General features: G+C 71.3%; 42 protein-coding genes and 4 tRNA genes (1 of these 46 only partly in view). 11 read left to right on the top strand and 35 right to left on the bottom strand.

What is annotated here, in order from left to right:
- The 3 genes in view from fusA to rpsL are tightly spaced (at most 39 nt apart) and all read right to left on the bottom strand, a layout consistent with a single transcriptional unit that may run on beyond the window.
- Positions 1–365: the start of an elongation factor G gene (gene fusA / locus ABTZ17_RS04025; protein ID WP_352193901.1), read on the bottom strand. 1,768 nt of this gene lie to the left of the window's left edge; only the first 365 of its 2,133 coding nucleotides appear in the window; its start codon is at positions 363–365; its stop codon lies beyond the left edge, outside the window.
- Between the two features lie 39 nt (positions 366–404).
- A complete protein-coding gene (gene rpsG, locus ABTZ17_RS04030; RefSeq protein ID WP_352193902.1) occupies positions 405–875 on the bottom strand; it encodes a 30S ribosomal protein S7 in 471 nt (156 codons plus the stop codon).
- A 2-nt stretch (positions 876–877) separates the two neighbouring features.
- The gene (gene rpsL, locus ABTZ17_RS04035) at positions 878–1,249 is read right to left on the bottom strand and encodes a 30S ribosomal protein S12 (protein ID WP_007265893.1); all 372 of its coding nucleotides are present in this window, start codon (positions 1,247–1,249) and stop codon (positions 878–880) included.
- Positions 1,250–1,622: 373 nt separating this feature from the next.
- Here rpsL and ABTZ17_RS04040 point away from each other — a divergent pair, with 373 nt between their 5' ends.
- A complete protein-coding gene (locus ABTZ17_RS04040) occupies positions 1,623–4,091 on the top strand; it encodes a YfhO family protein (RefSeq protein WP_352193903.1) in 2,469 nt (822 codons plus the stop codon).
- A gap of 89 nt (positions 4,092–4,180) precedes the next feature.
- On the opposite strand, the gene ABTZ17_RS04045 is transcribed toward ABTZ17_RS04040, so the two are convergent.
- From ABTZ17_RS04045 to ABTZ17_RS04090, 10 genes are all read right to left on the bottom strand, one after another.
- Positions 4,181–8,080 (bottom strand): DNA-directed RNA polymerase subunit beta', encoded by a 3,900-nt coding sequence (locus ABTZ17_RS04045; RefSeq protein ID WP_352193904.1) that lies wholly within the window; start codon positions 8,078–8,080, stop codon positions 4,181–4,183.
- A gap of 98 nt (positions 8,081–8,178) precedes the next feature.
- Positions 8,179–11,661: a DNA-directed RNA polymerase subunit beta gene (gene rpoB / locus ABTZ17_RS04050; protein WP_352193905.1), complete on the bottom strand. Its 3,483-nt coding sequence runs from the start codon at positions 11,659–11,661 to the stop codon at positions 8,179–8,181.
- A 569-nt stretch (positions 11,662–12,230) separates the two neighbouring features.
- On the bottom strand, positions 12,231–12,614 hold the full coding sequence (gene rplL, locus ABTZ17_RS04055; protein ID WP_352193906.1) for a 50S ribosomal protein L7/L12: 384 nt from the start codon (positions 12,612–12,614) through the stop codon (positions 12,231–12,233).
- A gap of 112 nt (positions 12,615–12,726) precedes the next feature.
- Entirely contained in the window at positions 12,727–13,257 is a 531-nt protein-coding gene (gene rplJ, locus ABTZ17_RS04060; protein WP_352193907.1) for a 50S ribosomal protein L10, read from the bottom strand.
- A 288-nt stretch (positions 13,258–13,545) separates the two neighbouring features.
- Positions 13,546–14,448, bottom strand: a complete 903-nt coding sequence (locus tag ABTZ17_RS04065; RefSeq protein ID WP_352193908.1) for an SCO4651 family lipoprotein — start codon at positions 14,446–14,448, stop codon at positions 13,546–13,548.
- A 140-nt stretch (positions 14,449–14,588) separates the two neighbouring features.
- Positions 14,589–15,311 carry a 50S ribosomal protein L1 gene (rplA, locus tag ABTZ17_RS04070; RefSeq protein ID WP_352193909.1) on the bottom strand — a complete coding sequence of 241 codons (723 nt, stop codon included), beginning with the start codon at positions 15,309–15,311 and terminating at the stop codon, positions 14,589–14,591.
- An 84-nt stretch (positions 15,312–15,395) separates the two neighbouring features.
- On the bottom strand, positions 15,396–15,830 hold the full coding sequence (rplK, locus tag ABTZ17_RS04075; protein ID WP_352193910.1) for a 50S ribosomal protein L11: 435 nt from the start codon (positions 15,828–15,830) through the stop codon (positions 15,396–15,398).
- 169 nt (positions 15,831–15,999) lie between these two features.
- The gene (gene nusG, locus ABTZ17_RS04080) at positions 16,000–16,911 is read right to left on the bottom strand and encodes a transcription termination/antitermination protein NusG (protein ID WP_352193911.1); all 912 of its coding nucleotides are present in this window, start codon (positions 16,909–16,911) and stop codon (positions 16,000–16,002) included.
- A gap of 83 nt (positions 16,912–16,994) precedes the next feature.
- Positions 16,995–17,276, bottom strand: a complete 282-nt coding sequence (gene secE / locus ABTZ17_RS04085; protein WP_352193912.1) for a preprotein translocase subunit SecE — start codon at positions 17,274–17,276, stop codon at positions 16,995–16,997.
- A 105-nt stretch (positions 17,277–17,381) separates the two neighbouring features.
- Positions 17,382–17,454, bottom strand: a tRNA-Trp gene (locus ABTZ17_RS04090).
- Positions 17,455–17,648: 194 nt separating this feature from the next.
- Between ABTZ17_RS04090 and ABTZ17_RS04095 the strand changes: the two genes are divergently transcribed.
- Both ABTZ17_RS04095 and ABTZ17_RS04100 read left to right on the top strand, forming a co-directional pair.
- A complete protein-coding gene (locus tag ABTZ17_RS04095) occupies positions 17,649–18,875 on the top strand; it encodes a pyridoxal phosphate-dependent aminotransferase (RefSeq protein ID WP_352193913.1) in 1,227 nt (408 codons plus the stop codon).
- A 123-nt stretch (positions 18,876–18,998) separates the two neighbouring features.
- Entirely contained in the window at positions 18,999–20,018 is a 1,020-nt protein-coding gene (locus tag ABTZ17_RS04100) for an adenosine deaminase (protein WP_352193914.1), read from the top strand.
- On the opposite strand, the gene ABTZ17_RS04105 is transcribed toward ABTZ17_RS04100, so the two are convergent.
- From ABTZ17_RS04105 to ABTZ17_RS04145, 9 genes are all read right to left on the bottom strand, one after another.
- Positions 19,953–20,495 carry a hypothetical protein gene (locus ABTZ17_RS04105; protein WP_352193915.1) on the bottom strand — a complete coding sequence of 181 codons (543 nt, stop codon included), beginning with the start codon at positions 20,493–20,495 and terminating at the stop codon, positions 19,953–19,955. The two genes, ABTZ17_RS04100 and ABTZ17_RS04105, sit on opposite strands and share 66 nt — an antisense overlap.
- 32 nt (positions 20,496–20,527) lie before the next feature.
- On the bottom strand, positions 20,528–21,589 hold the full coding sequence (locus tag ABTZ17_RS04110; RefSeq protein WP_352193916.1) for a UDP-N-acetylmuramate dehydrogenase: 1,062 nt from the start codon (positions 21,587–21,589) through the stop codon (positions 20,528–20,530).
- A 71-nt stretch (positions 21,590–21,660) separates the two neighbouring features.
- Positions 21,661–23,142 (bottom strand): MFS transporter, encoded by a 1,482-nt coding sequence (locus tag ABTZ17_RS04115; RefSeq protein WP_502994590.1) that lies wholly within the window; start codon positions 23,140–23,142, stop codon positions 21,661–21,663.
- A 73-nt stretch (positions 23,143–23,215) separates the two neighbouring features.
- A complete protein-coding gene (locus ABTZ17_RS04120) occupies positions 23,216–23,797 on the bottom strand; it encodes a TetR/AcrR family transcriptional regulator (RefSeq protein ID WP_352193917.1) in 582 nt (193 codons plus the stop codon).
- Positions 23,798–23,893: 96 nt separating this feature from the next.
- Positions 23,894–24,322, bottom strand: a complete 429-nt coding sequence (locus ABTZ17_RS04125) for a MaoC family dehydratase (RefSeq protein WP_352193918.1) — start codon at positions 24,320–24,322, stop codon at positions 23,894–23,896.
- 1 nt (position 24,323) lies between these two features.
- The gene (locus ABTZ17_RS04130; RefSeq protein WP_352193919.1) at positions 24,324–24,779 is read right to left on the bottom strand and encodes an FAS1-like dehydratase domain-containing protein; all 456 of its coding nucleotides are present in this window, start codon (positions 24,777–24,779) and stop codon (positions 24,324–24,326) included.
- Positions 24,780–24,907: 128 nt separating this feature from the next.
- Complete coding sequence (rpmG, locus tag ABTZ17_RS04135) at positions 24,908–25,072, bottom strand: 50S ribosomal protein L33 (RefSeq protein ID WP_003956487.1); 165 nt, start codon at positions 25,070–25,072, stop codon at positions 24,908–24,910.
- 104 nt (positions 25,073–25,176) lie between these two features.
- Positions 25,177–25,249, bottom strand: a tRNA-Met gene (locus ABTZ17_RS04140).
- Positions 25,250–25,297: 48 nt separating this feature from the next.
- A tRNA-Thr gene (locus tag ABTZ17_RS04145) sits at positions 25,298–25,370 on the bottom strand.
- A gap of 284 nt (positions 25,371–25,654) precedes the next feature.
- Here ABTZ17_RS04145 and ABTZ17_RS04150 point away from each other — a divergent pair.
- Together ABTZ17_RS04150 and ABTZ17_RS04155 are read left to right on the top strand one after the other, a co-directional pair.
- The gene (locus ABTZ17_RS04150) at positions 25,655–26,971 is read left to right on the top strand and encodes an amidohydrolase family protein (protein WP_352193920.1); all 1,317 of its coding nucleotides are present in this window, start codon (positions 25,655–25,657) and stop codon (positions 26,969–26,971) included.
- 43 nt (positions 26,972–27,014) lie between these two features.
- The gene (locus tag ABTZ17_RS04155) at positions 27,015–27,671 is read left to right on the top strand and encodes an SDR family oxidoreductase (protein ID WP_352193921.1); all 657 of its coding nucleotides are present in this window, start codon (positions 27,015–27,017) and stop codon (positions 27,669–27,671) included.
- 149 nt (positions 27,672–27,820) lie between these two features.
- On the opposite strand, the gene ABTZ17_RS04160 is transcribed toward ABTZ17_RS04155, so the two are convergent.
- A tRNA-Tyr gene (locus ABTZ17_RS04160) sits at positions 27,821–27,902 on the bottom strand.
- A 205-nt stretch (positions 27,903–28,107) separates the two neighbouring features.
- Between ABTZ17_RS04160 and ABTZ17_RS04165 the strand changes: the two genes are divergently transcribed.
- Both ABTZ17_RS04165 and ABTZ17_RS04170 read left to right on the top strand, forming a co-directional pair.
- On the top strand, positions 28,108–28,596 hold the full coding sequence (locus ABTZ17_RS04165; RefSeq protein ID WP_352193922.1) for a YajQ family cyclic di-GMP-binding protein: 489 nt from the start codon (positions 28,108–28,110) through the stop codon (positions 28,594–28,596).
- Positions 28,597–28,807: 211 nt separating this feature from the next.
- A complete protein-coding gene (locus ABTZ17_RS04170; RefSeq protein ID WP_352193923.1) occupies positions 28,808–30,241 on the top strand; it encodes a SulP family inorganic anion transporter in 1,434 nt (477 codons plus the stop codon).
- Between the two features lie 51 nt (positions 30,242–30,292).
- Here ABTZ17_RS04170 and ABTZ17_RS04175 read toward each other — a convergent pair whose 3' ends face one another.
- The 12 genes from ABTZ17_RS04175 to ABTZ17_RS04230 form a co-directional block, all read right to left on the bottom strand.
- Positions 30,293–30,685, bottom strand: coding sequence for a YccF domain-containing protein (locus ABTZ17_RS04175; protein WP_352193924.1), 393 nt, complete (start codon positions 30,683–30,685; stop codon positions 30,293–30,295).
- A gap of 10 nt (positions 30,686–30,695) precedes the next feature.
- Positions 30,696–31,559 (bottom strand): zinc metalloprotease HtpX, encoded by an 864-nt coding sequence (gene htpX, locus ABTZ17_RS04180; protein WP_352193925.1) that lies wholly within the window; start codon positions 31,557–31,559, stop codon positions 30,696–30,698.
- 209 nt (positions 31,560–31,768) lie between these two features.
- Complete coding sequence (locus ABTZ17_RS04185) at positions 31,769–33,385, bottom strand: NADH-quinone oxidoreductase subunit N (protein WP_352193926.1); 1,617 nt, start codon at positions 33,383–33,385, stop codon at positions 31,769–31,771.
- Positions 33,382–34,971: a complex I subunit 4 family protein gene (locus ABTZ17_RS04190; protein ID WP_352193943.1), complete on the bottom strand. Its 1,590-nt coding sequence runs from the start codon at positions 34,969–34,971 to the stop codon at positions 33,382–33,384. Before ABTZ17_RS04190 ends, ABTZ17_RS04185 begins: the two co-directional genes overlap by 4 nt.
- Before the next feature lie 38 nt (positions 34,972–35,009).
- A complete protein-coding gene (locus ABTZ17_RS04195; protein ID WP_352193927.1) occupies positions 35,010–36,962 on the bottom strand; it encodes an NADH-quinone oxidoreductase subunit 5 family protein in 1,953 nt (650 codons plus the stop codon).
- Positions 36,959–37,336 (bottom strand): NADH-quinone oxidoreductase subunit NuoK, encoded by a 378-nt coding sequence (gene nuoK / locus ABTZ17_RS04200; RefSeq protein ID WP_352193928.1) that lies wholly within the window; start codon positions 37,334–37,336, stop codon positions 36,959–36,961. Before nuoK ends, ABTZ17_RS04195 begins: the two co-directional genes overlap by 4 nt.
- Positions 37,336–37,965, bottom strand: coding sequence for an NADH-quinone oxidoreductase subunit J family protein (locus tag ABTZ17_RS04205; protein WP_352193929.1), 630 nt, complete (start codon positions 37,963–37,965; stop codon positions 37,336–37,338). The genes nuoK and ABTZ17_RS04205 overlap by 1 nt, the downstream gene beginning before the upstream one ends.
- The gene (locus tag ABTZ17_RS04210) at positions 37,962–38,552 is read right to left on the bottom strand and encodes a NuoI/complex I 23 kDa subunit family protein (protein WP_352193944.1); all 591 of its coding nucleotides are present in this window, start codon (positions 38,550–38,552) and stop codon (positions 37,962–37,964) included. Before ABTZ17_RS04210 ends, ABTZ17_RS04205 begins: the two co-directional genes overlap by 4 nt.
- Entirely contained in the window at positions 38,549–39,517 is a 969-nt protein-coding gene (locus ABTZ17_RS04215) for a complex I subunit 1/NuoH family protein (RefSeq protein ID WP_352193930.1), read from the bottom strand. The genes ABTZ17_RS04210 and ABTZ17_RS04215 overlap by 4 nt, the downstream gene beginning before the upstream one ends.
- Positions 39,514–40,839, bottom strand: a complete 1,326-nt coding sequence (locus ABTZ17_RS04220; RefSeq protein WP_352193931.1) for an NADH-quinone oxidoreductase subunit C — start codon at positions 40,837–40,839, stop codon at positions 39,514–39,516. Before ABTZ17_RS04220 ends, ABTZ17_RS04215 begins: the two co-directional genes overlap by 4 nt.
- Positions 40,836–41,489 carry an NADH-quinone oxidoreductase subunit B gene (locus tag ABTZ17_RS04225; RefSeq protein WP_352193932.1) on the bottom strand — a complete coding sequence of 218 codons (654 nt, stop codon included), beginning with the start codon at positions 41,487–41,489 and terminating at the stop codon, positions 40,836–40,838. Before ABTZ17_RS04225 ends, ABTZ17_RS04220 begins: the two co-directional genes overlap by 4 nt.
- On the bottom strand, positions 41,480–41,890 hold the full coding sequence (locus ABTZ17_RS04230) for an NADH-quinone oxidoreductase subunit A (RefSeq protein ID WP_352193933.1): 411 nt from the start codon (positions 41,888–41,890) through the stop codon (positions 41,480–41,482). The genes ABTZ17_RS04225 and ABTZ17_RS04230 overlap by 10 nt, the downstream gene beginning before the upstream one ends.
- A gap of 147 nt (positions 41,891–42,037) precedes the next feature.
- Here ABTZ17_RS04230 and ABTZ17_RS04235 point away from each other — a divergent pair, with 147 nt between their 5' ends.
- From ABTZ17_RS04235 to ABTZ17_RS04250, 4 genes are all read left to right on the top strand, one after another.
- Positions 42,038–43,294 carry a sensor histidine kinase gene (locus tag ABTZ17_RS04235; protein WP_502994591.1) on the top strand — a complete coding sequence of 419 codons (1,257 nt, stop codon included), beginning with the start codon at positions 42,038–42,040 and terminating at the stop codon, positions 43,292–43,294.
- A 241-nt stretch (positions 43,295–43,535) separates the two neighbouring features.
- Positions 43,536–44,885 (top strand): sensor histidine kinase, encoded by a 1,350-nt coding sequence (locus ABTZ17_RS04240; RefSeq protein WP_352193934.1) that lies wholly within the window; start codon positions 43,536–43,538, stop codon positions 44,883–44,885.
- A gap of 249 nt (positions 44,886–45,134) precedes the next feature.
- Entirely contained in the window at positions 45,135–45,806 is a 672-nt protein-coding gene (locus ABTZ17_RS04245; RefSeq protein ID WP_352193935.1) for a response regulator transcription factor, read from the top strand.
- 195 nt (positions 45,807–46,001) lie between these two features.
- A partial coding sequence (locus ABTZ17_RS04250; protein WP_352193936.1) for a 2-oxoacid:acceptor oxidoreductase family protein occupies positions 46,002–46,540 on the top strand: 539 nt, incomplete at its 3' end.

Below are 46,540 nucleotides of genomic sequence, written 5' to 3' on the forward strand. Positions count from 1 at the left end.
TCGGACTGCGGCTCAACACCGGCCACACCGTCGAACACGGTGACGGCACCGTCGAGGACGCGGAGCGAACGCTCCACCTCGACCGTGAAGTCCACGTGACCCGGGGTGTCGATGATGTTGATCGTGTGATCGACGTCCTCGAGCGGCCAGTGACAGGTCGTCGCGGCGGACGTGATCGTGATGCCGCGCTCCTGCTCCTGCTCCATCCAGTCCATCGTCGCGGCGCCGTCGTGGACCTCGCCGATCTTGTACGACACACCGGTGTAGAACAGGATGCGCTCGGTCGTGGTCGTCTTGCCCGCGTCGATGTGGGCCATGATGCCGATGTTGCGCACCTTGGCCAGGTCAAGCGAAGTGGTAGCCATAAGGCTTCAGTCTTCTCTCGGTCTCGATGTGGGTTGCGACTACCAGCGGTAGTGCGCGAAGGCCTTGTTGGACTCGGCCATCTTGTGCGTGTCCTCGCGCTTCTTCACGGCCGCACCGAGGCCGTTCGAGGCGTCGAGAAGCTCGTTCATCAGGCGCTCGGTCATGGTCTTCTCGCGGCGGGCGCGGGAGTAGCCCACGAGCCAGCGGAGGGCCAGGGTCGACTGGCGACCCGGCTTGACCTCGACGGGAACCTGGTAGGTCGCGCCACCGACACGGCGGGACTTGACCTCGAGGGAGGGCTTGACGTTCTCCAGCGCGCGCTTCAGCGTGATGACCGGGTCGTTGCCGGTCTTCTCGCGGAGGCCTTCCATGGCGCCGTAGACGATGCGCTCGGCGGTGGAGCGCTTGCCGTCCAGGAGGATCTTGTTGATGAGCGAGGTCACCAGAGGAGAACCGTAGACCGGGTCGATGATGACCGGGCGCTTCGGGGCGGGGCCCTTACGAGGCATTCTTACTTCTCCTTCTTGGCGCCGTAGCGGCTGCGGGCCTGCTTGCGGTTCTTGACAGCCTGGGTGTCAAGCGCACCGCGGATGATCTTGTAGCGAACACCCGGCAGGTCCTTCACACGGCCACCACGCACGAGCACGATCGAGTGCTCCTGCAGGTTGTGTCCCTCACCCGGAATGTAAGCGGTGACCTCGATGCCGGAGGTCAGACGCACACGCGCGACCTTACGGAGCGCCGAGTTCGGCTTCTTCGGGGTGGTCGTGAACACACGCGTGCAGACGCCACGGCGCTGGGGCGAAGCCTCCAGGGCCGGGGTCTTCGTCTTCTCGACCTTGTCCTGCCGGCCCTTTCGGACCAGCTGCTGGATCGTAGGCACTACTTCTCCGGTTTCTGTGTGCCGTTGGTGAAACTAACCTGGAACTTCACCGACCCACGCGGTCGGGTGTGTCGAATCCGGCAGACCTCCGCGACAGCGGATGCGTACGGATTGCGGCGGCCGGTCCGGCCCGCGTGCGGCGATGGACACGCACGGGAGCCAGGGCACACCCCAGGCACAAGGTCTGAGCGTACCTATCGCATCCACTCCGGTCAAAACAAATGCCCACGCCCTGCGACCCCCCGCCGGACCTCCGGGGCTCCGCACCCGCCCCGACCTAGACTTCCGAAAGGTTCGAAAACACCAGATCGCACCCGTATGACCGGCCTCGCCCGCCCGGCGAAGAACCCAGGGGAGCACACCAGTGGGGACCGTGGCACCGGAACCGACCACCCGCCCCGCTCCACCCCCGCTCCCCCACCACGCCCCCCGCCCCGGCCCCCGCGCCCTCCGCGGACCGGCGCTGGCCTTCCTGCTCACCGCCACCGCCGTCGTCCTCGCCTGGGCGGCCCGCGGCTCCCGGCCCTTCGGGCCCCGCCCCCGGGCCCTGAACGACCAGGCCAACCAGTACGTCCCCTTCCACCAGGGCCTCTGGGACCTGGTCCACGGCCAGGGCGCCGGGGACCCCTTCTTCAGCTGGCGCAGCGGCCTCGGACACCAGTTCCTCGCCGACTACGCCACCTACCTGGCCAACCCGCTCTCCTGGACCACCGTCCTGGTGCCCCGGCACCACGTGGACCTCGCCGTCTTCGCCCTCACCCCGCTCACCCTCGGCCTGGCCGCCGCCGTCATGGCCGGCTGGCTCGGCCGGATCGCCCCCGGCCCCTGGTGGCAGCGCGGACTCCTGGGCGCCTGCTACGGCCTCTGCGGCTGGGCCCTCTGCGACGCCTCGTACATCCCGATGTGGCAGTGGGGACTCGTCGCCCTGCCCCTCCTCGGCCTCGCCGTCGAACGGGCCCTCGCCGGCAGTCCGCTGCCCGGCACCGCCCTGCTCGTCGCCCTCGCCTGGTGGGGGAACTTCTACACGGCGATGATGGCCACCCTGGCCGCGGCCGTCCTGCTGGCCGTCCGCCTCGTCGTACTCCGCACCGACCCCCGGGAGCGGATCCGCGTCCTGCTGCGCGCCGCGGCGGCCGGCGGCACCGGCATCGCCCTCACCCTGCCGCTGCTGCTGCCCTCCTACCTGGCCAGCACCGCCGCCCAGCCCACCCGGGCGGGCAGCTTCGTCCCCGCCCCCACCGGCTCCTTCCTCGCCGGCCTGCTCCCCGGCGGCTACCAGTGGGGCAGCCAGGCCCGCCTGTACCTCGCCACCCTCGGCCTGCTGCTCGTCCTCGCCTTCCTCCTCGACGGCCGCACCGCCCGCCGGACCCGTGGGGCCTGGGGAGCCGCCGCCGTGCTCACCGCGGCCTCCTTCCAGTTCCCGCCCACCCAGTACCTGTGGCACGGCCTGGCCGTCCCCAACGGCAACTCCTACCGGGAGACCTTCGTCCTCAGCGGGATCATGACCGCCATGGCCTGGCAGGGTCTGGCCGCCCGGCCCCGGCCCCGCACCCTGGCCGCGGCCGCCGCCGTCCTCGCCGCCGCCACCCTGCTGCTGAGCCGCACCCACGACTTCGCCCCCACCGTCCCCGTCGCCGTCCTCGGCGGCGGGGCCCTCTCCCTCACCGGCCTACTGCTGTGGCTCCGCGCGGGCCACGGTCCGGGCCCCCGCCGGCGCGGCCCGGCCGCCGTCGGAGCCCTCCTGATGGTCGGCGCCGTCCTCGCCGAATCCGTGCTCTCCGGCGTCGTGGCCGACCAGCGCCGGGCCCGCGAGTCCTGGGCCCGCCCCCGCACCACCGCCGGCCCCGCCGTCGAGGACCGCTTCGCCGCCCTCCGCTCGGTGGACGGCTGGCCCGCCCACCGCACCGACCCCGGCCGCCCCGAACACTCCTACAACGACGGCCTGTCCCTGCGCGCCGAGGGCCCGCAGTACTACAGCAGCTACCTGCCGGCGAGCACCTTCCGCGCCCTGGACGCCCTGGGCCACGGCTCCACCAACGACGGCCGGACCCTCTTCGGCGTGGACAACCCCGTCCTCGACGCCGTCTTCGCCATCGGGGCCCGGGTCTCCCCCGACCCCGCGCGGCCCGGCCACTGGACCGCCCGCACCTTCCCCGCGCCCCCGCTGGTGACCGTCCGACCGCGGCCGGAACTCCCCGCCGCCCCGACGGACAGCGTCTACGCCCGCCAGGAGGCCGTCCTCGGCGCCCGGGTCTACCGGGTCCCCCCGGTCACCCCCGGCCCCGACTCCCCCGGTCTCCGCCGCTACCGGGCCCGCTGCGCTCCCGGCACCGAGGCGTACTGGTACTCCCCCGCCCTGCTCGGCGTCCTGACCCACGACGGCCGCTCCCGGGACCTGCGCGACCGGACCGCGGGCGTCCAGCGGCTCGGCCCCGTCCGCGCCGACGGCCTGGTGGAGGTCACCCTCCGGACCCGCAGCCCCGGGACCGCCCCGGCCCGGCCGGTGGGCTGCCTGGACCGGGCCGCCCTCGGCGCCGCGGTGGACCGCCTCACGCGCGAGGGGGCCGTCCGTACCGAGGTCGGTGGCCACTCGGTCCGGGCCGTCCTGCCCGTCGGGGCCCGCGGCACCGCGGTCGTCGCCACCCCGGCCTCCCCCGGCTGGCGCTGCTCGGCCCCGCTCCGCGCCTTCCACGGGCTGCTCGCCGTGGAGCTGCCGCCGGGCACCCGCGAGTTCTCCTGCGCGTTCGTGCCGCCCGGCTTCAAGGGCGGGCTCGCGGGGGCGGGCCTGGCCCTGGCCGTCCTCCTCGCGACGGGCCTCGCCGCCCGCCGCCGCCCCCGCTGACCCCGGGGCCCGCACCGCCGGACCGACCCCGGAAAAGGGGAAAGCCCCCGCCGCTCCTCACGGAGCGACGGGGGCTTCCTTCATGACGTTCAGCCGTTGTACGGGCCGTAGTCGTAGTCCTCCAGCGGAACCGCCTGGCCGGAACCGGTGCCGAAGGGCGAGTAGTCGATGTCGTCGTAACCGACGGCCGAGTACATCGCGGCCTTCGCCTCCTCGGTGGGCTCCACCCGGATGTTGCGGTAGCGGGACAGACCCGTACCGGCCGGGATGAGCTTACCGATGATGACGTTCTCCTTGAGGCCGATGAGGCTGTCGGACTTGGCGTTGATCGCCGCATCCGTCAGGACTCGGGTCGTCTCCTGGAAGGAGGCGGCCGACAGCCAGGACTCGGTCGCCAGCGAGGCCTTGGTGATACCCATCAGCTGCGGACGGCCGGAGGCGGGGTGACCGCCCTCGGTGACCACACGACGGTTCTCGGTCTCGAAGCGCGAGCGCTCGACCAGCTCGCCGGGCAGCAGCTCGGCGTCGCCGGACTCGATGATCGTCACGCGGCGGAGCATCTGCCGGATGATGATCTCGATGTGCTTGTCGTGGATCGACACACCCTGCGAGTTGTAGACCTTCTGGACCTCGCCCACGAGGTGCACCTGCACCGCGCGCTGGCCGAGGATCCGGAGCACGTCGTGCGGGTTGGTCGCACCCATGGTGAGCTTCTGGCCCACCTGGACGTGGTCACCCTCGTGCACCAGGACCTTGGCACGCTTGGAGATCGGGAAGGCCGTCTCCTCGGAACCGTCGTCCGGGGTGATGACGATCTTCTTCGTCTTCTCGGTCTCCTCGATCCGCACGCGACCGGCGGCCTCGGAGATCGGGGCGACACCCTTCGGGGTACGGGCCTCGAAGAGCTCGACGACACGCGGCAGACCCTGGGTGATGTCGTCACCGGCCACACCACCGGTGTGGAAGGTACGCATCGTCAGCTGGGTGCCGGGCTCACCGATGGACTGGGCGGCGATGATGCCGACCGCCTCACCGATGTCGACCAGCTTGCCGGTGGCCAGCGAGCGGCCGTAGCAGAAGGCACAGGTGCCGACCGCGGACTCACAGGTCAGGACCGAACGGACCTTGACCTCTTCGACGCCGTTCGCGATGACCGCGTCGATGAGCACGTCACCGAGGTCCACGTTGGCGGGCGCGATGACCTTGCCGTCGATGACCAGGTCCTCGGCCAGCATGCGGGCGTAGACCGAGGTCTCCGCGTCGTCCGCCTTGCGCAGCACGCCGTCCTCGCCGCGGACGCCGACCTTGAGCTTCAGGCCGCGCTCGGTGCCGCAGTCCTCCTCGCGGATGATCACGTCCTGCGAGACGTCCACCAGACGACGGGTCAGGTAACCCGAGTCGGCGGTACGCAGGGCGGTGTCCGCCAGACCCTTACGGGCACCGTGCGTGGAGATGAAGTACTCCAGAACGGTGAGGCCCTCACGGAAGGACGCCTTGATCGGACGCGGGATGGTCTCGTTCTTCGCGTTCGACACCAGACCACGCATACCGGCGATCTGCCGCATCTGCATCATGTTTCCTCGGGCACCCGAGTCAACCATCATGAAGATGGGGTTGGTCTTGGGGAAGTTCGCGTTCATCGCCTCGGCGACCTCGTTGGTCGCCTTGGTCCAGATCGCGATGAGCTCCTGCGTGCGCTCGTCCTTGGTGATCAGACCGCGCTCGTACTGCTTCTGGACCTTCTCGTCCTGAGCCTCGTAGCCCGCGACGATGGCCTTCTTGGCCTCGGGCACGACGACGTCGGAGATGGCCACGGTGACACCGGAACGGGTCGCCCAGTGGAAGCCGGCCGCCTTCAGGTTGTCGAGCGTCGCCGCCACGATGACCTTGGGGTAGCGCTCCGCCAGGTCGTTGACGATCTCGGAGAGCTGCTTCTTGCCCACCGAGTAGTCGACGAAGGGGTAGTCCTCAGGCAGCAGCTCGTTGAAGAGCGCACGACCCAGCGTGGTCTTCAGACGGAAGCTGTCGCCCGGCTGGAACTCCTGCTCGCCCTCCTCGGCGACCGGGGGGACCCAGCCGCGCGGCGGGATGGTGCCCACCGGGAAGCGGATGTCGACCGACGACTGCAGCGAGAGCTCGCCGGCGTCGAAGGCCATGATCGCCTCGGCGGTGGAGCCGAAGGAGCGGCCCTCGCCCTTGACGTCGCGCAGCTCGCCGTCGGTGGTGAGGAAGAACAGACCGAGGACCATGTCCTGGGTCGGCATCGTCACCGGACGGCCGTCGGCGGGCTTGAGGATGTTGTTCGAGGACAGCATCAGGATGCGGGCCTCGGCCTGCGCCTCCGCGGAGAGCGGCAGGTGCACGGCCATCTGGTCACCGTCGAAGTCCGCGTTGAAGGCGGTGCAGACGAGCGGGTGGATCTGGATGGCCTTGCCCTCGACCAGCTGCGGCTCGAAGGCCTGGATGCCGAGGCGGTGCAGCGTGGGCGCACGGTTCAGCAGCACCGGGTGCTCGGCGATGACCTCTTCGAGGACGTCGTACACGACGGTGCGGCCGCGCTCGACCATGCGCTTGGCCGACTTGATGTTCTGCGCGTGGTTCAGGTCCACCAGGCGCTTCATCACGAACGGCTTGAAGAGCTCCAGCGCCATGGCCTTGGGCAGACCGCACTGGTGCAGCTTCAGCTGCGGGCCGACGACGATGACGGAACGCGCCGAGTAGTCGACTCGCTTGCCGAGGAGGTTCTGACGGAATCGACCCTGCTTGCCCTTCAGCATGTCGCTGAGGGACTTCAGGGGACGGTTGCCGGGACCGGTGACCGGGCGACCACGACGACCGTTGTCGAAGAGGGCGTCCACGGCCTCCTGGAGCATGCGCTTCTCGTTGTTCACGATGATCTCGGGGGCACCGAGGTCGAGAAGGCGCTTCAGGCGGTTGTTGCGGTTGATCACCCGGCGGTACAGGTCGTTCAGGTCGGAGGTCGCGAAGCGGCCACCGTCCAGCTGCACCATCGGACGGAGGTCCGGCGGGATCACCGGGACGCAGTCCAGGACCATGCCCTTGGGGCTGTTCGAGGTCTGCAGGAAGGCGGAGACGACCTTGAGGCGCTTGAGCGCACGGGTCTTCTTCTGGCCCTTGCCGGTGCGGATGATCTCGCGGAGGCGCTCGGCCTCCTCCTCCAGGTCGAAGGACTCCAGGCGCTTCTGCAGCGCCGCGGCACCCATCGAGCCGTCGAAGTACGTGCCGAAGCGGTCACGCAGCTCGCGGTAGAGGAGCTCATCGCCCTCCAGGTCCTGGACCTTGAGGTTCTTGAAGCGGGCCCAGACCTCGTCCAGACGGTCGATCTCGCGCTGCGCGCGGTCACGGAGCTGCTTCATCTCGCGCTCGGCACCCTCGCGCACCTTGCGGCGCACGTCGGCCTTGGCGCCCTCGGCCTCCAGCTCGGCCAGGTCGCTCTCGAGCTTCTTGGCGCGGCCTTCGAGGTCCGCGTCACGGCGGTTCTCGATCTGCTGGCGCTCGACGGAGACGTGGGCCTCCAGGGACGGGAGGTCGCGGGTGCGGCGCTCGTCGTCCACGAACGTGATCATGTACGCGGCGAAGTAGATGACCTTCTCGAGGTCCTTCGGCGCGAGGTCCAGCAGGTAGCCCAGGCGCGACGGGACGCCCTTGAAGTACCAGATGTGGGTGACGGGAGCGGCGAGCTCGATGTGGCCCATCCGCTCGCGGCGCACCTTGGCGCGCGTGACCTCGACGCCACAACGCTCACAGATGATGCCCTTGAAGCGGACACGCTTGTACTTGCCGCAGTAGCACTCCCAGTCCCGGGTCGGACCGAAGATCTTCTCGCAGAAGAGTCCGTCCTTCTCGGGCTTCAGGGTGCGGTAGTTGATGGTCTCCGGCTTCTTGACCTCGCCGTGCGACCAGGTTCGGATGTCGTCCGCGGTGGCAAGGCCGATCCGCAGCTCGTCGAAGAAGTTGACGTCGAGCACTGTGCGTCAATCCCTCTTTCGGGGTCGTGTCTCTTGATCAGTGGTCTGAACGGTCCCGGGGCGACGGGGGCTCCTCGTGGGAGCCCCCGTCAGGCCCGTCAGACCTCTTCGACGCTGCTCGGCTCGCGCCGGGACAGGTCGATACCGAGCTCCTCCGCCGCGCGGAAGACGTCCTCGTCGGTGTCGCGCATCTCGATGGACATGCCGTCCGAGGACAGCACCTCCACGTTGAGGCAGAGCGACTGCATTTCCTTGATGAGCACCTTGAAGGACTCGGGAATGCCCGGCTCGGGGATGTTCTCGCCCTTGACGATGGCCTCGTAGACCTTCACGCGGCCGGTGACGTCATCGGACTTGATGGTCAGCAGCTCCTGGAGGGCGTACGCGGCGCCGTAAGCCTCGAGCGCCCACACCTCCATCTCACCGAAGCGCTGGCCACCGAACTGCGCCTTACCACCCAGCGGCTGCTGCGTGATCATCGAGTACGGACCGGTCGAACGGGCGTGGAGCTTGTCGTCGACCAGGTGGTGGAGCTTGAGGATGTACATGTACCCGACCGAGATCGGGTCCGGGAACGGCTCGCCGGAGCGGCCGTCGAACAGGCGCGCCTTACCGGTCGGGAGCACCATGCGCTCGCCGTCGCGGTTCGGGATGGTGTGGTTGAGCAGACCGGCCAGCTCGTCCTCGCGGGCGCCGTCGAACACCGGGGTGGCGACGTTGGTGCCGGGGGCGACCTGGTCGGCGCCGATGGCCTGCAGGCGCTGGGCCCACTCGTCCGCGAGGCCGGAGACGTCCCAGCCGCGGCTGGCGAGCCAGCCGAGGTGGATCTCCAGGACCTGTCCCGGGTTCATTCGGGACGGGACACCGAGCGGGTTGAGGATGATGTCGACCGGGGTGCCGTCCTCCAGGAACGGCATGTCCTCGATCGGCAGGATCTTCGAGATGACGCCCTTGTTGCCGTGACGGCCGGCGAGCTTGTCACCGTCGGTGATCTTGCGCTTCTGGGCGACGTAGACGCGGACCAGCTGGTTCACGCCCGGGGGAAGCTCGTCCCCCTCCTCGCGGTCGAAGACGCGGACGCCGATGACCTTGCCGATCTCGCCGTGGGGCACCTTCAGGGAGGTGTCACGGACCTCGCGGGCCTTCTCACCGAAGATCGCGCGGAGCAGGCGCTCCTCCGGGGTCAGCTCGGTCTCGCCCTTGGGCGTGACCTTGCCGACCAGGATGTCGCCGGCGACGACGTCCGCACCGATGCGGATGATGCCGCGCTCGTCGAGGTCGGCGAGGACCTCCTCGGAGACGTTCGGGATGTCCCGGGTGATCTCCTCGGGGCCCAGCTTGGTGTCACGGGCGTCGACCTCGTGCTCCTCGATGTGGATCGAGGAGAGGACGTCGTCCTGCACGAGGCGCTGCGACAGGATGATCGCGTCCTCGTAGTTGTGACCCTCCCACGGCATGAACGCCACGAGCAGGTTCTTGCCGAGGGCCATCTCGCCCTCTTCGGTCGCCGGACCGTCGGCGAGGACCTGGGACTCGATGATCCGGTCGCCCTCGTTGACGATCACCTTCTGGTTGACCGAGGTGCCCTGGTTCGAGCGGGAGAACTTGGCGACGCGGTACGTGGTGTACGTGCCGTCGTCGTTGGCGACGGTGACGTAGTCGGCCGAGACCTCCTGGACGACACCGTCCTTCTCCGCGCGGATGGAGTCGCCGGCGTCGACGGCGCAGCGGTACTCCATGCCGGTGCCGACGAGCGGGGCCTCCGCCTTGATGAGCGGAACGGCCTGGCGCATCATGTTCGCGCCCATGAGGGCGCGGTTGGCGTCGTCGTGCTCGAGGAAGGGGATCATGGCGGTCGCGACCGACACCATCTGGCGCGGCGAGACGTCCATGTAGTCCACGTCCGACGGCTCGACGTAGTCGACCTCGCCGCCACGCTTGCGGACCAGGACGCGACCCTCGGTGAAGCGGAGGTCGTCGTCCAGCTTCGCGTTCGCCTGGGCGATGACGAAGCGGTCTTCCTCGTCGGCGGTGACGTAGTCGACCTCGTCGGTGACGGCGCCGTCGACGACCTTGCGGTACGGGGTCTCGATGAAGCCGAACGCGTTCACGCGACCGTAGGAGGCGAGCGAGCCGATCAGACCGATGTTCGGGCCTTCGGGGGTCTCGATCGGACACATGCGGCCGTAGTGCGAGGGGTGCACGTCACGGACCTCGAAGCCGGCCCGCTCACGGCTCAGACCGCCGGGGCCCAGCGCCGAGAGGCGGCGCTTGTGGGTCAGCCCGGAGAGCGGGTTGTTCTGGTCCATGAACTGCGACAGCTGGCTGGTGCCGAAGAACTCCTTGATGGAGGCGACGACCGGCCGGATGTTGATCAGGGTCTGCGGCGTGATCGCCTCGACGTCCTGCGTGGTCATGCGCTCGCGGACGACGCGCTCCATCCGGGCCAGGCCCGTGCGGACCTGGTTCTGGATGAGCTCGCCGACGTTGCGCAGACGACGGTTGCCGAAGTGGTCGATGTCGTCGGTCTCGACGACGATCGAGTTGCCGTTCTCGCCGATCGTCTCGGTCTCGCCCGCGTGGAGCTTGACCAGGTACTTGATCGTGGCGATGACGTCGTCCGTGGTGAGGACTCCGGCGTCGAGCGGCTCGTCCGCACCCAGCTTCTTGTTGACCTTGTAGCGGCCGACCTTCGCGAGGTCGTAGCGCTTCGGGTTGAAGTACAGGTTCTCGAGCAGCGTCTGCGCGGCCTCACGGGTCGGCGGCTCGCCCGGACGCAGCTTGCGGTAGATGTCGAGCAGCGCGTCGTCCTGGCCCTGGGTGTGGTCCTTCTCCAGGGTGGCGCGCATGGACTCGTACTCGCCGAACTCCTCGAGGATCTGCTCGGTGGTCCAGCCGAGAGCCTTCAGGAGGACGGTGACGGACTGCTTGCGCTTGCGGTCGATGCGGACACCGACCATGTCGCGCTTGTCGACCTCCATCTCCAGCCAGGCACCCCGGGACGGGATGATCTTGGCGGAGAAGATGTCCTTGTCGGACGTCTTGTCGATGGAGGAGTCGAAGTAGACACCGGGGGAACGGACGAGCTGCGACACGACGACACGCTCGGTGCCGTTGATGACGAAGGTGCCCTTGTTGGTCATGAGCGGGAAGTCGCCCATGAAGACCGTCTGGGACTTGATCTCGCCGGTCTCGTTGTTCGTGAACTCGGCCGTGACGAAGAGCGGGGCGGCGAAGGTGAAGTCGCGCTCCTTGCACTCGTCCACGGAGTTCTTGGCCGGCTCGAAGCGGTGGTCACGGAAGGTCAGGGACATCGACCCGGAGAAGTCCTCGATCGGGGAGATCTCCTCGAAGATCTCCTCCAGACCGGACTTGGTGGGGACGTCCTGTCCACTCTCAAGGGCAGACTCGACCCGAGCCTTCCAGGCAGCGTTGCCGAGCAGCCAGTCAAAGCTCTCGGTCTGCAGCGCCAGGAGGTTCGGAACCTCGAGGGGCTCCTTGATCTTTGCAAAGGAGATGCGCAGCGGGGCAGTGCTGGCGCCGTTGTTCGTATTGGTCGAGGCGTTGCGCGAGGCGGCCAAGAGGGGGTCCTTCCGAGGGCTCGGACTCACTACGCGCGTACCGGTCCCAGCTGTACACAGAAGACGACCCCTGTCCCTTCGATGATCAAAAGACCAGGTCAGAGGGGATCAATCCGGTGTGCTCCAGCGTGGGCATGCCCCTGGCGACGGGCAGGGGACAGCTAACAGGCAGCGCAAAGGGTCAGTGTAGCCACTTGGCTCACTGATGTCCAGACCAGGTTTCCGGAGTCCGGCAACAGGCCTTCCCTTGGTTGTTCCGCGTCACGGCTCCCGTACACGGAGCGCGTATCGATACTGCCCTCTTCGTAGTCGATCCATGCCTCGGAACGCGGATCGACGTTGCGACGGTCCTGAGAATTGCGCGCCGCGTGCCGTTCGTCAAGGCCCCCTGCCCCGTGCGGATCATCACCGGGGGCCGTTCGGGGGGCGGCCGCGGGGGCGACGATGATCACCATACCCCTCAACGAGGACGGGCCGGACCAGGCACTGTCGGGCCCGGATACGCCGAAGGGCGACCACCCGAACGGGTGATCGCCCTTGGCAGGAGCCTTCAGGAGGCTCCAGAGGTCTTACTTGACCTCGACGGCCGCACCGGCAGCCTTGAGGGACTCGGCGGCCTTCTCAGCGGCCTCCTTGTTGACCTTCTCGAGGACCGGCTTCGGGGTGCCGTCGACGAGGTCCTTGGCCTCCTTCAGACCCAGGGAGGTCAGCTCGCGCACGACCTTGATGACCTGGATCTTCTTGTCACCGGCACCGGTGAGGATGACGTCGAACTCGTCCTTCTCCTCAGCGGCCTCGGCCGGGGCACCGGGGACACCGGCGGCGACGGCGACGGTGGCCGCGGCGGCGGTGACGTCGAACTTCTCCTCGAACGCCTTCACGAACTCGGAGAGCTCGATGAGGGTCATCTCCTCGAACTGCGCGAGCAGGTCGTCCTGAGACAGCTTCGCCATGATGGGCGATCCTTCCACTAATTCGGCTGGTGCCGAGATGTATCGAAAGGCGGGCGTAGTCGGCCCGCTACGATCCGTGCGCTAGGCGGCGCGGATCAATGCGCGAGCCGAATTACTCGGCACCGCCCTGCTCGGCGAGCTTGGCGCGCAGCGCGTCCGCGGTGCGGACGAACTTCGACGGCAGAGCCTGGAAGAGCGAGGCAGCCTGAGACTGCTTGCCCTTGAAGGCGCCGGCCAGCTTGCTGAGCAGAACCTCGCGGGACTCGAGGTCCGCAAGCTTCTTGATGTCGTCGGCGGAGAGAGCCTTACCGTCAAGGACACCGGCCTTGATGATGAGGTTCGGGTTCTCCTTGGCGAAGTCACGCAGAGCCTTCGCCGACTCCACCGGGTCACCGGTGACGAAGGCGACCGCGGTCGGACCGTTGAAGTGGTCGTCCAGCGCGGTGATCCCAGCCTGGTTGGCCGCAATCTTGGTCAGCGTGTTCTTCACCACGGCGTACTGGGCGTTCTCACCGAGAGAACGACGCAGCGTCTTGAGCTGCGCCACGGTGAGACCCCGGTACTCGGTCAGCACGGCGGCGTTGGAGCTCTGGAACGCGTCCGTGAGCTCGGCCACCGATGCAGCCTTGTTGGGCGTCGGCATAATGCTTCAGCCTCCTTCCGGGTGATGAGGACCGCTCAGAAGGGGCTGGAAAAGACGAACGCCCCGGGCGCAGGCGCACGGGGCAAGACTCGACCTGAACGAAATCGTCCCGGGAGAATTTCCACAGTCACCTGCGCGGGTCGTCCGCTCGCAGCGGATCCTTCGGCCACCGACCCTCTCGGGCACGGCAACGACCAGCGGTCTTTGGCTTCTGTGGAAGAGTACGTGAGGGACGTACGCGGAGGCAAATCCGCCGGTACGCCCGCGCTCACCGCCCCGGAACGGGGATCAGGCGGTGCCGCCCTTGGCCCCGGCGCCCATGTCCTTGAGCATCTTGAAGAGGTCCAGGGTGTCCTTCTCCGCCGGGAGCTGCACCTTGGCGGCGGCCCCGTAGTCGGAGTAGTGGGCGTCCATGTTCATGGCGCCCTCGGCGGTCTTCACGGCCACCTTCATGCGGACCGGGTAGCCGGCCTCGTTGACCCAGACCTCGGTGTCGTAGCCCTGGACACCGGCCTTCTTCATGCTCTCGACGAGCTTCTCGCGGTCCGCCTCCTTGAGGAGCTTCGCGGACTCGTTCGCCTTGAGCATCTCCTCGAAGGTCAGGGAGCCCTTGTAGTGCTCCGCCTCGACCCCGTCGACCTTCTCCGGGCCCACGTGCTTCAGGCTCGGGGAGTCGAGCAGCAGGGCGAGCTGCTGGGCCGGGTCCTGGTTCATCCCGCCGTCCAGGCCGTTCATCTGCTTCAGGGCCGCCTGGCCCTCGGGCCCGGCCTCCTTCGCGGCGGCCTGGAGGTCCAGCTTCATCCAGCGCTTGCCCTCCATCTCAGAGGCGGCCTTGGCACCCAGGTCCATGTACATGACCTGGTCCTGCATGATCATGCGCATCGACTCCGGGGCGCCCGGGGTGGAGCCGAGGGCCGAGCCCTTCACGGTGAGGTCCATGACGGCCGGGTCCCAGCCCTGCACGCCGGACATCTCCATGGTGCCGCCGTCCTTCATGGAGGCGGGCATCGTCATGGTCATGCGCACCTTGGCCGACTTCGCGGCCGCGGTCTTCTGGTACGCCACCGAGATCATCTCGGCCGCGGACTTGGGCTTCGCCTTCTCCCCGCCCCCGCAGGCCGTCAGGCCGCCCGCCAGGGCCGCGGTACAGGCCAGGGCCACGACCGCGCGCGTCCGTACTGCCTTGTTCATATGAGTCCCACCCTCATCGGTACATGTCCGTATTCCCCCAGCACCTTACGGAAGGACACTGACACGCAGAACGGGCCCCTCGCCTCCCTTTTTCAGGGGGGCGAGGGGCCCGTTCGAGCCACTCAGCGAGCCGGAAGGGCTCAGACCGCGGCCGGGTCCTCCTCGACGAGGAGGTTGCGGGTGCGGTTGGAGTCCAGCTGGATGCCGGGACCCATCGTGGTGGTCAGGGCGGCCTTCTTGATGTAGCGGCCCTTGGCGGCGGACGGCTTCAGACGGAGGATCTCCTCCAGGGCCGCGCCGTAGTTCTCGACCAGCTTCTCATCGGAGAAGGAGACCTTGCCGATGATGAAGTGGAGGTTCGAGTGCTTGTCGACGCGGAACTCGATCTTGCCGCCCTTGATGTCCGTGACGGCCTTGGCCACGTCCATGGTGACGGTGCCGGTCTTCGGGTTCGGCATCAGGCCACGGGGACCGAGCACGCGGCCGAGGCGGCCGACCTTGCCCATGAGGTCCGGGGTGGCGACGACCGAGTCGAAGTCCAGGCGGCCCTTGGCGACCTCGTCGATCAGTTCGTCCGAGCCGACGATGTCGGCGCCGGCGGCTTCCGCGGCCGCAGCACGGTCACCGGTCGCGAAGACCAGGACCCGGGCGGTCTTACCGGTGCCGTGCGGGAGGTTCACGGTGCCGCGGACCATCTGGTCGGCCTTGCGCGGGTCGACACCCAGGCGGAAGGCAACCTCGACGGTCGCGTCGAACTTGGTGGTGGAGGTCTCCTTGGCGAGACGGACGGCCTCGAGCGGGGCGTACAGCTTCTCCCGGTCGATCTTGGCGTCCGCAGCGCGGAGGGTCTTGCTGCGCTTCACTTCTGCTCCTGTGTTGTTGCTTCAGGCGTGGAGTCGTGGTGCGGGCCGGCGCAGGCCCTACCACTGGGGACTACGAGGTGCTGATCAGCCCTCGACCGTGATGCCCATGGAACGGGCGGTGCCAGCGATGATCTTCGACGCGGCGTCCAGGTCGTTGGCGTTCAGGTCGGGCAGCTTGACCGTGGCGATCTCGCGGACCTGCTCGGCCGTGAGCTTCGCGACCTTGGTCTTGTGCGGCTCGCCCGAGCCCTTCTCCACACCGGCGGCCTTGAGGATCAGGCGCGCGGCCGGCGGGGTCTTGGTGACGAAGGTGAAGGAACGGTCCTCGTAGACCGTGATCTCCACCGGCACGACCATGCCACGCTGCGACTCGGTCGCGGCGTTGTAGGCCTTGCAGAACTCCATGATGTTGACGCCGTGCTGGCCGAGCGCGGGGCCGACCGGCGGAGCCGGGTTCGCCGCACCGGCGTTGATCTGGAGCTTGATAAGCCCCGTGACCTTCTTCTTCTTGGGAGGCATTGCTCTCTCCGGGTCCTAGTGAGAGTTTTCCAGCCGCCGTCCGGTCATCCGGATGGAGGCATACCGCACCACGATAACGGGTATCGGTGCGGGGCTTAAAACCGAGCAGGTCAGACCACCTGTGGAGGTGGCCTGACCTGTCCGGAAGCTTGGCTTCAGAAGACCTTGATCAGTTCTTCTGGATCTGGTCGAAGCTGAGCTCGACCGGGGTCTCGCGACCGAAGATCTCCACGAGGCCCTTGACCTTCTTCGAGTCCGGGTTGATCTCGTTGATGGTCGCCTGGAGGGTGGCGAAGGGGCCGTCGGTGACGGTGACCGAGTCGCCGACCTCGAAGTCCAGGACCTCGATGGTGCGCTTCACGGCGGGGGCCGGCAGGCCCGCGGCCTCGGCGGCGGCCTTGTCGGCCTTCTCCTTGGCCTCCGGCGCGAGCATCTTGACGATCTCGTCCAGGGTCAGCGGGTAGGGGTCGTAGGCGTTGCCCACGAAGCCGGTGACGCCGGGGGTGTTCCGGACGACGCCCCAGGACTCGTTCGTCAGGTCCATGCGGACGAGCACGTAGCCGGGCAGCTTGTTCTGCCGGACGTTCTTGCGCTCGCCGTTCTTGATCTGGACGATCTCTTCCTCGGGCACTTCGGCCTGGTAGATGAACTCCTCGACGTTCAGCGAGACGGCGCGCTGCTCCAGGTTGGCCTTCACGCGCTTCTCGTAGCCCGCGTAGGTGTGGATCACGTACCACTCGCCGGGCAGCAGGCGCAGCTCGTCACGGAGGGCCTGGACCGGGTCCACCGGCTCGGCGGGCTCGACGTCCTCCGCGGCGGGGGCCTCCTCGTCGGAGTCCTCGTCCTCGGAGTCCTCGGCGTCGACCTCGGCGGTGACGTCCTCGTCCGCGGCCTCGTCGGACTCGACCTCGTCGGCCTCGTCCTCGACGTGCAGCGCGGCCTCCTCGGCGGCCTGGCCGGCCTCGATGTCGGCGGCCTCGACCTCGTCCGGGTCCACAGCGTCCGCGCCCTCGACGATGTCGAGCTCGTCCTCGACGGACTCGACGGAGTCGTGGCTCACGTTCAGGTTCGGTTCAGACACGGTGGCTGCTTCTTCCTGGATACAAGGGGTGGAACATGCGAAAAGGGGCGGCAGCCCTGTCCAGGCGCCGCCCTCCGCGGGGATCAGCCGAAGACGTACTTGATGACTTCCTGGAACCCATAGTCAATCACGGTCACCAGGGCAATCATGATGACGACGAAGATGATCACCACTGTGGTGTACGTCGTCAGCTGGTTGCGCGTCGGCCAGACCACCTTGCGGAGTTCCGCAACGATCTGGCGGTAGAAGAGCGCGAGGCGGCCCAGAGGGCCCTTCTTGCCGCGCTTGCCGCCCTTTCGGGCCTTCTTGTCGCGGGTCTCGTCCTCGGCGTCAGGCATGTCGATGGAGCCCAGGGCGTCCGTCACGTCTCTCACCTGAATCCGGGTCATGGCCGTGCCGCGCCCGGTTGAGCCGCACGGCGGTGCATCGAAGTACGTACCTGCGCACACATCCGGCGAAGGAGTGTGGAGCAGGGCCGGAGGGACTCGAACCCCCAACCGCTGGTTTTGGAGACCAGTGCTCTACCAATTGAGCTACGACCCTTTGTTGCGTTCCCCAACCTACCGCATCGGAGCGAGTGCACAACGTGCCCGCTCTTGCCGCGACCGGCGGAGACCAACGAGGAGTGAGTGTACGTGGTCTTGCAGGCCACGTCGAACAGAAAGCTTCCGGAGGATCAGCGTCCGGTCACTGAAACGGTGTGCGGCGCGAGTTTTCCGTCTGGGACGATGGGCCGCATGACCTCTGCAACGCCTCCCACCGAGCGCCGCGTGTCCGTCCGCATCGGCGCCATTTCCGAGTCCGCCACCCTCGCCGTCGACGCCAAGGCCAAGGCGCTCAAGGCCGCCGGCCGCCCGGTGATCGGCTTCGGCGCGGGCGAGCCCGACTTCCCGACCCCGGACTACATCGTCGAGGCCGCGGTCGAGGCCTGCCGCGACCCGAAGTTCCACCGGTACACCCCGGCGGGCGGCCTGCCCGAGCTGAAGAAGGCCATTGCCGAGAAGACCCTGCGCGACTCCGGCTACGCCGTGGACCCGTCCCAGGTGCTGGTGACCAACGGCGGCAAGCAGGCCATCTACGAGGCGTTCGCGGCGATCCTGGACCCGGGCGACGAGGTCATCGTCCCCGCTCCCTACTGGACCACCTACCCGGAGTCGATCCGTCTCGCGGGCGGCGTCCCGGTGGAGGTCGTCGCGGACGAGACCACCGGTTACCGGGTCTCCGTGGAGCAGCTGGAGGCCGCGCGCACGGAGAAGACCAAGGTCGTCCTCTTCGTCTCCCCCTCCAACCCGACCGGCGCCGTGTACAGCGAGGCCGACGCGAAGGCGATCGGCGAGTGGGCCGCCGAGCACGGCCTGTGGGTGCTGACGGACGAGATCTACGAACACCTGGTCTACGGGGACGCCACCTTCACCTCGCTGCCCGTGCTGGTCCCGGCGCTGGCCGACAAGTGCGTCATCGTGAACGGCGTGGCGAAGACGTACGCGATGACCGGCTGGCGGGTCGGGTGGGTCATCGGCCCCAAGGACGTGGTCAAGGCCGCGACGAACCTCCAGTCGCACGCCACCTCCAACGTCTCCAACGTGGCCCAGATCGCCGCGCTGGCCGCCGTCTCCGGGAACCTGGACGCCGTGGCGGAGATGCGGAAGGCCTTCGACCGCCGCCGCCGGACCATGGTCAAGATGCTCAACGAGATCGAGGGCGTCTACTGCCCCACCCCCGAGGGCGCCTTCTACGCCTACCCCTCGGTCAAGGAGCTGCTCGGCAAGGAGATCCGCGGGCAGCGTCCGCAGACCTCCGTGGAGCTGGCCGCGCTGATCCTGGACGAGGCCGAGGTCGCGGTCGTTCCCGGTGAGGCCTTCGGCACCCCCGGCTACCTGCGCCTGTCCTACGCCCTGGGCGACGAGGACCTGGTCGAGGGCGTGACCCGGATCCAGAACCTGCTCGCGGAGGCCAAGGCCTGAGCCTTCGGACCCCGTGCGGACGGGCGGCACCTCTGCGGAGGCGCCGCCCGTTCCTGCGTTCGGGGCCTCCCCCATCGGGAAAACGGCCTCCCAAACCACCCGTTCGTGGGGCAGGATCACCAGATGGAGCAAGTACGCGATCTCACGCTTCTGCCGAAGGCCCACCTGCACCTGCACTTCACCGGTTCGATGCGCCCCGCGACGCTGCTGGACCTGGCCGACAAGTACGGGGTGCGGCTGCCGGACGCGCTGACCACGGGTGAGCCCCCCAAGCTGCGGGCCACCGACGAGCGGGGCTGGTTCCGCTTCCAGCGGCTCTACGACGCCGCCCGGTCCTGCCTGCGCGAGCCGGAGGACATCGTGCGGCTGGTCCGGGAGGCGGCCGAGGAGGACGTCCGGGACGGCGGGGGCTGGTTGGAGATCCAGGTGGATCCCACCTCCTACGCCCCGCTGCTGGGCGGGATGATCCCGGCGATCGAGATCATCCTCGACGCGGTGGAGTCGGCCTCCCGGGACACCGGGCTCGGGATCCGGGTGCTGATCGCGGCGAACCGCATGAAGCACCCCTTGGACGCCCGGACCCTGGCCCGGCTGGCGGTGCGGTACGCGGACCGCGGGATCGTCGGGTTCGGGCTGTCCAACGACGAGCGGCGGGGCATGGCCCGGGATTTCGACCGGGCCTTCGCGATCGCCCGGGAGGGCGGTCTGCTGGCGGCCCCGCACGGCGGGGAGCTGACCGGTCCGGCCTCGGTGCGGGACTGCCTGGACGATCTGCACGCGTCCCGGATCGGGCACGGGGTGCGGGCGGCGGAGGATCCGCGGCTGCTGAAGCGGCTGGCGGACCGGCAGGTCACCTGCGAGGTGTGCCCGGCCTCGAACGTCGCCCTGGGCGTGTACGAGAAGCACGAGGACGTGCCGCTGCGGAAGCTCTTCGAGGCGGGGGTGCCGATGGCCCTGGGGGCCGACGACCCCTTGTTGTTCGGCTCGCGGTTGGCGGCCCAGTACGAGATCGCCCGCCGGTACCACGGGTTCTCGGACGCGGAGCTGGCGGAGCTGGCGCGGCAGTCGGTGCGGGGTTCAGCGGCGCCGGAGGACGTCCGGGCCAAGCTGTTGGCGGGCATCGACGACTGGCTCGCGGGCTGAGGGGGCCCGGGGCGCGGGTGCGGCGGCCGGGGCGGTTCTCCCGGTCCCGGCGCCGGTCCGGGTGAGGCGGAGGTCGCCCTCGTGGCAGTCGGCGCGGACCTGGCCGCCGGGGAAGCCGAGCTCCAGGTGGGTGCGGCCGAAGTCGGGGAGTCCGTACTCGGCGACGGAGGTGACGGTCTCGCCGAGATGGCGGCGGAGGGGGTGGTCGCCGAGGTCCTCGCCGATCTCGATGCGGCCCCAGGCGCCCATGTCGAGGGATTCGTAGGACTCGTCGGGGGCGGCGGACTCGACGATGAGGCACCAGTCGGAGCCGGTGGTGATGCGGGTGGCGTCGCCGGTGGTGTCGAGGAGCCAGACGTCGAGGGGGATCTCGGAGCGTTCCCCGTCGTAGAGGTGCCAGGACGCGAGGACCCGCTCGATGGTGCGGCCGACCAGGCGGGTGGGGTCGGTGCCGGTGCCGTGCAGGGGGCAGCGCATCGCCTCCGGGTCTCCTTGCCCTCGCGCGTCCGTCAGATGCTGACGCCGACCGTCACGGGTTCGTTGACGAGGGTGACCCCGAAGGCCGCGTGGACGCCGGTGACGACCTCGCGGGCCAGGGTGAGGAGGTCCTCGGTGGTGGCCCGGCCGCGGTTGGTGAGGGCGAGGGTGTGCTTGGTGGAGATGCGGGCGGGGCCGGTGCCGTAGCCCTTGGTGAAGCCGGCCTTGTCGATGAGCCAGGCCGCGGAGGTCTTGGTGCGGCCGTCGCCGGCGGGGTACGCGGGCGGGGTGGTGTCGGGGCCGAGGCGGTCGTGGACGCGGGCCAGGAAGGCGGCGTAGTCGGCGTCGGTGAGGATCGGGTTGGTGAAGAAGGATCCGGCGGACCAGGTGTCGTGGTCGGCGGGGTCGAGGACCATGCCCTTCCCGGCGCGCAGGCGCAGCACGGTCTCGCGGGCGGTGGCGGCGGGGACGCGGTCCCCGGCGCCGACGCCGAGGGCGCGGGCGGTCTCGGGGTACTTGAGGGGGGCGGAGAGGCCGCCCGCGTCCTCCAGGGCGAAGCGGACCCGCAGGACCACGTAGCGCTCGGGGTGGTCCTTGAAGAGGCTGTGGCGGTAGGAGAAGGCGCACTCGGCGTTGGTCAGGGTGACCGTTTCGCCTCGGGTGCGGTCGTAGGCGGTGACCTCCGTGATGGTGCTGGAGACCTCCTGTCCGTACGCGCCGACGTTCTGGATGGGGGTGGCTCCGGCGGAGCCGGGGATGCCGGCGAGGCATTCGATGCCCGCGAGGCCGGCGTCGACGGTGCGGGCGACGGCCTCGCTCCAGTTCTCGCCGGCGGCCAGTTCCAGGGTGGTGCCGTCGAGGTGGAAGCCCTCGGTGGCGATGCGCAGGGCGGTGCCGTCGAAGCCGGCGTCCCCGATGACGAGGTTGCTGCCGCCGCCGATGACGAGGAGCGGGGTGCCGGTGGCGTCGGCGGCGCGGACGGTCTCGATGACCTCGGCGTCGGTGGTCGCGGTGACCAGGCGGGTGGCCGGGCCGCCGAGCCGGAAGGTGGTCAGCGGGGCGAGGGGGGCGTCGTGGAGTTCCTGCACGTGCACAAGAGTACGGTCCGCGGCCCCCGCTTCCCGGCGGGGCCACGGACCGTACGGGCCGTTCGGGGTGCGGTTCCTCACACTCCGGCGCGGGTGCGGGGGGCGGTGTCGGCGGGTGCGGCGGCCCGGGCGACGGGGGTGGTGGGGGTGGTGCCGCGGCCGGGGATGAGGAGGGCGAAGAGGGCGGCGAGGGCGACGGCTCCGGCGCCGATCCACAGGGCGGGGACGGTGCCGTCGGTGAAGGTGCGGGGGGTCTCGAAGCCGCCCTGGGCGGCGAAGACGGAGGCCAGTACGGCCACGCCGAGGGCGCCTCCGAGCTCGCGGAGGGCGTTGTTGGCGCCGGAGGCCCGGCCGCGGTCGGCCTCGGAGACGGTGGACATGAGGACGTTGGCGGCGGGGGCGAAGTAGAGGGCCATGCCGATGCCGCCGAGGACGAGGGCGGGCAGCAGGCTCGGGTAGGAGACGTCGGGTTCGAGGGCGGCGGCGAACCAGGCGAGTCCGGCGGCCTGGAAGGCCAGTCCGGCGACGACCACGGGGCGGCCGCCGATGCGGTCGGAGAGGATGCCGGCGAGGGGGGCGACGACCATGGGCATGGCGGTCCAGGGGAGCATGCGCACCCCGGCCTCGGTGGGCGAGTAACCGGCGACGCCCTGGAGGAACTGGGCGAGCAGGAAGATCGAGCCGAACATGCCCAGGAACATCAGCAGGCCGGCGATGTTGATCCCGGCGAACCCGCGGTTGCGGAAGAGGCGCATGGGGAGCATGGCGTTGCTGTTGCGGGCGCCGTGGACGGCGAAGGCGGCCGTGAGGAGGCCGCCGCCGATCAGGCCGGTGAGGACGGGGGTGCTGGTCCAGCCTTCGGCGTTGGCGTTGACCAGGGCGTAGACGATGCCGAAGAGCCCGGCGCTGATGAGGAGGGTGCCGGGGACGTCGAGGCGGGCGTCGGGGGCGGTGGACTCGGCCAGGCGGAGGCGGGCCAGGGGCAGCAGGGCGAGGCCGATGGGGACGTTGAGCCAGAAGATCCACTGCCAGGAGATGTGCTCGGTGAGGGTGCCGCCGATGAGGGGGCCGCTGGCGACGGCGAGGCCGGTGACGGCTCCGTAGATGCCGAGGGCCATGCCGCGGCGGGCGGGCGGTACGGCCGCGGTGAGGAGGGTGAGGGTGAGCGGCATCATGATCGCGGCGCCGACGCCCTGGACGGCGCGGGCGGCGATGAGGGCGTCGATCCCGGAGGAGAGGGCCGCGGCGGCGGAGGCTCCGGTGAAGACGGTGAGGCCGACGAGGAAGAGGCGGCGGCGGCCGAAGCGGTCGCCGAGGGCGGCGCCGAGCATGAGGAGGACGGCGAAGGTGAGCGTGTAGGCGTTCACCGTCCATTCGAGGTCTTCGAGGGCCCCGCCGAGGTCGGCGCGGATGGCGGGGAGGGCGGTGGTGACGACGAGGTTGTCGAGGGCCGCCATGAAGCTGGCGATGCCGGTGATGACGAGGGCCCAGACGGCGGGGCCGCGCATGCCGTCGGGTGGGCTCGGGTGCTGCGGTGCGGCGGGCTGCTGCTGGTCCATCGTGTCCCCCAGTGATTAGTTATTGCTGACTAACTTTCGCGGGCAGAAGAACGCGCCCGGGGCGCGCCGTGGGTCACTCCCCCGAGGACCCGTCCGGGCGCTCCTCGCGGCCGGGCGGGGGGCAGATCCCCTCCCACACGCGGTGCTCGGGCGGAAAGCGGATCGCCGCCAGGGTGTTGATGAGCATCCCGAAGGCCATGAAGGTGGCGGTCTCCTTCTGGTCCCCGCCGAGCGGGAGGTGGACGGTGTCCCAGAGCTCCATCCACCCGGCCCGGACCATCTCGCCGAACTCGGGCTCCCCCGCCGCGTCCGCCGCGGCCACGGCCACGTAGGTCTGGAGCTGCATCTGGAGCTTGTCGGGGTCCTCGGCGATCAGCCGGGTGTACGCCTCGGCCATGGCGTGCAGGGCGTCCTCCCCTTCCAGCCCCTCCGCGGCCTCGGCGAAGACCTGTCGGGTTTCCGTCAGGCAGCGGTCCACAGCGGCGAGGAAGATGGCCTGCTTGTTCGGGAAGAGGCGGAAGAGGTACGGCTGGGAGACCCCCACCCGCTGCGCGATGGCGGCGGTGGAGGTGCCGTAGTACCCCCCGCGGGCGAACTCGTGCATCGCCGCCCGGATGACGCTCTCGCGCCGCTCGTCCGCACTCATCCTGACCATGCTTCGAAGTTAGTGCGCAATCACTAACAACGTCAAGCGGAAAGAAGGGGGCGCCCCACCGGACCGGCGGGACGCCCCCTCGACCTCCGCGGGCCCTCAGGCCAGCCGGACCACCGCGCGGGACATCCCGAGCACCTTCTGTCCGGCGCTGGTGGCGACCAGGTCCACCCGGACCCGGTTGTCCTCCAGCAGGGCGGCGACCTTGCCGGTCACCTCGATCAGCGCGCCCTCGTCGTCGTCCGGGACCACGACGGGCTTGGTGAAGCGGACCCCGTACTCGACCACCGCGGCCGGGTCGCCCGCCCAGTCGGTGACCACGCGGACCGCCTCGGCCATGGTGAACATGCCGTGCGCGATCACGTTCGGCAGGCCCACCTCCTTGGCGAACCGCTCGTTCCAGTGGATCGGGTTGAAGTCGCCCGAGGCACCGGCATAGCGCACCAGGGTGGCGCGCGTCACGGGGAAGGAGCCGGCCGGGAGCTCGGTGCCGACCTCCACGTCCGCGTACGCGATGCGTGCCGTCATCTCAGGCCTCCCCGTCCGCCGCGCGCGCGACGAGCTTCGTCCAGGCGGTGACCACGTGCTCACCGGTCGCGTCGTGGACCTCACCGCGGATGTCCAGGATGTCGTTCCCCGCCATCGACTTGACCGCCTCGATGGTCGAGGTGACCGAGAGCCGGTCGCCGGCCCGCACCGGGCGGGTGTAGGCGAACTTCTGGTCCCCGTGCACCACGCGGCTGTAGTCCAGACCGAGCTGCGGGTCGGAGATCACCTCGCCCGCGGCCTTGAAGGTGATCGCGAACACGAAAGTGGGCGGGGCGATCACATCGGGGTGCCCGAGCGCCTTCGCGGCTTCCGGATCCGTGTACGCGGGATTGGCGTCACCCACCGCCTCCGCGAATTCCCGGATCTTCTCCCGGCCGACCTCGTAGGGCTCGGTGGGCGGATAGGCCCGCCCCACGAAGGACTGGTCGAGCGCCATGGCTCACTCCTCCTGGTCGAACTGATCAATTACCGGGCCTGGCCCGGGAGGTGGGAAAACGACACGAGGCCGTCCCCGCGAACGGGGACGACCTCGTGCCAGAGCCTGTGTCCGAAGACGCGCTGGAGTCAGCGGGTCTCGCGGTGCGCGGTGTGCGAGTTGCAGCGCGGGCAGTGCTTCTTCATCTCAAGACGGTCCGGGTTGTTGCGCCGGTTCTTCTTGGTGATGTAGTTCCGCTCCTTGCACTCCACGCAGGCCAGCGTGATCTTCGGGCGGACGTCGGTGGCAGCCACGTGAGTGCTCCTTGACGGATGGATGGACGGATGAACGCATAAAAGAGTAGCCGATTGGGAGACCGACCCCACAATCGGCTACTTTTGTTGCTCGCTACTTTGAGTAGCGGTGACCGGACTTGAACCGGTGACACAGCGATTATGAGCCGCTTGCTCTACCGACTGAGCTACACCGCTTTGATGTGATCCGCCCCCCACCGCGAGGTGGGGGACGCTTCACACCAGAGCCCCAATGCGGAATCGAACCGCAGACCTTCTCCTTACCATGGAGACGCTCTACCGACTGAGCTATTGGGGCGAGCGATGAAGACATTACACGCTCGGCCGCCGATCGCCCAAATCCGTTTCCCGGGCCCTCCGCGACACCCTTCCCGGGGGCCTCGCGGGGCCCCTTCCGGCCCCTCCGCCCCGGCCTCCGGGACCCCCGACCCCGCCGGTACGACTATTGCGCCCCTCCCCGGCGACCGCCCCGCGGCGCCCTAGGCTCGGGACCCGCTGCGCGATCTTGGGAGGACGGCCCGCCGCTCCGGCGCGCGGCGACCACCGCCGCCGCCAGGACCGACCGAGCCCCGCAGGAGCGCGATGCCCGACAGCCAGCCGCAGCAGCCGCCCCAGTCCCCGCGCAGCGGCGGCGAGGGCACCGGTCCCGGCCCCCGTCCCGAGCACTCCCTGCTGCTCAGCGGCGCCCGGCTGACCGACGGGCGCACCGTGGACGTCCGCCTCGGCGGCGGCCGCGTCGAAGCCGTCGGCACCGCCGGCAGCCTCACCGCCCCCGCCCCCTCCCGGGTGGACCTCACCGGCTACCTCCTGCTGCCCGCCCCCGCCGAACCCCACGCCCACGGGGACACCGCCCTCACGGCCGACACCGAGGGTCCCGCCCCGCACGCCCCGGAGGAGATCCAGCGCCGGGCCACCGAGGCCGCGCTGCTCCAACTCGGCCACGGCGCCACGGCCGTCCGCTCGCACGTCCGCATCGGCCCCTGGCCCGGCACCGGGGCCGAGACCGGGACCGACCGGGGGCCGGACACGGGACTGGAGGCCCTGGCCGCCGTGCTCCGGGCCCGACGCTCCCTGCGCGGGCTGACCGACCTCACCACCGTCGCCGTACCCCGGCTGCTCACCGGCCGGGCGGGCGCCGACGGCCGCGCCCTGCTGCGTGACGCCCTCAAGATGGGCGCCGGCGTGGTCGGCGGCTGCCCCGACCTGGACCCGGACCCCGCCGGCCACGCCGAGACGGTGCTGCGGCTCGCCGCCGAACACGGCTGCCCCGCCGACCTCCACACCGACGGGGACGACCCCGCCCTGCTGGCCCGGATCGCCGCCATGGCGGAAGGACTGCGCACCGGCGTCGCCCTCGGCCCCTGCGGCGGCCTCTCCCGGCTCTCCCTGGACACCGCCACCCGCGCCGCCGAGCGCCTGGCCGCCGCCGGCGTCACCGTCACCTGCCTCCCCCAGGGCGACTGCGCCACCCTCGACCGCCGCGGACTGCGCACCGCGCCCGTACGGCTGCTGCGGGCGGCCGGGGTACGGGTGGCCGCCGGCAGCGGCGCCCTGCGCGACACGGCCAACCCGGTCGGCCGCGGGGACCCGCTGGAGGCCGCGTACCTCCTCGCCTCCCAGAGCGGACTGCGGCCCGCCGACGGCTACGAGGCCGTCAGCACCGCCGCCCGGGAGGCGATGGGACTGCCCGAGGTCCGGGTGGAGGCCGGCTTCCCCGCGGAGCTGCTGGCCGTGCGCGGCGACCGGATCGCGGGGGTGCTCTCCCTGGCGTACAGCCGGATCGTGATCCACCGCGGCCGGGTCGTGGCCCGCACCAGCGCGGTCCGCGAGTACTGCGATTCCGCGGTCGAGGTGGCCCTGGAGCTCCCCCGGCAGGGCCGGATGGAGCCGGGCCCCTGAGCGGCGGCGCCGTTCCGCCCTGCCGCCGTCGTACCGTCGGAGCATGCGCATCGTCATCGCAGGTGGACACGGTCGGATCGCGCTGCGGCTGGAGCGACTGCTCGCCGCACGCGGCTACGAGGTCGCGGGCATCGTCCGCGACCCGGCACAGGGCGACGACCTCCGGGAGGCGGGGGCCGAACCGGTCCTCTGCGACCTGGAGTCGGCCTCGCTGGAACAGGTGGCGGCCGTCCTCCAGGGCGCCGAGGTCGCGGTGTTCGCGGCCGGCGCGGGCCCCGGCAGCGGGGCCGACCGGAAGGACACCGTGGACCGCGGCGCCGCCGTGCTCTTCGCCGACGCCGCCGAACGCGCGGGCGTACGACGCTTCCTGATGGTCTCTTCGATGGGCGCCGACGCCCGGCACCCCGGCGACGAGGTCTTCGACGTCTACCTCCGCGCCAAGGGCGAGGCCGACGACCACGTGCGGACCCGGCTCGGGCTGGAGTGGACGGTGCTGCGCCCCGGCGCCCTCACGGACGACCCGGGGACGGGCCTGGTCCGACTGGAGGCGTCCACGGGCCGCGGCTCGGTCCCCCGCGACGACGTGGCCGCCGTCCTGGCGGAGCTGGTGGAGACCCCCGCCACGGCCGGACTGACCCTGGAGCTCGTCGAGGGCTCCGCCCCGGCGGCCGTGGCGGTCCGCGACGTGGCCGGCAACTGACCGAGCGGGCGAGGGGCCCCGGGGCGACCGACCGGGGCCTCCCTGACGTCCGGGACCCTCGGTCCGCGGTCTGCGGCCGGACCGCACCCGCACATGCGAAAGGACCCCCGTCCGCTGCGTTTCCGCAGTGGACGGGGGTCCTGTTCGTGTGGCGGCGCCAGGATTCGAACCTGGGTAGGCAGAGCCGACGGATTTACAGTCCGTTCCCATTGGCCACTCGGGCACACCGCCATGGGATGTCGCCGTCGGGATCTTCGCCTTCCGGCGCCGCTCCCTGGCAACGACGTAAACAATACCTGATGTGCGGGGGTGCTCCACCACCGGATTGATCAGGGCCTCCGGCGCGCCGGGTGGCTAGGCTTTGCCGGGCGGACACGGGGAGCAACCGGGTCCGCGTCCGTACGAGCCACACATCCGACGCAAGGAGCCACAGGACATGGCCGACTCCAGTTTCGACATCGTCTCGAAGGTCGAGCGGCAGGAGGTCGACAACGCCCTCAACCAGGCCGCCAAGGAGCTCTCGCAGCGCTACGACTTCAAGGGCACGGGCGCCACCATCGCCTGGTCCGGCGAGAAGATCCTCATGGAGGCGAACTCCGAGGAGCGGGTCAAGGCGGTCCTCGACGTCTTCGAGACCAAGCTGGTCAAGCGCGGCATCTCGCTCAAGGCCCTGGACGCGGGCGAGCCGCAGCTGTCCGGCAAGGAGTACAAGATCTTCGCCTCCATCGAGGAGGGCATCTCCCAGGAGAACGCCAAGAAGGTCGCCAAGATCATCCGCGACGAGGGCCCCAAGGGCGTCAAGGCCCAGGTCCAGGGCGACGAGCTGCGCGTCAGCTCGAAGAGCCGGGACGACCTCCAGGCCGTCCAGCAGCTGCTGAAGGGCAAGGAGCTGGACTTCGCGATCCAGTTCGTGAACTACCGGTAGGGATCACCGCAGGCGCACGCGCGCGTCCCCTCGGGGGTGCCGTGCGGGCCGCCGTCGCCGTGCTCCGGGTGCGCCCCGGGCGCGGGGCGGTGCCGTACGGCGCGCGTGCGGCGTGTGCTCCGCGATCGACCCCCTGTGGCCCCTTGGGGCCGGGCCCGTGCGCCCACCACGCTGGTGGCACCGGCCGCCCACGTGGACAGGGGGTTTTCGCATGCCTGGAGCAGGCACCGTTCGGCAGGATCTCGCGGCTTCGGTGGTGGTGGCGCTGGTGGCGCTGCCGCTGTGCGTGGGGGTGGCCGTGGCCTCGGGGGTACCGGCCGAACTGGGGCTGGTCACGGGGGTGGTCGGGGGGCTGGTCACCGGCTGGTTCCGGAGCAGCGCCCTTCAGGTCAGCGGGCCGGCGGCCGGGCTGACGGTGCTCGTCTACGAGGCCGTGGCCGTGCACGGGCTCGCCGCCCTGGGGGTGCTGGTGTGCGCGGCGGGGCTGGTGCAGGTGGTGTTGGGGCTGCTGCGGTTCGGGAGGTGGTTCCGGGCCGTCTCGGTGGCGGTGGTGCAGGGGATGCTCGCGGGGATCGGGCTGGTCCTGATCACCGGGCAGTTGTACGTCGTCGGGGACGCCGCGGCGCCGGGGAGCACCCTGGCGAAGCTGGGCGGGCTGGTGGACCTGGGCGGGCGGGTGGAGTGGACCGCGGTGGCCCTGGGCGCGGGCACGGTGGCGGTGATGGTGCTGTGGCCGCGGCTGCCGAGGGCGGTGTCGGGGCTGGTGCCGGGTGCGCTGGTGGCGGTGGCCGCGGCCACCGGGGCGACGGCGGTGTTCGCGCTGCCGGTGGCGAAGGTCGAGGTCAGCGGGGTGCTCGCGGCGGTGTCCCCGCCGGGCGGGGCGGAGCTGGCGGCCCTGTGGTCGCCGGGGGCCCTGGCGACGGTGTCGGCGCTGGCCCTGATCGCCTCGGCGGAGACGCTGTTCAGCGCGGCGGCGGTGGACCGGCTGCACGACGGGCCGCGGACGGAGTACGACCGGGAGCTCGTGGCGCAGGGGGCCGGCAACACCCTGTGCGGGCTGTTGGGGGCGCTGCCGATGACGGCGGTGATCGTGCGGAGCGCGGCGAACGTGGAGGCGGGGGCTCGGACCCGGGCCTCGCGGATCCTGCACGGGGTGTGGCTGCTGCTGTTCGCGGTGCTGCTGCCGGGGACGCTGGAGGCGGTTCCGGTGGCGGCGCTCGCCGGGGTGCTGCTGTTCGCCGGGTGGAAGCTGTTGCCGCTGCGGGCGGTGGGGAGCCTGTGGCGCAGTCACCGGGGCGAGGCGGTCGTGTTGGTGGTGACGGCGGGGGCGATCGTCACGACGAACCTGTTCGAGGGGGTGCTGGTGGGGTTGGGGCTGGCGGTGGCGAAGTCGGCCTGGGAAACCTCGCACGTGCACATCGAGGTGGTGCCGGAGGGGGCGGGGCTGCGGGTGCGGGTGCTCGGCAACGCGACCTTCCTGCGGCTGCCGAAGCTGATGGAGGCGCTGGAGGGGGTGCCGGTGGATCGGGTGGTGCGGCTCGATCTCAGGGGATTGCGGCACCTCGATCACGCGTGCCTGACGGCGTTGGAGGGGTGGGGGCGGGAGCGCGGGGTGGAGCCGGAGGGGGTGGCGGGGGTGGGGTGAGGGAATGTGCCTCTGCGAAGGGTGGGGTGGTCGGTCCGGCCCGGGGGCGACTCAGCGGGAGGCGAAGGGGGCGTCCGTGGGGACGATTTCTCGGCCCAGGGGGAGGAGGGAGATCGGGATCATCTTGAAGTTGGCGATGCCGAAGGGGATGCCGATGATCGTCACGCAGAGGGCGATGCCGGTGACGACGTGGCCGAGGGCCAGCCACCAGCCGGCGAGGACCAGCCAGAGGACGTTGCCCACGCAGGAGGGGGCTCCGGCGTCGCGGCGTTCGACGGTGGTGTAGCCGAAGGGCCAGAGGGCGTAGAGGGCGATGCGGAAGGCGGCCAGGCCGAACGGGATGCCGATGATGGTGACGCAGAGGATGAGGCCGGCGAGGCAGTAGCCGAGGAACAGCCAGAAGCCGCTCAGCACCAGCCATATGACGTTGAGGACTGTCTTCATCGTTCCTTCTTCACTGGTGACGGCCCGCCATCTGTTCGAGCCTGGCGATGCGTTCGGCCATGGGCGGGTGGGTGGAGAACATCCGGGAGAGGCCCTGCCCGGGGCGGAACGGGTTCGCGATCATCATGTGGCTCGCGGTCTCCAGCCGTGGTTCGGGGGGCAGGGGGAGCTGCTTGGTGCCCGCGTCGAGCTTGCGGAGGGCGCTGGCGAGGGCGAGGGGGTCGCCGGTGAGCTGGGCGCCCGAGGCGTCGGCCTCGTACTCGCGGGAGCGGCTGATGGCGAGCTGGATGACGGAGGCCGCGACCGGGCCGAGGATCATGATGAGCAGCATGCCGAGGAGGCCGGGGCCGTCGTCGTCGTTGGACCGCCCGATGGGGATCAGCCAGGCGAAGTTCACCAGGAACATGATCACGGAGGCGAGGGCGCCCGCCACGGAGGAGATCAGGATGTCCCGGTTGTAGACGTGGCTGAGCTCGTGGCCGAGGACCCCGCGCAGTTCTCGCTGGTCGAGGATGCGGAGGATGCCCTCGGTGCAGCAGACGGCGGCGTTGCGCGGATTGCGGCCGGTGGCGAAGGCGTTGGGGGCTTCCGTGGGCGAGATGTACAGGCGCGGCATGGGTTGGCGCGCGGAGGTGGAGAGCTCGCGCACCATGCGGTAGAGCTCCGGGGCCTCGAACTCGCTGACCGGGCGGGCCCGCATGGCGCGCAGGGCGAGCTTGTCGCTGTTCCAGTACGCGTAGGCGTTGGTGCCCAGCGCCACGAAGACGGCGACGATCAGGCCCGTACGCCCGAAGAAGCTTCCTATGACGATGATGAGTGCGGACAGCCCGCCGAGTAGTACGGCGGTCTTCAGCCCGTTGTGCCGGCGGTGCACGGTACGCCCTCCAAGTGGTGCGGCAGGGGGACCCTGGGGGAAGGGCCTACGGTCCAGTGGACCCTTCCTTCCTGGTCAACGCCACGCGGAGGGCCGTGGTTCCCGGGCGGGGGCCGGGGGCGGCAGGGCGCGGGTGCCGGGGGCGTTACGCCGTACGGGCGACACCGGGGGTCCGGTGCCGCCCGTACGGGGCGTGGTGGGGGTGCGGGCTACTGCGGGAAGAGGCTGCCCGTGGCGAAGCGGAGGACGAGCTGGGGGGCGCCGGACAGGACGAGGGCGACCAGGCCGGTGAGGGCCACGGTGAGGGTGACCGGGAGCGGCGGCCGGGGGCGGGCGGCGGGGGCCGGGAGGGCCCCTTCGGGGGCCGTGGCGGGCTCGCCGGGCGCCTCTCCGGCCCGCGCCGCGGTGGTGTCCTTCGTGGGGGCCGTCGGGGCTTCGGCGGCGGCCGGGGCCGTGCGGAAGAGAAGGGCGGTCCACTTCAGGTAGTAGGCGAGGGCGGCGACGACGTTGAGGGCCATGAGGACGGCCAGCCAGCCGAGGCCCGCGTCGACGGCGGAGCGGAAGACGGCCACCTTCGCGAAGAGGCCGATGACGCCCGGCGGCAGGCCGGCCAGGCAGAGCAGGAAGAAGGCCAGGGAGAGGGCGGCGAGGGGGCGGCGGGCGTAGAGGCCGCGGAAGTCCTCGACGCGGCCCAGGGGGGCGGTGCGGGCGACGAGGGCGACCACGGCGAAGGCGCCGAGGTTCGCCGCCGCGTACATGAGGGCGTAGGCGACGGTGGAGCCGATCTGGTCGCGGCCCGCGTACGCGGCGGCGGCCAGGGGGACCAGCAGGTAGCCGGCCTGGCCGACGGAGGACCAGGCGAGGAGCCGTACGGCGCTGTGGGCGCGGCCGGGGTCCTGGCGCAGGGCGGCGGCGTTGCCGAGGGTCATGGTGAGGGCGGCGAGGACGGCGAGGGCCGGGCCCCACACGTGCGAGTACGCGGGGAAGGCGAGCACGGTGACGAGGATCAGGCCGGTGAAGCCGACGGCCTTGCCGATCACCGACAGGTAGGCGGCGATCGGGAGGGGGGCGCCGACGTACGTGTCGGGGACCCAGAAGTGGAAGGGGACGGCGGCCGTCTTGAAGGCGAAGCCGACCAGGGTGAGGGCCACGCCGGTGACGGCGAGGGTGTCGAGGCCCGCGGGGACCTCGTCGAGGCCGTCGGCGATCCGACCGAGGTGGAGGCTGCCGGTGGTGGCGTAGACGAAGCTGACGCCGAGCAGCGTGACCGCGGTGGCGGTGACCGAGGAGAGGAAGAACTTCAGGGCGGCCTCGGAGGACATCCGGTCGCCGCGGCGCATGCCGACCAGCGCGAAGGCGGGCAGCGAGGCCACCTCCAGGGCCACGATCAGGGTGGCGAGGTCGCGGGAGGCGGGCAGCAGGGCGGCGCCGGCGGCGGAGGACAGCAGCAGGAACCAGAACTCGCCCGCGGGCAGCTTCTCGTCCCGGACGGCGGTGACCGACAGCAGGGCGGTCAGGAGGGCGCCCGCGAGGACCAGGAGCTGCACGGTGAGGGCGAACCGGTCGGCGCTGTAGCTGCAGGCCGTGGGGTCCGCGGTGAGGCAGAAGGTGGTGCGGTCGTCGCCGCGCAGGGGCAGCAGGGCGAGGGTGGCCGCGGCGAGTCCGGCGACGGAGATCCAGCCGAGGACGGCCTTGTTGCGTTCGCTGGTGAACAGGTCGGCGACGAGGGCGACCAGGCCGGTCAGGGCGGCGATCAGCGGGGGTGCGACGGCGACCCAGTCCACGGACTGGACCAGGCTCGCGGCCAGGGGGGCGTGGGCCGTCATGCGTTGCCTCCTGCGAGGAGCTTCTGGACGGCCGGGTCGGTGAGGCCGAGGAGGATGGCGGGCCAGAGGCCGGCGAGGAGGGTGAGCAGGACCAGCGGGGTCCAGGCGGCGAACTCGTAGCCGCGCACGTCGGGCAGGGCGGGGGGCCGGTCGTCGGGCCGGGTCTCCGGGTGGGCCTCGGGGTCGGCCGGCAGGTGCTCGCCCATGCAGACCCTGCGGACGACGATCAGCAGGTAGGCGGCGGTGAGCAGGGTGCCGAGGCCGCCGAGGACCATGAAGACCAGGAAGGCGGGCCTGCTGAGGCCGGGGGCCGGCTGGTAGGCGCCGAACAGGGTGAGCATCTCTCCCCAGAACCCGGCGAGGCCGGGCAGGCCCAGGGAGGCGACGGCGGCGAAGGCGAGGAGGGCGCCGAGGCGGGGGGCGCGGCCGTAGAGGGCGGCGCCGGTGGCCCCGGCGAGGGTGTCGAGGTCGCTGGTGCCGTAGCGGTCCTTGAGGGCGCCGACGAGGAAGAACAGCAGGCCGGTGATGAGGCCGTGGCCGATGTTCGCGAAGAGGGCGCCGTTGACTCCGGTGGGGGTCATGGTGGCGATGCCGAGGAGCACGAAGCCCATGTGGCCCACGGAGGAGTAGGCGATGAGGCGCTTCAGGTCTCCCTTGGCGCCCTTGCGGGCGAGGGCGAGGCAGGCCAGGGACCCGTACACGATGCCGACGGCGGCGAAGGCGCCGAGGTAGGGGGCGAGGGTCTGCATGCCGTCGGGGGTGACGGGGAGCAGGATCCGGACGAACCCGTAGGTGCCCATCTTCAGCATGACGCCCGCGAGGAGGACGGAGCCGACGGTGGGGGCGGCGGTGTGCGCGTCGGGGAGCCAGCTGTGCAGGGGCCACATCGGGGTCTTCACGGCGAGGCCGACGCCGATGGCGAGGGCCGCGAGGAGCTGGGTGGTGCCGGTGAGTTCGCGGCCGTGGTCGGCGGCGAGGGCCACCATGTCGAAGGTGCCCGCGTCCAGGCCGATGAGGAGCAGGCCGAGGAGCATGACCACGGAGCCGAGCAGGGTGTAGAGGATGAACTTCCCCGCGGCGGCGCGCCGCTGGTCCCCGCCCCAGCGGGCGATGAGGAAGTACATCGGGATGAGGACCGTCTCGAAGGCGAGGAAGAACAACAGCAGGTCGAGGACGGCGAAGGTGGCGAGGGTGCCGGTCTCCAGGACCAGCAGCAGGGCCACGAAGGACTTGGCGGACGGGCCCGCGGGGAGCTTGAAGTAGGAGTAGAGCGCGCAGAGGAAGAACAGCAGCGCGGTCATCAGCAGGAGCGGGAGGGAGATCCCGTCGACGCCGAGGTGGATCCGTACGTCGAGGGCGGGGATCCAGCTGACGTCGGTGGTCGCCTGGAACCGCGCGGGGGCGTCGTGGTCGAAGCCGAGGGCGAGGACCACGGCGGCGGCGAGGACGGCGCCGGTGACGGTGACGCCGTGCCGGAGCACGGCCTGGTCGGGGCTGCGGCCCTTGAGTCCCGGCGGGGCGGGGAGCAGGGCCGCCGCGGCGCCGAGGAGGGGTGCGGCCACGGTGAACGCCAGGAGGAACTGCATCACGGATGCGCTGATATCAATCACGGCTGACTCACGGCTCACGATCCGGCGTTGGCGTTGGCGAGGACGGCGACGGCGACCGCGAGGACCACGGAACCGGCGAGCAGGACGCTCAGGTAGGTCTGGACGTTGCCGGTCTGGGCGCGGCGCACGAGGAGGCCGAGGAGGCGGGGGGCGCCCCCGGCTCCGCGGACGTACGTGTCGACGACCTCGCGGTCGAGGAAGCGGACCAGGGAGGCGGCGGACCGGACGGGGCGCACGAACAGCGCGGCGTAGGCGGCGTCGAGGTGGAAGCCGGCGGCCGCGTGCGGGTGCAGGGGGCCGAGGAGGGCGGGGCCGGGGTCGGGGGCCGGGACCGTCGCGGGGTCGGGGGCGGGGGCGGGTGCGCCGACGGGGGCGGGGGCCTCCGCGGGCCGGGCGCCGAGGGCGCGGGCGCGCTGCCACAGGGCGCGGGCGAGGACGGCGCCGAGGACGGCCGCTCCGGTGCCGAGGACCGAGGTGGTCAGGGTGGGCTTGAGGGAGTTGCCGTCGAACCAGTCGGGCAGCTCCCCGTAGGCCAGACCGAAGGCGACCGTGGGGACGGCCAGCAGCCACAGCACGCCGGTCATGGCGATCGGCTGGCGGCCGTGGTCGGGGGCCGGGGCGCCGCTGCCGCGGAAGGCCAGCAGCCACAGCCGGGTGGCGTAGGCGGCGGTGAGGAAGGCGGTCAGGACCCCGGCGACGAGGACGGTCCAGCCGGCGGCGCCGGGCGCGGCCTCGGTCTCGCCGAAGGCGGCGTGCTCGGCGGCGACGAGGACGGACTCCTTGGAGAAGAAGCCGGCGAAGGGCGGCAGCGCGGCGAGCGCGGCCAGGCCGATCGTCATGGTCCAGAAGGTGTCGGGGACGCGCCGGGAGAGGCCGCTCATGCGGCTCATGACCGTCAGGGAGTTGGTGCCGGCGGCGTGGATGACGGCGCCGGCCGCGAGGAAGAGCAGGGCCTTGAAGAAGCCGTGGGAGATCAGGTGGAAGACGGCGGCCCCGCGGTCGGCGACGGCGAGGGCGCCGATCATGTAGCCGAGCTGGCCGACGGTGGAGTAGGCGAGGACCCGTTTGACGTCGTCCTGGGCGAGGGCGGCGAGGGCGGAGCCGATCATGGTGACGGCGGCCATCACGGCCATCACGACGAGGGCGGCCCGGGAGGCCGTGAACACCGGGAGGAGCCGGGCGATGAAGTAGACGCCGGCCGCGACCATCGTGGCGGCGTGGATCAGCGCGGAGACCGGGGTGGGGCCCGCCATGGCGTCGGGCAGCCAGGTGTGCAGCGGGAACTGGGCCGACTTGCCCGCGACGCCCGCGAGGAGCAGCAGGGCGATCAGGGTGGGGTGGTCCAGACCGCCGGAGGCGATCGAGCCGAGGATCCGGGTGATGCGGAAGGAGCCCGCGTCGGCGGCCAGGGCGAAGATGCCGATGAGGAAGGGCACGTCTCCGAGCTTGGTGACGAGGAACGCCTTCAGGGAGGCGGTGCGGGCCGCTTCGGTCTCCCAGTAGTGGCCCACCAGGAAGTACGAGCAGATGCCCATGACCTCCCAGCCGACCAGCAGCACCATCAGGTCGCCGGAGTAGACGACGAGGAACATGGCGGCGGTGAACAGGGACACCAGGGCCGCGTACGAGGGGTAGCGCGGGTCCTCGCGCAGGTAGGCCGTGGAGTACAGCTGCACGCACGCGGCGACCACGCCGACGAGGATCGCCACGGGGGCGGCGAAGCCGTCGATGTGGAGGGCCAGCTCGATGGGGACCGAGCCGGTGGGGGTGAGTTCGGTGGCGGCGTCCACGGCGGGGCCGCCGCCCTGGCGCACCGCGACGAACACGGCGAGGACCGTGGAGGCCAGGACGGGCAGGATCGCCAGGGGCCGGACGAAGCCGGGGGCGGTGCGGCCGAGGAGCAGTCCGGCCACCGCGCCCAGGAAGGGCAGCAGCGGGACGAGCACGGCGAGGGTGGTGGTGGTCACGCGGCGGCTCCGGTGGCGCGGTCCGCGGCGGCGGTCCCGGGGACCGGGTCGGCGGGGCCGGGCCGGTGGGGCTCGGCGGTGTCGCGCAGCTTGTCGATGTCGGCGGTCCCGCGGTTGCGGTACACCATCAGCACGATGGCCATGCCGATGCCGATCTCCGCAGCGGCGATGGCGATGGTGAAGAGGGTGAGGGCCTGGCCGGCGTGGAGGGTGTCGCGGAGCCAGACGTCGAAGGCCACCAGGTTGAGGTTGACGGCGTTGAGCATCAGCTCCACGGACATCAGGACCAGGATGGCGTTGCGGCGGGCGAGGACCCCGTACAGGCCGGTGCAGAAGAGCAGGGCCGCGAGCACGGCGGGGTAGGCGAGGTGCATCAGCGCTCCTCCTTGCCGGTGCGGCCGGCGTCGGTGCCGGTACGGGCTCCGTCGTCGGCCGCGCGGGCCTGTTCGGCGGCCTTGTGCTTGCGGGACAGGACGATCGCGCCGACGAGGGCGGCGAGCAGGAGGACCGACAGGGCCTCGAAGGGCAGCACCCAGTGCCGGAACAGGATCTGTCCGGTGACCTCGGTGGAGCCCTGGACGGGTCCGTCGAGGTCGATCCAGGTGGTGCGGAAGGCGTCGACGACCACCCAGACGAGGGCGACCGCGGCGGTGACGGCCACGGTGAGGGCGGCCCACCGGTTGCCGGAGTCGGCGTCCGGGGAGGGCCCGATGGGGGCCTTGGTGAGCATCAGTCCGAAGAGCAGCAGGACGACCACGGAGCCGAGGTAGATCAGGACCTGCACCCAGGCGATGAACTCGGCGGTGAGGAGCAGGTACTCCACGGCGATCCCGCCGAGGGCGACGACCAGCCAGAGGGCGGCGTGGACGAGCTGCTTGGTGGTGACGGTGACGACGGCCGCGCCGAGGGTGGCGATGCCGACGAGCAGGAAGGCGATCTCGATCCCGGTCGGGGAGAGGAAGCCGGGGGCCGCGGCGGCGGCCAGGGTGGCTGCGGGGGTCACGCGTCTCCCTCCGGGGCGGTGGTCGGGTCGGGCTGCGGGGCGGCGGCTTCGGCGGCCGCCGCGGCGGCGGCCTCGGCCTTCTCGGCGGCCTTGCGGGCGGCGGCGATCTCCTTGGGTTCCTCGGCCGCGGGGTCGAGGGCGGGCGGCGCGGGGACGGTCCACATCCACTCGCGGAGCTTGTCGCGCTCGTGGGTCAGCTCGTGGATGTCGGTCTCCGCGTACTCGAACTCCGGCGACCAGAAGAGGGCGTCGAAGGGGCACACCTCGATGCAGATCCCGCAGTACATGCAGAGGGAGAAGTCGATGGCGAAGCGGTCGAGGACGTTGCGGCTGCGCTCGCGGCCACCGGGGGCGGCGGCGGGGACCGTCTCCTTGTGGGAGTCGATGTAGATGCACCAGTCGGGGCACTCGCGGGCGCAGAGCATGCAGACCGTGCAGTTCTCCTCGAACAGCCCGATGACGCCGCGGGAGCGCGGCGGCAGGTGGGGCTGCGCCTCGGGGTACTGCGCGGTGTGCGAGCGCTTCGTCATGGTGCGCAGGGTGACGGCGAGGCCCTTGGCCAGGCCGGATCCGGGAATGGGCATCAGCTGATCGCCACCTTCACGATGCCGGTGAGCGCGATCTGGGCGAGCGCGAGCGGGATGAGCGTGGTCCAGGCGAGCTTCTGGAGCTGGTCCTCGCGGAGCCGCGGGTAGGAGACCCGCAGCCAGATCACGACGAAGGCCAGGACCGCGATCTTGAGGAGGGTCCAGGCCCAGCCGAGGCCGTCACCGCCGAACGGGCCGTGCCAGCCGCCGAGGAAGAGGACGGTGGTCAGGGCGCAGAGCACCACGATGCCCGCGTACTCGGCGAGCAGGAACAGGGCGAACCGCAGGCCGGTGTACTCGGTGTACGCGCCGAAGATGATCTCGGAGTCGGCCACGGGCATGTCGAAGGGGGGCCGTTGGAGTTCGGCGAGGCCCGCGGTGAAGAAGACCAGGGCGCCGACGATCTGCCAGGGCAGCCACCACCACTCGAAGGCTTCGACGATGCCCGGCAGGGAGACCGTGCCGGCGGCCATGGCCACGGAGGCCGCGGCGAGCAGCATGGGCAGTTCGTACGCGAGCAGCTGCGCGGCCGTGCGCAGGCCGCCGAGGAGGGAGAACTTGTTGGCGGAGGCCCAGCCGGCCATCAGGCTGCCGAGGACGCCGACGCCCATCACGGCGAGGGCGAAGAAGACGCCCGCGTCGATGACCTGGCCGACGGCTCCTTCGCCGGGGCCGATGGGGATGGCGAGGAGGACGAGCAGATAGGGCAGCAGGGCCACGGCGGGGGCGAGCTGGAAGATCTTCCGGTCCGCGTTCGCCGGGACGATGTCCTCTTTCTGCGCGAACTTCACGCCGTCGGCCACGAGCTGGGCCCAGCCGTGGAATCCGCCCGCGTACATGGGGCCGAGGCGGCCCTGCATGTGGGCCATCACCTTGTGCTCGGTCTGCCCGATGACGAGGGGCATGACGAGGAAGACGGCGAAGACGACGAGCAGTCGCAGCGCGACGTCGAGGACGTCGTTCACGAGTCGCCTCCGGGGTCGGTCTCGGTGTCGGGCTTGGTCTCGGGCTTGCTCCCCGGCCGGGTGTCGGGCTCGGGCTTCACGGGCTCGGCCTCGGCCTCGGGGGCGGTGTCCGCCTCGGGCCGCGCGGGCTCGGCGGGCGGCTCGGGTGCGGCGGCGGGCGCCGCCGGCTCCGGGGCCGGGTCGTCGAAGGCGGGGCGGGCGTGGTGCCAGGGGGCGTCGGAGCTGCGCGGGGCGGTGGGGCGCGTCCCCTCCGCGGGGGCGGCCGGCGTCGCGGGGGCGGCCTGGCTCGCCGAACCGTCCGCCGCGGAGCGGGAGCGGCGCGGCGGGCGGGCGGCGGGCGCGGCCGGGGCTCCGGGCTCGGCACCGGCGGGACCCGTACCCGGGGTGCTCGCACCCGGGGCGCTCGTACCCGCGCTGTCCGGGGTCGTGGTGTCGGGAGCGGCGGCCTGGCTCACGGAGCCTTCGGAGACCGAGCGGGAGCGGCGCGGCGGACGCGCGGCGGCCCCCTCCGTTCCGGCGCCGGCTCCGGCCGCCCCGGTTCCCTGCGGGGCCGTGGCCTCCGCCGGACCGGCGGTCGTGGTCGGCGCCTGGCCGACCGAGCCCTCGGCGGCCGTGCGGGTCCGACGGACCGGGGCGCCCTCGCCGGCGGCGGGACGGGCCCGGCGGGCCGGCGCTCCCTCGGCGCCGGCGGCCGCACCGGCCGCGGCCCGCGGGGTGCGGGCCGGGCGGGCCGGGGCCGGCGGCAGCTGGCCCTTGAGCGGGCCCCACTCGTTGGGGTCGGGGACGCCCGGCGGGAGCATCTGACGGCGCTTGGGACCGCCGTGCTCGGCGCCCTCCCCCGGCTCCTTCGCCCCGGGCCACGCCTTGGCCACGCGCGCGGCGAGGACGAAGTCCTTGCGCAGCGGGTGCCCCTCGAAGCCCTCGGGCAGCAGCAGGGGGACCAGGTGCGGGTGCCCGGTGAAGGAGACCCCGAACATCTCGTGCGTCTCGCGCTCGTGCCATTCGGCGCCCGCGTACACGTCCACGGCGCTGGGCAGCACCGGGGCGGAGTGCGGGACGGTGGTGCGCACCAGCAGGCGTCGGACCCGGCCCGGTGCCAGGGCGGCCAGGTGGGCGCAGATCCGGAAGCCGGTGCCCGGCTCGTCCACCGCGCTCAGCCAGTCGAAGTAGGTGCAGCCCAGGTCGGTACGGGCGGTCTCCAGGGCGGCGATCCAGCCCTCGGCCGGCACGTCCACGGTCAGCAGGTCGTACGCGGACTCGGCCGTGGCCCCGGGGCCGAAGACCTCCTCGACCGCCTCGGGCAGGGAGTCGTACGGGTTCACGCGCCGGCCTCCGGGGTGGTGCCCGCGGCGGATCCGGCGCCGCCGGAAGCGGGCGGGGCGGGCGGGGAGACCAGGCCGCTGGTCAGGGCGGCGACGGAGGGCCGGCCGGCCGCGGCGTAGCGCTCGTCCAGGGACTCCCGGGCGATCTTCTCCTGGAGCTTGAGGATGCCCTGGAGCAGCGCCTCGGGGCGGGGCGGGCAGCCGGGGACGTACACGTCCACCGGAATGATCTGGTCCACGCCCTTGGTGACGGAGTACGAGTCCCAGTACGGGCCGCCGCAGTTGGAGCAGGCGCCGAAGGAGATGACGTACTTCGGCTCGGGCATCTGCTCGTAGAGCCGCTTGACGGCCGGGGCCATCTTGTCGGTGACCGTGCCGGAGACGATCATCAGGTCGGCCTGCCGGGGCCCGGGGGCGAAGGGGATGACGCCGAGCCGGATGAAGTCGTGCCGGGCCATGGAGGCGGCGATGAACTCGATGGCGCAACAGGCGAGTCCGAAGTTGAAGACCCAGAGGCTGTAGCGGCGGCCCCAGTTGAGGACCACCTTCATCGGCTCGGGCGCCAGACGGGCGAGAGCTCCCAGGCGCTTGGGCTCCGGGAGCAGCTCGGGTGCGGGGTTCCCGCTCGGGGTCGGGCTCGTCACGTCCATTCGAGGACGCCCTTCTTCCATGCGTAGAGGAGGCCGACGGCCAGGAAGCCCAGGAAGACGAACATCTCCACCAGGGTCGTGGCGCCGTACCCGTCGGCGGCGAACACCGTGGCCCACGGGAACAGGAAGATCGAGTCCACGGCGAAGATGACGTAGAGGAAGGCGTAGACGTAGTAGCGGACCTGGGTGTGCGCCCAGCCCTCGCCCACGGGGTCCACACCGCACTCGTACGTCAGGAGTTTCTCGGGGGTCGGCACCACGGGCCGCAGCAGCTTGCCCGCCCCGAAGGCCACGGCGACGAAGAGCACGCCGACCACGGCGAGCAGTCCGACGACCGAATAGCTCCGGAAATATTCGGATGCGAGCACCGTCACGGTCGAAACCGCCTGTCCTTCCGGCACGTCAGCTCCTTGCTCCCCGGCCGCTGTCCTGGATCTGTTACGGACGGGAGTCTAGGGCCTGCCTCACACGGGGTGGGGTTATCCCCCGTTCACGCCCCCCGGCCTCCCCATGGCGCGCGAGGGCCGCCGCACGGCAGGCTGTCCGATATGACCTTGACCAGCCATGTACCCGACACCTCCGTGACCGAAGGGCGGCCACCGGCCGTCCGGCCCGTGTACGCGGCGGTCACCTGGAAGGAGATCGCGTACCTCCTCTCCAGTCTCCTGACCACGCTCGTCGGATTCGTCTACGTGGTCGTCATGATCGGGGTCGCGGGTGGTCTGGCGGTGACCGCGATCGGTCTGCCGCTGCTCGCCGTGGGCCTGTTCGGCGCCCGGCAGCTGGGCCGGACCGAGCGGGCCCGGGCCCGCCTGCTGCTCGGGGTCCGGGTGGCCGAGCCGACGCCGATCCCCGCGCGCGGGGGCTTCGGCGGCTTCTTCCCCTGGCTGTGGACGAGCCTGAAGGACCCGGTGGGCTGGCGGGCCGTCCTGTACTGCCTGGTGCGGCTGCCGCTCGGGATCCTCGGCTTCACCGTGGTCGTCGCCGGGCTGTTCGTGGCCTGGCCGGTGCTCCCCTACGTGGTGCGGGGGCTGACCAACGTGGACCGGGCCATGGTGCGGGGGCTGTTGGTGCCCTCGGACGAGCTGGAGCGGCGGATCGCCGAGCTGGAGTCGGACCGCGGGGTGGTCGTGGACACCGCCGCCGCGGACCTGCGGCGCATCGAGCGGGACCTCCACGACGGGGCCCAGGCCCGGCTGGTGGCCCTGGCGATGGGGCTGGGCCTGGCCAAGGAGAAGCTGCTGGAGGACCCGGACGCGGCGGCGGCGATGGTGGACGAGGCGCACGGCGAGGTGAAGCTGGCCCTCCAGGAGCTCCGCGACCTCGCCCGCGGCATCCACCCGGCCGTCCTCACCGACCGCGGCCTCGACGCCGCCCTCTCCTCGGTGGCGGCCCGGTGCACGGTCCCGGACGGGGTCACGGTGAGCGTGGAGCTGCCGGGCCGGCCCGCCGAGGCCGTGGAGGGGATCGCCTACTTCACGGTGTCGGAACTCCTCCAGAACGTCAGCAAGCACGCGGGGGCGCGGACCGCCGCCGTGTCCGTGACGTACGTGTCCGCGCCGACCGGCGGGCGGGGCCCCGGTGCGCGGGGCGGGGGCTCGCGGGGCCGTGGCGCGTGGGGTGGGGCGCGGTTGGTGCTGCGGGTCTCCGACGACGGGCGGGGCGGGGCCCGGACCGGTGCCGGGACGGGGCTGGCGGGGCTCGCGGAGCGGCTGGACGCGGTGGACGGGCGCTTCGTGGTGGAGTCCCCCGAAGGGGGCGGGACCGTGGTGACTGCGGAGCTGCCGTGGCGTGAGCGGGGGTAGCCCCGCGGGGCGGGGCGTGCTCGGGGGTCGGCCCCCGGTCCTGTGGTGGACCGGGGGCCGACCCCTTTCGGTGGGGGGCGGGGGTGGCGTGCGCGGGTGCCGTGCCCCCCCCGGCCGGGGCTTGGTGGGGTTATCCCCCGGACGGGACACCGACTCGCCGCATGGTCCCGGGGCGGGGGCCGACGGCAGGCTGGGGGCAGGCAGGACGACGGGGTCCACGGAGAAGGAGCGGGTGGCGGAGATGGCGACGGTGTACGGGGAGCACGGGACGGGCAACGGGAAGCGGGAGCGCGTCGGATCGCGGGTCCCGGCCGTGCTGGCGGCGCCGTTCCAGGCACGGACCTGGCGGGAGTTCGGGTTCCTGCTCGTGGGACTGCCGCTGAGCACCCTGTACTTCGGCCTGGCGATCGCCGGGGTCAGCACCGGGGCCGGGCTGCTGGTCACCTTCCTCGGGGTGCCGATGCTCGCGGGCGCCCTCATGATGTGCCGCGGGTTCGGCGCGGCGGAGCGGGCCCGGGTCCGGGGGCTGCTGGGCGTGCGGATCGCGGCGCCGGAGCCGGTGCGGCCCCGGAAGGCGGGTCCGCTGTCCTGGATGGGCGCCGTCCTGAAGAGCGGTTCCGCCTGGCGGCACCTGCTGTACGCGCTGCTGCACTTCCCGTGGGCGGTGTTCACCTTCTCGATGTCCGTGGCGCTGATGGCCTGGTCCTGGTCCACGGTCACGTACCCGCTGTGGTTCTGGGTCTTCCCGACCTTCACCGACCAGCCGGGGCTCCAGCTCTTCCAGAACGGCGACTACACCTTCCACCTCGAAGGCCCCGGCGGGGTCGCGCTGGCCTTCCTGCTGGGCGTCGCCCTGCTCCTCGTCACCCCCTGGGTGATCCGGGCCTTCGCCGCCGTGGACACCGCCCTGATCCGCGGGCTGCTCGGGCCGTCCCGGCTGGCCCACCGCGTCACCGAGCTGGAGTCGGACCGCGGGGTGGTCGTGGACACCGCCGCCGCGGACCTGCGGCGCATCGAGCGGGACCTCCACGACGGGGCCCAGGCCCGGCTGGTGAACCTGGCCATGGACCTCGGGCTCGCCAAGGAGAAGGTGACCGAGGACCCGCAGGCCGCCGCCCGCATGGTGGACGAGGCCCACGGCGAGGTGAAGATCGCCCTCCAGGAGCTCCGCGACCTCGCCCGCGGCATCCACCCGGCCGTCCTCACCGACCGCGGCCTCGACGCCGCCCTCTCCTCGGTGGCCACCCGCTGCCCGGTCCCGGTCCGCGTCGAGGTGGACCTGCCGCAGCGGCCCGCGCCCGCCATCGAGGGGATCGCCTACTTCACCGTCTCCGAGCTGCTCCAGAACGTCGGCAAGCACGCCGGGGCGACCGCCGCGACCGTGGACGTCTGGCGCTCGGCGGACCGGCTGCTGCTCCAGGTCACGGACGACGGCCGGGGCGGGGCCGAGGCGGCCCCCGGCGGCGGCCTCGCCGGGCTCGCCGAGCGGATCGGGGCGGTGGACGGGGTGCTGCTGGTGGAGTCCCCCGCCGGGACCGGCACCAAGGTCACGGCCGAGCTGCCCTGGCGGCCCCGTACCGCCGGGCACTGAACCGGCCGCCCGCCCACGGAACCACCCGCCCCGGCCCGGGGGCCGGGTCCGGACTACGCGTCCGGGCCCGGCCCCCGGGCCCCCGCGCGTTCCCGGGCCGGGGCCTCCGCTCTTCTCCCGTGCGGTTGACCTGCCCTAGCCGCGAGATCAATTCCCGGACCCGTGCCCCGTTCCCGGCCTCGGACTGGGATGCTGGGCGAGTACGCGCACGACCGGGAACACACGATCGAAAACGGGGGCGGCTGAGCCGTGGAGGACAGGGTACGGGTGGTCATCGCCGAGGATTCAGTGCTGCTCCGCGAGGGCCTGACCCGGCTGCTGACCGACCGGGGGCACGAGGTCATCGCGGGCGTCGGGGACGCGGAAGCCCTGCTCAAGACCATCGCGGAGCTGGCCGAGGAGCAGTCCCTGCCGGACGTGATCGTGGCGGACGTACGGATGCCGCCCACGCACACCGACGAGGGGGTCCGGGCCGCGGTGCGGCTGCGCGCCGAGCATCCGGGACTGGGCGTGCTCGTCCTGTCGCAGTACGTGGAGGAGCGCTACGCCACCGAACTGCTGGCCGGATCCACCACCGGCGTGGGCTACCTGCTCAAGGACCGGGTGGCGGACGTCCGCGAGTTCACCGACGCCGTGGTCCGCGTGGCCCGCGGCGGCACCGCACTCGACCCGGAGGTCGTGGCCCAGCTCCTGGGCCGCAGCCGCAAGCAGGACGTCCTGGCGGGTCTGACCCCCCGCGAGCGCGAGGTGCTGGGGTTGATGGCGGAGGGCCGGACCAATTCGGCCGTGGCCAAGCAGCTGGTCGTCAGCGACGGCGCCGTGGAAAAGCACGTGAGCAACATCTTCATGAAACTCGGCCTGTCCCCGAGTGACGGGGATCACCGACGCGTTCTGGCGGTGCTCACCTACCTGAATTCATGAGTACCTGCCACCCTGTGCGCATTCGCCGCCTCCGGGCGGCGCGCACGCGGTGAACGCGTTTCCTGCCGTGGCCAGCGGTCCTTCGAGACGGCACGTCTCAAGGGACGTCCAGAATTCGAGCGACCCGAGGTAGGACACCCTTACCGACGTAGGGTTGACCTCGGGGCGCCTACGCCTCGAAGGAGGTCCAGTTCAGTGACCAGCCAGGTCAGTAGCCCAGCCGAGCAGTCCGACGGGGCCGCCGGCGCCGTCGTCGGCGAGCAGCGGACACCCACGGCACACGGCGGGAAGGAAGTCCGCCGCCTCGATCGTGTGATCATCCGTTTCGCGGGTGACTCGGGTGACGGTATGCAGTTGACCGGAGACCGTTTCACCTCCGAAACGGCTTCGTTCGGAAACGATCTGTCCACGCTGCCGAACTTTCCCGCAGAAATCAGAGCGCCCGCAGGAACACTGCCGGGCGTTTCTTCATTTCAGCTGCATTTTGCCGACCACGACATCCTGACTCCGGGTGACGCTCCGAACGTCCTCGTGGCGATGAACCCGGCCGCTCTGAAGGCGAACATCGGCGATGTGCCGCGAGGTGCGGAGATCATCGTGAACACGGACGAGTTCACGAAGCGTCCGATGGCGAAGGTGGGCTACGAGACCGATCCGCTGGAGGACGGTTCCCTCGACGGGTACCGGCTCCACAAGGTGCCGCTGACCACGCTGACCGTGGAGGCCCTGAAGGA

The organism is Streptomyces sp. NPDC097619 (assembly GCF_040302735.1).
Lineage (GTDB): Bacteria > Actinomycetota > Actinomycetes > Streptomycetales > Streptomycetaceae > Streptomyces.

Bases quoted from the DNA above. Each gene is read 5' to 3' on its own strand.
- rpsG (WP_352193902.1), bottom strand. From the start codon at position 875: ATGCCTCGTAAGGGCCCCGCCCCGAAGCGCCCGGTCATCATCGACCCG.
- rplL (WP_352193906.1), bottom strand. From the start codon at position 12,614: ATGGCGAAGCTGTCTCAGGACGACCTGCTCGCGCAGTTCGAGGAGATG.
- rplJ (WP_352193907.1), bottom strand. From the start codon at position 13,257: ATGCCGACGCCCAACAAGGCTGCATCGGTGGCCGAGCTCACGGACGCG.
- ABTZ17_RS04065 (WP_352193908.1), bottom strand. From the start codon at position 14,448: ATGAACAAGGCAGTACGGACGCGCGCGGTCGTGGCCCTGGCCTGTACC.
- rplK (WP_352193910.1), bottom strand. From the start codon at position 15,830: ATGCCTCCCAAGAAGAAGAAGGTCACGGGGCTTATCAAGCTCCAGATC.
- ABTZ17_RS04095 (WP_352193913.1), top strand. From the start codon at position 17,649: ATGACCTCTGCAACGCCTCCCACCGAGCGCCGCGTGTCCGTCCGCATC.
- ABTZ17_RS04100 (WP_352193914.1), top strand. From the start codon at position 18,999: ATGGAGCAAGTACGCGATCTCACGCTTCTGCCGAAGGCCCACCTGCAC.
- ABTZ17_RS04105 (WP_352193915.1), bottom strand. From the start codon at position 20,495: ATGCGCTGCCCCCTGCACGGCACCGGCACCGACCCCACCCGCCTGGTC.
- ABTZ17_RS04115 (WP_502994590.1), bottom strand. From the start codon at position 23,142: ATGGACCAGCAGCAGCCCGCCGCACCGCAGCACCCGAGCCCACCCGAC.
- ABTZ17_RS04120 (WP_352193917.1), bottom strand. From the start codon at position 23,797: ATGGTCAGGATGAGTGCGGACGAGCGGCGCGAGAGCGTCATCCGGGCG.
- ABTZ17_RS04125 (WP_352193918.1), bottom strand. From the start codon at position 24,322: ATGACGGCACGCATCGCGTACGCGGACGTGGAGGTCGGCACCGAGCTC.
- ABTZ17_RS04130 (WP_352193919.1), bottom strand. From the start codon at position 24,779: ATGGCGCTCGACCAGTCCTTCGTGGGGCGGGCCTATCCGCCCACCGAG.
- ABTZ17_RS04150 (WP_352193920.1), top strand. From the start codon at position 25,655: ATGCCCGACAGCCAGCCGCAGCAGCCGCCCCAGTCCCCGCGCAGCGGC.
- ABTZ17_RS04155 (WP_352193921.1), top strand. From the start codon at position 27,015: ATGCGCATCGTCATCGCAGGTGGACACGGTCGGATCGCGCTGCGGCTG.
- ABTZ17_RS04165 (WP_352193922.1), top strand. From the start codon at position 28,108: ATGGCCGACTCCAGTTTCGACATCGTCTCGAAGGTCGAGCGGCAGGAG.
- ABTZ17_RS04170 (WP_352193923.1), top strand. From the start codon at position 28,808: ATGCCTGGAGCAGGCACCGTTCGGCAGGATCTCGCGGCTTCGGTGGTG.
- ABTZ17_RS04175 (WP_352193924.1), bottom strand. From the start codon at position 30,685: ATGAAGACAGTCCTCAACGTCATATGGCTGGTGCTGAGCGGCTTCTGG.
- ABTZ17_RS04185 (WP_352193926.1), bottom strand. From the start codon at position 33,385: ATGACGGCCCACGCCCCCCTGGCCGCGAGCCTGGTCCAGTCCGTGGAC.
- ABTZ17_RS04190 (WP_352193943.1), bottom strand. From the start codon at position 34,971: ATGCAGTTCCTCCTGGCGTTCACCGTGGCCGCACCCCTCCTCGGCGCC.
- nuoK (WP_352193928.1), bottom strand. From the start codon at position 37,336: ATGCACCTCGCCTACCCCGCCGTGCTCGCGGCCCTGCTCTTCTGCACC.
- ABTZ17_RS04225 (WP_352193932.1), bottom strand. From the start codon at position 41,489: ATGGACGTGACGAGCCCGACCCCGAGCGGGAACCCCGCACCCGAGCTG.
- ABTZ17_RS04235 (WP_502994591.1), top strand. From the start codon at position 42,038: ATGACCTTGACCAGCCATGTACCCGACACCTCCGTGACCGAAGGGCGG.
- ABTZ17_RS04240 (WP_352193934.1), top strand. From the start codon at position 43,536: ATGGCGACGGTGTACGGGGAGCACGGGACGGGCAACGGGAAGCGGGAG.